At 35.2% G+C, this 47729-nt stretch carries 58 protein-coding genes; 34 read left to right on the top strand and 24 right to left on the bottom strand.

All coding sequences use genetic code 11. The features are described from left to right. Window positions 1-405: 405 nt before the first annotated feature. From BUB12_RS10665 to BUB12_RS10655, 3 genes are all read left to right on the top strand, one after another. Window positions 406-930, top strand: coding sequence for a sigma-70 family RNA polymerase sigma factor (locus tag BUB12_RS10665; RefSeq protein WP_072890780.1), 525 nt, complete (start codon window positions 406-408; stop codon window positions 928-930). Next, on the top strand, window positions 920-1636 hold the full coding sequence (locus BUB12_RS10660; protein WP_072890779.1) for a hypothetical protein: 717 nt from the start codon (window positions 920-922) through the stop codon (window positions 1634-1636). Before BUB12_RS10665 ends, BUB12_RS10660 begins: the two co-directional genes overlap by 11 nt. A 65-nt stretch (window positions 1637-1701) precedes the next feature. Further along, complete coding sequence (locus BUB12_RS10655; RefSeq protein WP_072890777.1) at window positions 1702-2544, top strand: aldo/keto reductase; 843 nt, start codon at window positions 1702-1704, stop codon at window positions 2542-2544. A gap of 563 nt (window positions 2545-3107) precedes the next feature. Here BUB12_RS10655 and BUB12_RS10645 read toward each other — a convergent pair. Then, window positions 3108-4247, bottom strand: coding sequence for a CAP domain-containing protein (locus BUB12_RS10645; RefSeq protein WP_072890774.1), 1140 nt, complete (start codon window positions 4245-4247; stop codon window positions 3108-3110). 163 nt (window positions 4248-4410) lie between these two features. On the opposite strand from BUB12_RS10645, the gene BUB12_RS10640 reads away from it, so the two are divergent. From BUB12_RS10640 to proC, 6 genes are all read left to right on the top strand, one after another. Beyond that, window positions 4411-6435: an LTA synthase family protein gene (locus BUB12_RS10640; RefSeq protein ID WP_072890772.1), complete on the top strand. Its 2025-nt coding sequence runs from the start codon at window positions 4411-4413 to the stop codon at window positions 6433-6435. 89 nt (window positions 6436-6524) lie between these two features. After that, complete coding sequence (locus tag BUB12_RS10635) at window positions 6525-7244, top strand: ZIP family metal transporter (RefSeq protein WP_072890771.1); 720 nt, start codon at window positions 6525-6527, stop codon at window positions 7242-7244. A gap of 112 nt (window positions 7245-7356) precedes the next feature. Continuing rightward, entirely contained in the window at window positions 7357-7515 is a 159-nt protein-coding gene (locus tag BUB12_RS10630) for an aspartyl-phosphate phosphatase Spo0E family protein (protein ID WP_084063302.1), read from the top strand. Window positions 7516-7588: 73 nt separating this feature from the next. Next, complete coding sequence (locus tag BUB12_RS10625) at window positions 7589-7729, top strand: YpzI family protein (protein WP_072890769.1); 141 nt, start codon at window positions 7589-7591, stop codon at window positions 7727-7729. A gap of 104 nt (window positions 7730-7833) precedes the next feature. Further along, window positions 7834-9120 carry a DUF2254 domain-containing protein gene (locus BUB12_RS10620; protein WP_084063301.1) on the top strand — a complete coding sequence of 429 codons (1287 nt, stop codon included), beginning with the start codon at window positions 7834-7836 and terminating at the stop codon, window positions 9118-9120. A 94-nt stretch (window positions 9121-9214) separates the two neighbouring features. Continuing rightward, entirely contained in the window at window positions 9215-10012 is a 798-nt protein-coding gene (gene proC / locus BUB12_RS10615) for a pyrroline-5-carboxylate reductase (protein WP_072890768.1), read from the top strand. 668 nt (window positions 10013-10680) lie between these two features. Here the strand turns inward: proC and BUB12_RS10610 are convergent. Beyond that, on the bottom strand, window positions 10681-11028 hold the full coding sequence (locus tag BUB12_RS10610) for a winged helix-turn-helix transcriptional regulator (RefSeq protein ID WP_072890766.1): 348 nt from the start codon (window positions 11026-11028) through the stop codon (window positions 10681-10683). 149 nt (window positions 11029-11177) lie between these two features. On the opposite strand from BUB12_RS10610, the gene BUB12_RS10605 reads away from it, so the two are divergent. After that, complete coding sequence (locus BUB12_RS10605) at window positions 11178-12236, top strand: LLM class flavin-dependent oxidoreductase (RefSeq protein WP_072890765.1); 1059 nt, start codon at window positions 11178-11180, stop codon at window positions 12234-12236. Window positions 12237-12248: 12 nt separating this feature from the next. Beyond that, complete coding sequence (locus BUB12_RS10600) at window positions 12249-12815, top strand: NADPH-dependent FMN reductase (protein WP_072890763.1); 567 nt, start codon at window positions 12249-12251, stop codon at window positions 12813-12815. On the opposite strand, the gene BUB12_RS10595 is transcribed toward BUB12_RS10600, so the two are convergent. Beyond that, window positions 12812-13300, bottom strand: a complete 489-nt coding sequence (locus tag BUB12_RS10595; RefSeq protein ID WP_072890762.1) for a hypothetical protein — start codon at window positions 13298-13300, stop codon at window positions 12812-12814. The genes BUB12_RS10600 and BUB12_RS10595 overlap by 4 nt on opposite strands. A 95-nt stretch (window positions 13301-13395) precedes the next feature. Between BUB12_RS10595 and BUB12_RS10590 the strand changes: the two genes are divergently transcribed. The 7 genes from BUB12_RS10590 to BUB12_RS10565 all read left to right on the top strand — a co-directional run bounded on the left by BUB12_RS10590 (window position 13396) and on the right by BUB12_RS10565 (window position 18233). Continuing rightward, complete coding sequence (locus tag BUB12_RS10590; RefSeq protein ID WP_072890760.1) at window positions 13396-13983, top strand: vWA domain-containing protein; 588 nt, start codon at window positions 13396-13398, stop codon at window positions 13981-13983. 227 nt (window positions 13984-14210) lie between these two features. Further along, window positions 14211-14990, top strand: coding sequence for a GTP-sensing pleiotropic transcriptional regulator CodY (gene codY, locus BUB12_RS10585; RefSeq protein ID WP_072890759.1), 780 nt, complete (start codon window positions 14211-14213; stop codon window positions 14988-14990). Between the two features lie 99 nt (window positions 14991-15089). Then, a complete protein-coding gene (locus tag BUB12_RS10580; RefSeq protein ID WP_072890757.1) occupies window positions 15090-16001 on the top strand; it encodes an immunoglobulin-like domain-containing protein in 912 nt (303 codons plus the stop codon). A 78-nt stretch (window positions 16002-16079) separates the two neighbouring features. Then, complete coding sequence (locus tag BUB12_RS17865) at window positions 16080-16244, top strand: hypothetical protein (protein WP_200801055.1); 165 nt, start codon at window positions 16080-16082, stop codon at window positions 16242-16244. A 158-nt stretch (window positions 16245-16402) separates the two neighbouring features. Further along, window positions 16403-17122, top strand: coding sequence for a YkgJ family cysteine cluster protein (locus tag BUB12_RS10575; protein WP_072890755.1), 720 nt, complete (start codon window positions 16403-16405; stop codon window positions 17120-17122). Window positions 17123-17212: 90 nt separating this feature from the next. Continuing rightward, window positions 17213-17503, top strand: a complete 291-nt coding sequence (locus BUB12_RS10570) for a HesB/YadR/YfhF family protein (RefSeq protein ID WP_072890754.1) — start codon at window positions 17213-17215, stop codon at window positions 17501-17503. A gap of 70 nt (window positions 17504-17573) precedes the next feature. Then, window positions 17574-18233 carry a reverse transcriptase-like protein gene (locus BUB12_RS10565; protein WP_072890752.1) on the top strand — a complete coding sequence of 220 codons (660 nt, stop codon included), beginning with the start codon at window positions 17574-17576 and terminating at the stop codon, window positions 18231-18233. Between the two features lie 36 nt (window positions 18234-18269). On the opposite strand, the gene BUB12_RS10560 is transcribed toward BUB12_RS10565, so the two are convergent. From BUB12_RS10560 to BUB12_RS10530, 7 genes are all read right to left on the bottom strand, one after another. After that, window positions 18270-18794 carry a CBO0543 family protein gene (locus BUB12_RS10560; protein ID WP_072890750.1) on the bottom strand — a complete coding sequence of 175 codons (525 nt, stop codon included), beginning with the start codon at window positions 18792-18794 and terminating at the stop codon, window positions 18270-18272. Window positions 18795-18817: 23 nt separating this feature from the next. Further along, complete coding sequence (locus BUB12_RS10555; RefSeq protein WP_072890748.1) at window positions 18818-19270, bottom strand: CBO0543 family protein; 453 nt, start codon at window positions 19268-19270, stop codon at window positions 18818-18820. Window positions 19271-19428: 158 nt separating this feature from the next. Then, entirely contained in the window at window positions 19429-19812 is a 384-nt protein-coding gene (locus BUB12_RS10550) for an SLAP domain-containing protein (protein ID WP_072890747.1), read from the bottom strand. Window positions 19813-19968: 156 nt separating this feature from the next. Continuing rightward, window positions 19969-21441, bottom strand: a complete 1473-nt coding sequence (locus BUB12_RS10545) for a carbon starvation CstA family protein (RefSeq protein ID WP_072890745.1) — start codon at window positions 21439-21441, stop codon at window positions 19969-19971. A gap of 137 nt (window positions 21442-21578) precedes the next feature. Continuing rightward, entirely contained in the window at window positions 21579-22307 is a 729-nt protein-coding gene (locus tag BUB12_RS10540; RefSeq protein ID WP_072890744.1) for a LytR/AlgR family response regulator transcription factor, read from the bottom strand. A gap of 14 nt (window positions 22308-22321) precedes the next feature. Beyond that, window positions 22322-24046: a LytS/YhcK type 5TM receptor domain-containing protein gene (locus tag BUB12_RS10535; RefSeq protein WP_072890742.1), complete on the bottom strand. Its 1725-nt coding sequence runs from the start codon at window positions 24044-24046 to the stop codon at window positions 22322-22324. Window positions 24047-24177: 131 nt separating this feature from the next. Next, on the bottom strand, window positions 24178-24477 hold the full coding sequence (locus tag BUB12_RS10530; RefSeq protein WP_072890741.1) for a hypothetical protein: 300 nt from the start codon (window positions 24475-24477) through the stop codon (window positions 24178-24180). 141 nt (window positions 24478-24618) lie between these two features. Between BUB12_RS10530 and BUB12_RS10525 the strand changes: the two genes are divergently transcribed. Further along, complete coding sequence (locus BUB12_RS10525) at window positions 24619-24870, top strand: transcriptional regulator SplA domain-containing protein (RefSeq protein ID WP_072890739.1); 252 nt, start codon at window positions 24619-24621, stop codon at window positions 24868-24870. Continuing rightward, on the top strand, window positions 24863-25891 hold the full coding sequence (gene splB, locus BUB12_RS10520) for a spore photoproduct lyase (RefSeq protein WP_072890738.1): 1029 nt from the start codon (window positions 24863-24865) through the stop codon (window positions 25889-25891). Before BUB12_RS10525 ends, splB begins: the two co-directional genes overlap by 8 nt. Window positions 25892-26337: 446 nt before the next feature. Here splB and BUB12_RS10515 read toward each other — a convergent pair whose 3' ends face one another. Beyond that, entirely contained in the window at window positions 26338-27132 is a 795-nt protein-coding gene (locus tag BUB12_RS10515; RefSeq protein WP_072890736.1) for a nucleotidyltransferase domain-containing protein, read from the bottom strand. Between the two features lie 126 nt (window positions 27133-27258). On the opposite strand from BUB12_RS10515, the gene BUB12_RS10510 reads away from it, so the two are divergent. Next, entirely contained in the window at window positions 27259-27735 is a 477-nt protein-coding gene (locus BUB12_RS10510) for a hypothetical protein (RefSeq protein ID WP_072890735.1), read from the top strand. 25 nt (window positions 27736-27760) lie between these two features. On the opposite strand, the gene BUB12_RS10505 is transcribed toward BUB12_RS10510, so the two are convergent. After that, the gene (locus tag BUB12_RS10505) at window positions 27761-28489 is read right to left on the bottom strand and encodes a Crp/Fnr family transcriptional regulator (protein ID WP_072890733.1); all 729 of its coding nucleotides are present in this window, start codon (window positions 28487-28489) and stop codon (window positions 27761-27763) included. A gap of 187 nt (window positions 28490-28676) precedes the next feature. Here BUB12_RS10505 and BUB12_RS10500 point away from each other — a divergent pair, with 187 nt between their 5' ends. Together BUB12_RS10500 and BUB12_RS10495 are read left to right on the top strand one after the other, a co-directional pair. After that, window positions 28677-29102 carry an OsmC family protein gene (locus BUB12_RS10500; protein ID WP_072890731.1) on the top strand — a complete coding sequence of 142 codons (426 nt, stop codon included), beginning with the start codon at window positions 28677-28679 and terminating at the stop codon, window positions 29100-29102. Between the two features lie 91 nt (window positions 29103-29193). After that, the gene (locus tag BUB12_RS10495; RefSeq protein ID WP_072890729.1) at window positions 29194-29427 is read left to right on the top strand and encodes a DUF378 domain-containing protein; all 234 of its coding nucleotides are present in this window, start codon (window positions 29194-29196) and stop codon (window positions 29425-29427) included. 232 nt (window positions 29428-29659) lie between these two features. Here the strand turns inward: BUB12_RS10495 and BUB12_RS10490 are convergent, their stop codons facing one another. From BUB12_RS10490 to BUB12_RS10470, 7 genes are all read right to left on the bottom strand, one after another. Further along, window positions 29660-30247 carry a cell wall hydrolase gene (locus BUB12_RS10490; protein WP_072890728.1) on the bottom strand — a complete coding sequence of 196 codons (588 nt, stop codon included), beginning with the start codon at window positions 30245-30247 and terminating at the stop codon, window positions 29660-29662. A gap of 306 nt (window positions 30248-30553) precedes the next feature. Then, window positions 30554-30832 (bottom strand): hypothetical protein, encoded by a 279-nt coding sequence (locus BUB12_RS18030; protein ID WP_234982661.1) that lies wholly within the window; start codon window positions 30830-30832, stop codon window positions 30554-30556. Window positions 30833-30946: 114 nt separating this feature from the next. After that, a complete protein-coding gene (locus BUB12_RS18025; RefSeq protein WP_234982659.1) occupies window positions 30947-31252 on the bottom strand; it encodes an NAD-binding protein in 306 nt (101 codons plus the stop codon). Next, on the bottom strand, window positions 31206-31535 hold the full coding sequence (locus BUB12_RS18020; RefSeq protein WP_234982657.1) for a potassium channel family protein: 330 nt from the start codon (window positions 31533-31535) through the stop codon (window positions 31206-31208). The genes BUB12_RS18025 and BUB12_RS18020 overlap by 47 nt, the downstream gene beginning before the upstream one ends. 94 nt (window positions 31536-31629) lie before the next feature. Beyond that, complete coding sequence (locus BUB12_RS10480; protein ID WP_072890726.1) at window positions 31630-31845, bottom strand: hypothetical protein; 216 nt, start codon at window positions 31843-31845, stop codon at window positions 31630-31632. A gap of 78 nt (window positions 31846-31923) precedes the next feature. Further along, a complete protein-coding gene (locus BUB12_RS10475) occupies window positions 31924-32196 on the bottom strand; it encodes a hypothetical protein (RefSeq protein ID WP_072890724.1) in 273 nt (90 codons plus the stop codon). A 201-nt stretch (window positions 32197-32397) separates the two neighbouring features. Continuing rightward, window positions 32398-32604: a hypothetical protein gene (locus BUB12_RS10470; RefSeq protein ID WP_072890723.1), complete on the bottom strand. Its 207-nt coding sequence runs from the start codon at window positions 32602-32604 to the stop codon at window positions 32398-32400. Window positions 32605-32812: 208 nt separating this feature from the next. Here BUB12_RS10470 and BUB12_RS17680 point away from each other — a divergent pair, with 208 nt between their 5' ends. Further along, window positions 32813-32983 (top strand): hypothetical protein, encoded by a 171-nt coding sequence (locus tag BUB12_RS17680; protein ID WP_159431567.1) that lies wholly within the window; start codon window positions 32813-32815, stop codon window positions 32981-32983. Window positions 32984-33318: 335 nt separating this feature from the next. On the opposite strand, the gene BUB12_RS10465 is transcribed toward BUB12_RS17680, so the two are convergent. Then, on the bottom strand, window positions 33319-33516 hold the full coding sequence (locus tag BUB12_RS10465; protein ID WP_072890721.1) for a hypothetical protein: 198 nt from the start codon (window positions 33514-33516) through the stop codon (window positions 33319-33321). Between the two features lie 147 nt (window positions 33517-33663). On the opposite strand from BUB12_RS10465, the gene BUB12_RS10460 reads away from it, so the two are divergent. Together BUB12_RS10460 and BUB12_RS10455 are read left to right on the top strand one after the other, a co-directional pair. Beyond that, window positions 33664-34068, top strand: a complete 405-nt coding sequence (locus BUB12_RS10460) for a MarR family winged helix-turn-helix transcriptional regulator (RefSeq protein ID WP_072890720.1) — start codon at window positions 33664-33666, stop codon at window positions 34066-34068. 23 nt (window positions 34069-34091) lie between these two features. Further along, window positions 34092-35309, top strand: coding sequence for an MFS transporter (locus BUB12_RS10455; protein ID WP_084063299.1), 1218 nt, complete (start codon window positions 34092-34094; stop codon window positions 35307-35309). Between the two features lie 271 nt (window positions 35310-35580). Here BUB12_RS10455 and guaC read toward each other — a convergent pair whose 3' ends face one another. Continuing rightward, window positions 35581-36564 carry a GMP reductase gene (gene guaC / locus BUB12_RS10450; RefSeq protein WP_072890716.1) on the bottom strand — a complete coding sequence of 328 codons (984 nt, stop codon included), beginning with the start codon at window positions 36562-36564 and terminating at the stop codon, window positions 35581-35583. 197 nt (window positions 36565-36761) lie between these two features. Here guaC and BUB12_RS10445 point away from each other — a divergent pair, with 197 nt between their 5' ends. The 5 genes from BUB12_RS10445 to BUB12_RS10425 all read left to right on the top strand — a co-directional run bounded on the left by BUB12_RS10445 (window position 36762) and on the right by BUB12_RS10425 (window position 41067). Beyond that, window positions 36762-37532, top strand: a complete 771-nt coding sequence (locus BUB12_RS10445; RefSeq protein WP_072890715.1) for a hypothetical protein — start codon at window positions 36762-36764, stop codon at window positions 37530-37532. Between the two features lie 146 nt (window positions 37533-37678). Next, window positions 37679-38140, top strand: a complete 462-nt coding sequence (locus BUB12_RS10440; protein ID WP_072890713.1) for an SET domain-containing protein-lysine N-methyltransferase — start codon at window positions 37679-37681, stop codon at window positions 38138-38140. A 14-nt stretch (window positions 38141-38154) separates the two neighbouring features. After that, complete coding sequence (locus tag BUB12_RS10435; protein ID WP_072890711.1) at window positions 38155-39831, top strand: hypothetical protein; 1677 nt, start codon at window positions 38155-38157, stop codon at window positions 39829-39831. Window positions 39832-39907: 76 nt separating this feature from the next. After that, the gene (gene trhA / locus BUB12_RS10430; RefSeq protein WP_072890709.1) at window positions 39908-40552 is read left to right on the top strand and encodes a PAQR family membrane homeostasis protein TrhA; all 645 of its coding nucleotides are present in this window, start codon (window positions 39908-39910) and stop codon (window positions 40550-40552) included. Between the two features lie 32 nt (window positions 40553-40584). Further along, a complete protein-coding gene (locus BUB12_RS10425) occupies window positions 40585-41067 on the top strand; it encodes a DinB family protein (RefSeq protein ID WP_072890707.1) in 483 nt (160 codons plus the stop codon). Between the two features lie 54 nt (window positions 41068-41121). Here the strand turns inward: BUB12_RS10425 and BUB12_RS10420 are convergent, their stop codons facing one another. The 3 genes from BUB12_RS10420 to BUB12_RS10410 all read right to left on the bottom strand — a co-directional run bounded on the left by BUB12_RS10420 (window position 41122) and on the right by BUB12_RS10410 (window position 43770). Continuing rightward, a complete protein-coding gene (locus tag BUB12_RS10420) occupies window positions 41122-41448 on the bottom strand; it encodes an RNA-binding protein (RefSeq protein WP_072890706.1) in 327 nt (108 codons plus the stop codon). Between the two features lie 114 nt (window positions 41449-41562). Then, entirely contained in the window at window positions 41563-42465 is a 903-nt protein-coding gene (locus BUB12_RS10415; RefSeq protein ID WP_072890704.1) for a GNAT family N-acetyltransferase, read from the bottom strand. A gap of 138 nt (window positions 42466-42603) precedes the next feature. After that, window positions 42604-43770, bottom strand: a complete 1167-nt coding sequence (locus BUB12_RS10410; RefSeq protein WP_072890702.1) for a nitrate/nitrite transporter — start codon at window positions 43768-43770, stop codon at window positions 42604-42606. Window positions 43771-43975: 205 nt separating this feature from the next. On the opposite strand from BUB12_RS10410, the gene BUB12_RS10405 reads away from it, so the two are divergent. The 3 genes from BUB12_RS10405 to BUB12_RS10395 all read left to right on the top strand — a co-directional run bounded on the left by BUB12_RS10405 (window position 43976) and on the right by BUB12_RS10395 (window position 47045). After that, entirely contained in the window at window positions 43976-44638 is a 663-nt protein-coding gene (locus tag BUB12_RS10405) for an HAD family hydrolase (RefSeq protein ID WP_072890700.1), read from the top strand. 212 nt (window positions 44639-44850) lie between these two features. Further along, the gene (locus tag BUB12_RS10400; protein WP_072890699.1) at window positions 44851-45702 is read left to right on the top strand and encodes a DegV family protein; all 852 of its coding nucleotides are present in this window, start codon (window positions 44851-44853) and stop codon (window positions 45700-45702) included. A gap of 194 nt (window positions 45703-45896) precedes the next feature. Next, on the top strand, window positions 45897-47045 hold the full coding sequence (locus BUB12_RS10395) for a PcsB-like coiled-coil domain-containing protein (protein ID WP_072890697.1): 1149 nt from the start codon (window positions 45897-45899) through the stop codon (window positions 47043-47045). Window positions 47046-47729: the final 684 nt, after the last annotated feature.

Genomic DNA, 47729 nt, shown 5'->3' with positions numbered 1-47729 from the left:
ACCCTTGTGGTTAAAGTCAACATCGCCTCCGATATAAAGGAAGGCCGACTAAAAGCGGACTTTGCGTCCAACGTCGGCATACCCCTATGAAGGGGCATGTTTCCTTTTCGCTTTCGAGCATAAGATTAACTAAAACATTCGCCATTAATGGCGAATGTTTTAGTTAATCTAATCTCCTTGAAAATGCATTTACATTTGCATTTTCTGCGTGCGATGCTTCGCTGTCGTAGCATTCCTTGTCCTACGAAGGTATGTTCAATTAAAACCGCCACTTTTTGTGCAATGTTGAACCACCTGGCATGGCCAGGCGCAATCCGTACGTCGCAAAGCGGGTACTCTGCGCTTTTCTTATAAACATTTTAATCGAATATCAAATCCATGTCGTCTAATAATTGAGGTGAGCTTATGGTAGGTTTTTTCAAAATTAATGGAATGAAATATGAAGAGATAATCGAAAAATATGGTACTGGCATAAAACAAGTGGCGTATTCCTATGTGAAGGACCGTCATATAGCTGAAGATATTACCCAAGAAACGTTTCTACGGTGTTTTACAAAGAGGAAGACCTTTAAAGGGAAATCAGCTTTACATACGTGGTTATACCGGATTGCAATCAATCTCAGTAAAGATCATTTAAAAACAGCCTACCGTACACATGTAACAGTGGATGATAATTTAGCACATACCGAAAACACACAAGCTCCTTCTGCTGAGCAGGTTGCTATGAATCGATTCAAAGAAGGTAACCTAACGAATTATATTTTGGATTTGCCAATTGATTATCGAGAAATTATTATTCTCTATTATTTTAAGGAATTTAATACTCGTGAAATATCGGAAATGCTAGAACTTCCAGAAGGTACGGTGAAATCAAGGCTACGTCGATCAAAAGAATTATTGAAGGATGAGGTGAATGAGGATGAGAGATAAGGAAATCAAAGACCAATTAAAGAATTCAGAGCACTTTCGGGACCTAGAATTTTCGAACATTAGTAAAAAGGCAGTCACAAAAAAAGCTTATGTACAAAATCTAATTCATGATATTTTTATTGCATTATACACCTTATTCTTTTCTTTTGTTTACTTTGTTACCATTCACAGTGGTATCGTAGCTCGCTACATACCAGAATTAATTCGAATTGTCTTATTCATTGTAGTTATCATTTTCTTTTTTATTTTATCTAAAAAGCTAGCTTTATGGGTCCGTCAATTGCCTAAATGTTCGATCATCCAATTTGTTTCGAGCTTTTTGATAGTCATGTATTTTATATACCAAGGATTTACACCGTATTTTTATTCCGATGATTTCTTAATCCAACATGGTGTTGAGAAGATTGAATTGAAATATACGTTTGATGATGTTGATTTGACGCAAGAAGAAAGGGAAGAGATAGCGAATGAACTTTTTGTTAGTGAAATGGCCTATGCCAACTTACTCATGTATGAAATACGTGATCCACAACCTGCCGACTTAACATTGATTGACTTTAAAGTAATAGATATTGAAAGAGTTTTTAACAGATATCATTTACATGTGGAGATTACGGACGAATTAAATGGTGCCATTCAAAAACAAACAATGACTTTTACCTTTAGCAAAGGTATGGGGGTATTTAAGTTAGAAGGGTATAGTTAGTAGGTTTTCTTACTGTAAGCAAAATCTATATTGTAGTAATCTATTTATAGAAGGAGTGAGTTTTAATGAGTAAAATTGTACCAGAAGTGACGTTAAATGATGGATTAACAGTGCCTGTTATTGGGTTAGGTACATATAAGCTTAGAGGGTTTACTGGTGTTCATTCCATCCAGAGTGCAATTGATGGTGGCTACCGTTTGTTAGATTCAGCTTATAATTATGAAAATGAGGGAACAGTTGGTGAGGCAGTTAGGAGAAGTAGTGTTCCAAGAAGTGAGTTGCGAATTACCTCGAAATTGCCTGGTCGTTATCATGATTACGATAATGCTGTGAATGCGATTGAAGAGTCATTGTATCGCGCTAACCTAGATTACTATGATATCTATTTAATTCATTGGCCAAATCCGAAACAAGAAAAATATGTAGAAGCGTGGCAAGCACTGATTGATGCAAAAAAATGGGGACTAATTCGTTCTATTGGAGTATCAAACTTTTTACCAGAGCATATTGAACGCCTAGAAAAGGAAACAGGTGTCTTACCAAGTATGAATCAGATTGAACTGCACCCATATTTCAATCAGGAAGAACAAGTGAAATGGCATCATGAAAAAAGAATTCAAACAGAATCGTGGAGCCCGCTTTATCGTAGTAATGAGATTATGTTAAATCCGATGATACAAGAAATTGCTAAAAATCATTCCAAAACACCAGCACAAGTTATTTTACGTTGGCATTATCAGTTAGGGTCAATACCTATTCCAAAATCTTCATCAACTGAACGTCAAACGGAAAACATCTCAATTTTTGACTTTGCCCTTGAGGATCACGAAATGAAGAGTATTTCAGACTTAACTCGTGCTGATGGAAGAATGCGAAATCAAGATCCAGCAGTATATGAAGAATTTTAACCGTAGTCTTTGGACTACGGTTTTTAATTGTAGGCAGTATTTTTGATGTGGTTGAGGGGGCTCGGGATGGGGATGCTCGCCAAGGGTGTTTTACGCTCGCCCCTGGGTTGAATATGCTCGCCAGGGTTGTGTATTCGCTCGCCCTCAGGTTAGAAATGCTCGCCAAAGTTGAGAACTCGCTCGCCCCCGGTTTGAAGATGCTCGCCAATGTAGAGAACTCGCTCGCCCCAGGGTTGAAGATGCTCGCCAGTGTAGAGAACTCGCTCGCCCCCGGGTTAGAAATGATCACCAATGCTGAGAACTCGCTCGCCCCTCGGGTTGGAGATGCTCGCCAATGTAGAGAACTCGCTCGCCCCCGGGCTGGAGATGCTCGCCAGTGTTGAGAATTCGCTCGTCCCCGGTTTGAAGATGCTCGCCAATGCTGAGAACTCGCTCGCGCCCTGGTTGAATTTGCTCCCCAATGTCGTGTCCGCGCTCGCCCCCAAGCTAAATACGCTCCCCAATAGTCCAATCTGCTCCCACACAGGCAAAACTCGCTCCCCAACACAACTCCTAACCCAATCCTACTTCGCTAAAAAGTTCTCTGTATAATAAGGTTGGTTGTCTTCGTTAAAGGCGACTCCTACTGCTAATGCTTCAAAGGCGGGGTTTAATATGTTGTCTCGGTGGCCTTTAGAGTTCATGAGACCTTCATGGGCAAAGATACTACTGGATTGCCCTGCTGCAAGGTTTTCGCCTGCTGTTCGGAAAACAATTTGGTCTTCTTCCATCCGGTCAAATGGTGATTGTCCTAGTGGATTTGTATGGCTAAAATAATTGTTTTCGGCCATGTCGATACTGTGGTTTCGTGCTGTATTTCTTACGGATTCATCCCAATTTAAAACGGGTAGCCCATGAATAACACGTGAGGCATTGGTTAGGTCAAATAATTGATATTCCAATCCTTCCCTAAGTTCTGGGCTAGGGATTCCAAAAAATGCTTCTTTCTTTTTTTCTAGTTCTTCACTAATTAATTCTACGGCAGTGATTGTATTGTTTTCATGTTTGTCATAAAAAATAGTTACATAGCTATCATCCAATGAAAACGTATCATATTCATTGTGAGATTGTATTTTGTAATTGATTAATCCTTTTCTTATCCCTGAGAGAGGTTCTCCTAGAGTGGAGAGGACGGTATCTCTTGTATCGTTAAAGGAAAGGTCAATAGTTGTTGATAGAAGATCTTGATTTGTATATAATCCTACGACTCTATTATGCTCGTCATAGGCAACCATAAAGAAGTTATGATAATTTTCATGGTAAGCATGCCACATTACTCCATATTCATTTAACGATTCTCTGTTTGCTGAACCAACTTGGGATTCCACTTCTTCTTTCGTATCACCGATTTCTATGTTGTGGATAGAAAAGGACTGAACAGAAGGAGCTTGTAAATTTGGCTTATCTGGCGCAGGAATGTTTGGTTGTATTTGCTCATCTTCATCCTGGATATTTTCGGATATTTTTCCAATTAATAATTGAACCCCAGTAGAAATTGTATCCACTGTTTCGATAACGATAGGGTTTTCTCTGATCTCGTCTACATCAGTAAGGAAGTCTTCCTTAACCCCTTGTAACCCGGATTGATTAAAGGTTTCACCATATAAATGCCAAAGTGCCATAATGATGATTACTAGAATAATAAAATTCCGAACTTTGGACATTTTTCTACACTCCTTACCTAGTAAATTCCCTTATCTTATTTTAGCATAATTCCTCGAATTTATAGTATTAACAGTTCAATAGAAGAAGTATACACAAAGAATATATAAAATAATGGAAATAAATTACTTTTATATATGATAAAATGAAAGAGGGGTGATAATAATGAAAATTACGGATAAATACGTCCAAGTGGCATTTATTCTTTTATCGCTATTATATATGGAACTCATTTTAAGAATTGCTGTTGAAAATCATATGATTCATGTATTTTCAAAAGGAGTTCTTGTTACACTTTTATTTTCAATTTCGTTATCTTTTTTAATTGTCGCGATAACTAGTATATTTCATCCTAAACTTAATTTTGTTTTACATCTTTTTTTTCTATTAATCGTAACTGTTATTTTTTCTAGTCAAGTAATCTATCATGATATCTTCAGGACGTTCTACAACTTCTTCTCTGTTGGTCATGCTGGTCAAGCAATGGAATTTTCACATACAGCAATGGATGCAATAGGACAGAACATAATTTGGATTATCCTTTTGTTCTTGCCATTTCTATTTCAAGTGATTTTGGGTGAAAAAATATTTTCTTTTGAAAGAGTTAAGCTCCAAGTTGTGGGGATGTTCGTTGCATTTTTTGTTCTAATTCATATTTCTGGAGTTGGTTTAATTATAAGTGGGAAAAACATTGAGGAACAGGCATATGAGATGTATTTTAATGAAACATCGCCAAATCTTTCAGTTGAAAAATTAGGATTATTTACCACGATGCGAATCGATCTCCAACGTTACATAACGAAGTGGTCACCAACCGTAGAGGCTCCGGTTTTTGCTGATGGGATACCAGAAGAAAAGGAAGAACCAGAAAAGAATGTGGTAGATGATGAACCAGTAGATGAGGAAGAAGAAAGTTCCCATATACCTGAACCTAATACAGAGGAATATGGTTTTAATGTACTGGATATCGATTTTGATCAATTAATCAGTGAAGAAAAAAATGAAGATATTAAAAATATGCATCACTATTTTCAAAGTGTTGAGCCAACAAAGAAAAACGAATTCACTGGTAAGTTTGAAGGATATAATCTAATTATGCTAACAGCTGAAGGCTATGCTCCCTATGCTGTTCAGAAGGAAGTTACACCAACACTTTACAAAATGGTAAATGAAGGATATCAATTTAATAATTTCTATGTTCCGCTATGGGATGTGAGTACGTCTGATGGGGAATATGTTGCCTTAAATGGGATTATACCAAAACCGGGAGTATGGAGTTTTTCACGCTCAAGTGATAATGAGGTGCCGTTTGTCTTTGGAAATCAGTTAAAGAATATTGGTTATGCAACCTATGCCTACCACAACCATACGTATGATTATTACGACAGAGACCTGTCACACCCGAATATGGGATATGACTATAAGGGAGTAGGGAATGGACTACATGTAACTCAAACGTGGCCAGAATCGGATTTAGAGATGATGGAAGAAACAATAGATGAATATATAAATAAAGAACCGTTCCATGCATATTATATGACGGTGAGTGGCCATTTAGAATATAACTTTGGTGGCAATAATATGGCCCATAAAAATAAAAAATATGTGGAAACCCTTGATTATTCGGAGCAAGCAAAAGCTTATTTAGCAACACAAATTGAATTAGATCGGGCATTACAATACTTAATTGAAAAGCTTACTGAAGCAGGAGTAATGGAACGTACTTTAATTGTTTTAAGCGCCGATCACTATCCTTATGGACTTGAGTTTGAAACAATAGATGAATTGTCAGGTAAAAAGGTCGATCAAGATTTTGGGATTTATAAAAGCAACCTAATTGTCTATACAGAAGATATGGAAAAGACAGAAGTGGATAAACCAATGTCTAGTTTAGATATTTTACCAACTATCTCGAATCTACTCGGGTTGGAATATGACTCGAGATTATTGATGGGCACGGATGTTTTTTCAGATGCACCTTCCTTAGTTATGTTTCGAAACAAAAGCTTTATAAGTGATATTGGAAAATATAATGCAATCACTGGTACGTTTACTCCTTTTAATGAGAAGGAAGTAGAAGATGATTATGTGAAGAAGGTCTCTTCTATAATTGATCAGAAATTTTATTATTCAACTAAGATCCTAGATGAAAATTATTATGAAAAGGTAATGGATGTCATTAAGGATTGATAACTGTAGTCAAGACGAGCCTGCAATAATGTATGATTTCCTGTCATGTAGTTATGCTAAACATGAACTTTAAATGATAGGAGAATTTCATGTTGCAGGCATTAATGTGGGGTGGGATTGCTGGTTCTGCTCTTTTTATTGGTGGGTTAATTGGGATTAAATTTAAAATTAACAAAAAGCTTCTTGCTTTCATCATGGCGTTCGGCTCTGGAGTATTGATAGGTGCAGCAGCATTCGAAATGCTGATAGTAGAAGCAGAAGAAGCAGGACTTATTCCGACAATAATAGGGTTTATGGGTGGAGCAATTGTATTTACAATTTTTAACTTTATACTTGCAAAAAAAGGTGCCAATCAACGGAAGCGCTCGCGAAAAAATCCCGAGGGACATTCTGGTTTGGCTATTTTTATTGGTACCATTATTGATTCTTTACCAGAGGCAATTGTTATCGGTATAAGTATGATTGATACGAATGTAAGTTTAGCCTTAGTAGTAGCGATATTTATGAGTAACTTACCAGAAGGGTTATCAAGTACGATAGGATTAATGGAAGATAATTACTCCAAAACAAAGATTTTGTTTATGTGGGGTGTCGTATTTGTATTGACATCGCTTTGTTCATGGGGTGGATATACATTGCTAGATAATGCATCGGAAAATGTTGTTGCCATTATTAATACTTTTGCAGCAGGTGGTATCGTAGCAATGGTGAGTTCGACCATGATGCCTGAAGCTTATGAAGATGGTGGGCCTAGTGTAGGTCTTATTACTTCGATAGGTTTGATGGTATCCCTAGTTTTATCTGTCTAAAATCTGGGAATATAAGAATATGAGGGCATAAGTAAATTGAGAGAGATTCCTCATTTCCATTGCTCTTATTTTCCTTTAACATGGATACCATGAATATTGGAGGAGGCCCTTTTTGGAGAAGAAGAACTTAATAAGGATTATAAACAAGAAACGAAATGTTATGTTGGAAACTGCTGAGACGAAGGGTATGAATGACAAAGAAACCGTAAAACGAAGTCAGGAATTAGATGAATTAATTATGGAATATCAACGTTGTTCAATTAAAGAATGATGCTGGAACTACCTGAAATGTATATGAATAAACTTCCCTATTGGTATCATCTTAACAATAGGAGGTGCTAAGAATGGGAAGAGACCGTCAAGAGAAAAAGCTAAAGCAAAGTGGACGAGTAGAATCCGATCGCGATGTTGGTCTTCGTTACAAAGGTAGAGCTAAAATGTCAAGCCCGGAAGAAGCAAGACGATTAAATGATGGACATAAATAATTATTGGGAGAGAGCCTTTTTTAAAAGGGCTCTTTTTACATGAATAGCATTTCTTAATGTTACCAATACTTGTACAACGAATGTCATTACATGGAGGAACTGTGTTGAATAAATTTAAATTTTGGATAAAAATTCGTGACAGTTTTTGGTTTACCCCAACAGTATATGGTGCTTTTTCTATTATATCTGTTGTTGTATTTCATTTAATTGACGAAATGATTCTAACTGATTTAGAACATCGTTTACCTGAGATTTTATTTATTGAAGAAGAAATAGCAAAAGGACTATATACATCGTTAGTTACTGCAATTCTTACGATGACTACCATTAGTTTTTCGGTAATCATGGTTGTTCTAACAACATATTCATCGCAATTTTCCCCTCGAACATTACAAGATTTTATGCAGAGTAAGGTAACCCATCATGTATTAGGCGTGTTTAGTTTTGGCTTTATTTTTGCTTTAGGCAATTTAGTGTTGTTGGGGATGCATGATACGATGGTTGGGCCGATTCTTATGTCCATCATTGCTATTGTCTGTTTAGCATTTTTTATTTACTTTATACACCATGCTTCCAAGTGGCTCCAGGTTAGTAGTTTAATTCAGTTTATTCATGTTGATAGTGTGAAGGTAATCCAAAATTATTCGAATAAGAAGGATTTTGGTGAGTATGAAACGTGGGACGAAGAGGAAGTTAAAAACATTACCGAGCGATCGACGCATGAGTTGCTATCTAAACATTCGGGCTATATCCAAAAAATTGAGTGGTCTATGCTTGTGAAATGGGCAAAGGAAAAAGAAACTGTCATCGTGTTAAAGCAAGAGATTGGAAATTATGTAACGAAAGGTTTACCAATTTTAAGTGTGAATGAAAAAATACCAGTCGAACAGTTAGAAACTATAGAAGAGTGGATAATTATTGGGAATGAACGAACAGACTTAGAAGATATTGAATTTAATATCCAAAAGCTCGTCGAAATAGCTGTCAAAGCTGTATCCCCTTCCATTAATGATCCAGATACAGCCATTGATTGTATCAATCGAATTGGCTCGATATTAAGTGATTTAGGCAAACACTATAAAAATGTTGGATTTTTAACGGATCAAGAAGGTCAGCTCCGATTAATTAAGAGAGTGAAAACCTTTGAGGATTATTTATATAAGAGTTTTTATCAAATTGTATATTATGGAAAAGAAGATGTGTCAGTTTGCTATGGAATTTTAGAGATTTTATATAAAATTGCTCTTTCTAATAATGAGGAACTGAAAAGGAAAGTGTGGGCCTTTCACTATTATATTGTAAATAGCATTGCATGGGATTCCTTAGAGGAGTATGACCGTAGACACCTTGAATCAATGTACGATAAGTTAAAACAGGCTTGTGGGAAATGACTTCCCCATGTTGTTAAAGTGTTGTAATGATAATTGTTCTATATTACAATGAATAATTGTGTGCAAATTGATTTACTTCTAAGGGGATTTTTAAATGAATAGAAAAATAGGATTTATTGGCAGTGGAAACATGGCCGTAGCAATTATTGGTGGAATCATCAACTCTGGATTTGCAAGTCCTGATGAGGTTTATTCCTCTAACCGAACGATGCCAAAATTAATGGATGTAAAAGTGAATTACGGAATTCAAATAGCAGATAACAATAAAGAAATCGCTGAGACTTGTGATGTTGTATTTTTGTCTGTAAAACCGGATACGTATGAATCAGTTATCGAGGAAATTCATGACTCCTTAAATCCAAATGCCATTGTTGTTTTAATAGCAGCTGGCCAAACCATTGCTGAAAATGAAGCTCGCTTACCTAATGAGATGAAGGTTATTAAAGCAATGCCGAACACTCCAGCTTTAGTTGGAGAAGGTTTAACTAGTATTAGTATAAATGACTATATTACCGATCAAGATAAAATGTATATAAAGGAACTGTTTGAAAGTATAGGAGAAGTCGAATTTATTGATGAAGAATTAATGGATGTAGCTAGTGCAATCGGAGGTTCTTCTCCTGCATTTGTATATATGTATATTGAAGCCCTTGCTGATGCAGCAGTTTTAAAAGGGATGCCACGTGATCAAGCGTATAAAATTGCAGCACAGGCGACACTTGGAGCTGCAAAAATGGTTGCAGTTACGGATGAACATCCTGGAAAATTAAAAGATGATGTGTGTTCGCCAGGAGGTAGCACCATTCAATCTGTAGCAAGCTTAGAGGAGCACGGATTTCGTAATGCAATCATTCAAGCTGTTAAATCTAATGTAAAAAAACTTGAAAAGTAAAGTAATAGTCTTGATTGCTTTTTATAGTTATTAATAACTCGAAGTTAGTGCTTAGTTGATTTTCGCTGCTGGCAGTCGCTTTCCGCGGGCACGGCTTCAGCCTCCTCGGAAGAAAAACACTTCCTGTGGGGTCTTCAGACACGTGCTGTTCCCGCAGGAGTCGACTGCCATCCGCTCCAATCAACAATCTTTATTGCAATATTATTAAATTGAATTGATGCAAAAAAGGCGAAGGAAATACACGCCCTTTAACATCAAGAACATTTTCCTACGTGCGATGATTATGGTTTCGATGTCCTTCTTGGGACTGTGCCTGCGATTATTCGGCACAAAAGCATAGATGTAACACTGCGTAGTTTCATTGCGATTACTCGCCCACCTAAAACATCTGTCCTACGGGAGCAGAGGCATAGGTGAGACCCCATGATGCGCTTGCGTCTACAAGTAATGCTACGCAGTAGGCTTTCTCAGCGCAAGGGTGCTAGGAAGCCTTACCAAGTAGTTCCCTGGCTCACCAGCCGCCCGAGGCAAAGAAGACACTGTGAAAGTGACCGAAGGAAACTTGAACAGATGTCGCACTTGTGCTGGAAGTGAAAGCGAAGTGTATTTCCGTAGCGATCGAATACATTCAAAATTTGGTTTGTCTCAGACTTATTCACTTTTAAAATTTACATATTCTGTTCTTGCATTTTCTGCCTCTTATGCAGTGTATGCTTCGTTCCCCATTCATGCATTGCTTCCAATATCGGTTGTAAACTTTTTCCATACTCAGTGATGGAATATTCAACCTTAGGAGGGACCTGTGGATAAACAGTCCTTTCGACAATATCTTCTTCTTCTAACTCTCTCAATTGTTTGGTTAGCATTTTCTGAGTGATGCCAGGCATACTTCGTTTAAGCTCACTAAATCTCTGTGTTCCACTTTTCAATAAGTTTAAAAGAATAATCGGCTTCCATTTTCCAACTAAAATACCAAGAGCATCCTCTACACGACATAATTCAGGTTCAATATTCATTGTTATCCTCCAATAGTATCTTTTTGTATACTATATAACTTTTAAGTGCGTACTTACATTAAATATTATTATCTACTATAATTACATATGCAAGAGTAAAATCGAAAAATGAAATAAAACATAGAATATACAGAGGATGATTGAAAGAAATGGAAAAATATCGAATTGATCCAAGTAAAGGATTAGAGTTTGGGCTATATACTTTAGGAGATCATATTTTAAATCCTGAAACAGGTAATAGAATTTCAGCACAGCAACGATTAAAGGAGATTATTGAATTAGCAAAGCTCGCAGACCAAGCAGGTATCGACTTTTTTAGTGTTGGTGAAAGTCACCAAGATTTCTTCACCACTCAAGCACATACGGTAGTTTTATCAGCGATTGCTCAAGCAACAAAGAATATAAAAATTGCAAGTTCATCCACGATTATAAGCACATTAGACCCTGTACGAGTGTTTGAGGATTTCGCAACGATTGACTTAATTTCTAATGGTCGAGCAGAAATCATTGCAGGTCGAGCTTCAAGAGTGGGACTATTTGATTTATTAGGGTATAATATTCATGATTACGAAGATCTTTTTGAAGAGAAATTTGAATTGCTTCAAAAGATAAATGAAGAGGAAGTTGTTAACTGGAATGGACAATTTCGTGCACCATTAAAAAATGCGAAAATACTTCCTCGTCCATTAAACGGTTCTTTACCGATATGGCGAGCAGTCGGGGGGACACCTACTAGTGCGATTAAGGCTGGTTTTGCAGGAGTTCCAATGTTCCTTGCTCATTTAGGTGGGCCAGTTTCCGTCTTTAAACGTTCCATCGATGCGTATCGAAGTGCAGCTGAAAATAATGGACATGATCCTTCTCAATTGCCGGTTGCTACTGCAGGATTTTTCTATGCTGCGGATACGACGTTACAGGCACAGCAAGAGACATATAATTTTATTAATGAAGGTATGAAATTAACGAATGGTAGAGGATTTCCTAAACAACATTTTGCACAAGGAAGTGACCCACGGAATGTTATGAATATAGGGGAACCGGAACTTATCATTGAAAAAATTCTGTACCAACATGAACAATACGGTCACCAACGATATATTGGACAAATGGATTTCGGTGGCGTTCCATTTGATAAATTGAAGCGCAATATTGATTTAATTGGTACGAAAATATTGCCGGCAATCAAAAAGCATACAGCAAAAAAATAGGGGGAACTTTTCATGAAGATTGTTGGTTTGTCTGGCTCGAAAGTCGGATCAAAGACAAGAACAGCAATGGATTATACAATAAATTATATCAATGAGAATTATCCTGAGGCAGATGTAACACTAATTGATTTAAAAGATTATGATGTTCAGTTTAGTGATGGCAGGAATTTTCTAGAATATGAAGGCGATACAGGTTATGTTGCTAGAACGATTATGGAAGCTGATGCGGTTGTAATCGGTACACCAATCTTCCAAGCCTCAATCCCAGCAACATTGAAAAATATCTTTGACTTACTTCCAGAGCAAGCTTTTTTAGATAAAGTCGTAAGTATCTTGGTAACAGCTGGTTCTTCTAAACACTTTTTAATACCCGAACAGCAGCTAAAACCAATATTGTCTTATATGAAAGCACAAATTGTTCAAACGTATGTATTTATTGAAGAAAAGGATTTCTATCGCAAAGAAATTACGAACGAAGATATTTTATTCCGACTTCAAAGACTTGTTGAAGACACGGTTAGCTTAACGGAAACATATCAAAAAATACGTGAAGCAAAAGAAGCGCAGTACGGATTTTAAAGTGTCTTTAAGTTAAGGTAGTCTAAGGCCTGATTGATTTCATCAATGTCATATATTTTTTTATTAATACAAAATTGAATTACTAAATCAAACGGATGATTATCTGTTAAGGAGAAGCCGGCTGCGTGAAGCAGTTTTTCGGTTTCTTTTTCATTTAATTCTAGTGCGATTGCTAATGAAATGGCAGTTGGTTTACTCACTTGGTAATCAGGGTTCGATCGTATTTTAGAAAAATGGCGACGGTCCAGTCCAACTTTTTTATAGACATCTGCATCTTTTAAGCCTTCTTTATCTATATAATGAAATAGAACTTCAGCAAAGGACGCATCTTGTTTGTCTTTAATAAAACTCTCTAATTCATCAATAATGACATCACTTTCTAAGATAGGTTCACGCTTTAATTCACTAAATTTCATCATCGTCCGTTCTACGAGGTGTTCATTGATATACTGCTCGAGTTCATTGAGAATCTTTTTACTTAACATGGTAATCCTCCCTTTTGTCGCTTCTCAGGCGACCATAACGAATGTGAAATTAGCTATTATTATACCATGTTAACGAAAAGAAGGGATGATAGTAGATGAGGAAGTCATTAACGGAAATTATCTTTTTATTGGATCGTAGTGGATCAATGGGTGGCCTGGAAAGTGACACGATCGGTGGATTTAATGCGTTTGTTGAAAAACAAAGCAAATTAGAAGGGGAGACTATTGTTAGTACAATTTTATTCGATGATCAATACGAAATATTGTGGAATGGTAAAAATGCTAAGGAACTACAGTTAACCGATAAGGAATATTTTGTTAGAGGAATGACAGCATTGCTAGATGCAGTGGGGAAAACAATTGTAGAGGTTAGTCATCGAATTTCAAATACAGTAGAAAGTGAGAGACCAGACCAAGTGTTGTTTGTCATTACAACTGATGGATTAGAAAATGCGAGTCAAGAATTTACTTATCAAAACATCCATCAATTAATAACAAACCAAAAAGAAAAACATAATTGGGAGTTTATCTTCTTGGGAGCAAATATTGATGTTCAAAAAGAAGCAAAACGCTTTGGAATTGATGAAAGAGATGCATTTCAGTATGATGCATCTCCGAGAGGTCTAGAGAAAATGTATGAGGTCGCTAATCAAGAAATAAGTTATCGAAGAGGAAATTTGTAAATTCCAATACTATTTCGAAGGTTCGCTCTATTATACTTTTCTTTATTTGTCCAATCAAATGTTCACAATATCTCATATAAATTACGATTTGTTAAAAAAATGTGTAAATTGTGTGGTCTTTGTTGATTCCTCGCGAATTTTGTCTTATAGTATATCTGGTAGGTTTATGTCACTTACAAAACAGAATGTACTTAAAGATATTTTAGAGGATTTTAGGAGGATGTATTGTGAATTTATTAACAAGAGCAAGAAGAATTAATGCCACCTTGCAAAACTCAAGAGGTGATTCGGTTGATTATAAAGAACTTGCAGAAATACTGCGCGAGGTAATCAACGCAAACATTTTTATCGTTAACAAAGATGGTGACCTTCATGGTTTTGCCATTGTTCAAGAAATCGAAAATGACCGCATGAAGAATATGTTGGAAGAAAGACATTTCCCAGAAGAATATACAGATGGTTTAACTAGAATATATGAAACAACTGCAAATCTTGATATTGACAGTCAGTTTACTGCGTTTCCAGTAGAAAATAAAGAATTGTTTAAAACGGGCCTTACAACATTAGTTCCAATTGTTGGTGGTGGGGAACGCTTAGGAACATTAATCTTGTCTCGCCTAGATCAAGATTTCCAAAGTGATGACTTATTGTTAGCAGAATATGGTGCAACAGTTGTTGGTATGGAAATGTTACGTGAAAAATCAGAAGCAAAAGAAGAGGAAGTACGTAGCAATACCGTTGTTCAAATGGCAATTGGCTCACTATCATATAGTGAATTAGAAGCAGTAGACCATATCTTCGAAGAGTTAGATGGCGTAGAAGGTTTACTAGTCGCTTCAAAAGTAGCAGACCGTGTTGGAATTACTCGTTCAGTAATCGTAAATGCACTAAGAAAATTAGAAAGTGCTGGTGTAATTGATTCGCGTTCATTAGGAATGAAAGGTACGTACATTAAAGTACTTAACAATAAATTCCTAGCTGAGCTAGACAAGCTAAGAAGTAAATAATAGTAAAAGGACCTATTCGTGATGGCGAGTAGGTTTTTTTGATAGGAATAAGAAACAATACTGATGGTTATTACGTCTAATATCTGAGGGGGTATTCAAATGCCTGTTAAAATCTTACTTAGATATACATTTATACTATTAACCGCTGTTATTTTAGTTAGTTGTGGTCAAGGAACAAGTGAAAAAAAGGTGAATTCAAAGGACGAGGATAATTGGGAAACAGGACATGGAGAGTTACTGAGTCAAATTGGTGATGTTCAAGAAAATGAAAATACTGTACAATTTCCAGATACAGAAGATCTATGGAAAGTAACTGAATACAATGCGCCAACTGGAAAATGGTTCTTAGAAAATGGAGAAGGGCAGTTAGGCTATGGTTTAGCAATGGGAATTAAGCGACCAAATGATGACTTTGAGGTGAGGTTATTCGCCCACGAAGAAGATGGCGTAACAATGGATCGTGACATTCGAATTCAATTGACCAAGCGAGAATCTTTAAAGGAGATTGAAGAAACTATAGTTGATGATTTCGTTTATGTGGAAACGGTTTTTGAGGACGAACAAATATATGTAAATGCTTTACCTAATGAGGAAAATGTGGCTTATATTCTAACTGTTGAAGTATTAAATCAAAAAGGTGAAGTGGAAGATACTAGAATTTCCTATATTTATGTCCCTTCTGAAGAGCTAAATGCAGCAATTAAAACTGATAAAAACAATTATGCAAACAGCGATTCAGAATTAACCTTAATATTAGAGAACTACGGACCAACCTATCTCTTCTTTGGAAAATCGTACACTGTTGAGAAAAAAGTAAAAGGTATTTGGAAAACAGTACCGTTAGAATTAGCATTTGAAGATATTGGATTAAATCTCTCAGTAAATAAGACATTTGAACAACAAGTGTCAATTGAAGAATTAGATAGTGGAACTTATCGTGTGGTGAAAGACATTCAAGCATCCAATATGGAGCTTTCAGCTACTTTAGCTGCCGAATTTACGATAGAGTAAGTCATTGTAGCAAGACCAAATAAGAATTTTTCTTAAGGGCATAATACGATTGTAGAATGAACCTTAGGAGGAATCGATATGTCAGAGGAAAATAAAAATAAAAACAAAGACAAGGGAAAGCAGCGCAACGTCATTAAATACGATACACAACCTAAACGAGAAAAAATGAAAGACACCGAAATTGCTGAAGACACAGAGTTCTTAAATTTAAATGGCAAACGAAATAAACGTAGAAGAGGATAAATGCGGTAAAGCAGTATAATTCCCTAAAACATCCGGACAGTTGAATTTATTAAGTTCATCTGTCCGGATTTTCTAATGGGAAAAAATCGTGTATTCCACAATTAGAAATGGTAAAATAGAGTATTGCTAATTGACATGATATTAAGTGGGGACTATAAATGGAAAAATTTTTAACATTGGAAGCTATTGAGAAGAAAATAAATCATTTACAGAACGTGTATGAAATAGATGAAGACAAATTTTATGAGATTGTTGATGTGTGGTTGGACCATGAGGGAATAATTGACGAAAAATTAATTGGAAGTTATAAAGAGTTACTTCAAATAGTAAGCGATGAAATTTCTAACATGGAAAATACGATCGATATGACTGCAACCTGTCGAATGGGATGTGCTTTTTGTTGCTACTTTCCTATTATCGTCAATGGGATGGAAGCGAAGTTGATGAAAAAGGCTATTGCCAGTTTCCCTTCAGAACGAAAAAATCAAATTGAACACCACTTAAAGAATTACTATGAAAAATATGCTGATAAGATAGATGATATCAAAGATTTAGACCGAGAAACGGATGAAGACTTCAAGTTGAAATACAGGAAAATCCTCATCCCATGCCCATTACTAAATACAGATACAAACCAATGCATGGCTTACGAAGTTCGACCAATACCTTGTAGGACATATATGAATTATACGGACCCTGAAGTATGTAAGGACAATTTCATGCCTAAGGAAACGATAAGCTTCGAGTTTTTATACGGCGAATATATGGGGGCTTTAAATGAATTTATGCAAATCTTGTATGAAGAAGGAGATACGGGGTTTGTAGAATATCCAAATGATGTGTATGAACATGATTATTTAATCAATTGGTTTAAATAAGTTCTGCACACCTCAAAGTCGAAATACTTTACTAATAAGCAAGTTTTTGCGCAAAATAGTAGTAAGTATAACAACAAAAGAAGGTGTCGTATGAAACTGAAGGTTAGTAGTGATGCAGCAAAATGGTTCATAGAGGAATTGGATTTAGAACAGGGAGACTTTGTTCAATTTTTCTTAAAAATTTATGGTGGAATCCCAACCGTACACCCTAACTATTTCTTAGGAATGAAAGTTGGTCAACAAGGAAATATTTTTGTAAAAGAGGAAGTAGAAGGAATTAATTTTTTCTTTACCGAAGAAGACTCTTGGTTTCTTGAGGAATATAATATGGAAGTTGTTAAGAAAGATGATGAAGTAGAATATCTTTTCCACGAAGTATGACCAAGAAATCCGCAATGTGAATTGCGGGTTTTTCATAAGCCAATAACAGCAACTAAAAGGACGGTTTTATATGGATGTAAAACTTGAACTAGTTTATAGTACCCCAAAAGGAACAACGGTTGACTTTACTTCTGATATGATGCGTGCAGAGAAAGCATTATTGATCATTGAAGATCTTGAGAAAACGAAACGCTTGAAACATATTACAATAATCGACCGTTATGATAGTACTTGGACAATTAAAGACCTAATGAAACATATAGAAGGAATTCAAACAGAACCTCACAATATCACGGTTTACTTCGATGGGGGATATGATATTCAAACAAAGAAATCTGGAATAGGTTGTGCCATTTATTATGAACAAAATGGTAAAACCTATCGTTTAAGAAAGAATACATTAATTGAGGAACTCGAATCTAATAATGAAGCAGAATACGCAGCTTTTCATTTGGCACTTCAAGAACTAGAGTTGATGGGAGTACATCATTTGACAGTTACTTTTGTCGGGGATTCTCAAGTAGTGATTAATCAGATGAATGAAGAGTGGCCAGTCTATGAAGAAGAACTTTCTAAATGGGCGGACAGATTGGAGCAGAAAATGGAACAATTAGGAATTCAGCCTGAGTATAAACTTGTTCCAAGAAAGAGAAACCGTGAAGCAGACCAGTTAGCTAGCCAGGCACTTAATCATATCGATATTACAAGTGTGATGGAGTTGCCAAACTAAATCCTCAGTGTTAAAGAGTTGTTTCACTGAGGAATTTTACTTCATTTTTGTAAAAGGAATGTTAAAGTACAAGATTATGATTACACTCCAAATTGCTGCAATTAACCATGCTAATAATGGTTTTCGATAATGAATTCGTAGAGAAGTAAACATCACTATGTTAAACAATACCGACCAAGCCATATTCCATCCGTTATGATGGGTGATTAACGTAAAAAAATGCAAATTAATATATTCAACTATGGAGTACAAGGAGACCCAGAATAAAATCCAACCTATCTTTTTCCATTTTTTTGAAGGAAAGTATCCAATAAAAAGAAATATTGTCGCTGGATAGGCAACAAACATAATTAATAAATTTATGATGGTATGATTCATTAGGATTTCTTGCCCAAAGACAGTTTCTTGATACTTCCATAAACTATTATTATACGTAATAATATTGGCAAAAAAATCACAAGCAATGAAAAAGAGTATTGTAGAATAATACTCTTTCCAATTTTCCAATTTCCCCCAAAATAACACTGCTATTAAGAATACTCCGTTATAAAAAAAATGCATTACTTTCTCTCCAATTCTCTAGCTTAAATCTCTTTTTGAAGTTTTCTAGTTATTGTAAGGCTGCCGATAACTAATAAATAAAGGATCGGATATATTGGAATGGAGTACCAAGGCTTCCATCTATAGTAATGAAAAATATCAACCATTACGGATATATATTCATAAGTTAAGGCAAAAGCCGAAAAACCAATAATGTATAGGGCTTTTTTAAAGAAACTCTTCTGATGAGGAAAGAAGTTGATAAACATTAAATTGACAGTGGGATAAATAAAAAAAGTAATTAGAAAGGTTTTATAGTCAACCCCAACTTCAAAATACCCATATAATCCATATTTAAATTCAAGTACAATATCTGTCATTAGGTGTAACACAGTAACAAACAATGTAGTTACATACATATCCAATTTTGATACATTTTTTGGCATAAAATAAACGATTGCAACAAATAAGATTATCGTTGTTATTAAAAAAATCATCATCGTTCCTCCAGTAGCTATATAAATAGTTTGAAATAAATATGTAAAAATATTCCTTTATAATAAAAAAATAGTGTAGATGCTTATTATAGGTAAGCACCTGCACTATTATTCTGAGGATGATTCTGTCTTGGTCGTATGTATGACGAAGCGAAATATCAATCTTCTAATTTCAAGACACCTAATTTATTAACTTCTAAAGAATAAGTTCCTTTCGGATAGATAAATGTCCATGGCATACTCGTTTTTGGAGGAAGATGATCAACTGATATGGAGAATGAGTACTCCCCAATCAATTCATGATTCACGGTGTAACTAACCATCTGATCTTTAAATATAAATGGCTCATTTGTTGTGTTATGGACAATTGCTATGACTAGCAAATCATCTTTATGATTTTTCGCATAACGAAGGGAAGTAAAGGATATTCCTTGAGATTGGTGATAAAGGTCCATATTTTTGTTAAACACTTGAATAATGTGTTCTCGATCGTCATTAGCAATGGTTTTATCCCAGGCAGATTCAAATTGTAATTGTTGCATAAGAAACCTCTTTCAATTTTTATTTACTAAATGAACGTAAGAGTATGTATACTCTATCATAAATTGAGGTATTTGGCATTATTCCAAAGGAGATAAATCTAAAGAAGACCATCAATCACATAGAATTGATGGTCTAATAGTCTATAAAATGTTTACCTAACAATGTGGAACAGCAACAGCTGGGTTTTCAGTCCATTCTTTCAAATCTTCGTCCATTGGGAATTCCTTTGCACGGTTGATTCGAGCATATTTGAAGAATAGTAATATTACGCTAATTGTAATGATGGCACTTAAGATATAAGTGATATCCATAGGTAATCTAAATCCAATTGGTGCATTTAGAATATAGGCCGTTACAACATATGTCATGAAAATACCAGGAATGAATGCAATCCAATAGTTGCGTTTACCGATAAACAAGTACATGGCACCTACCCACAGTGCAATTACTGCTAGAGATTGGTTTGCCCATGAGAAATATCTCCAAAGTAGAGTAAAGTCCATCGTTGATAAAACAATAGATATTGCAAATAGTGGCAAAGCAATCATTAATCGCTTGATAATTTTCTTTTGTGGAATATTGAAATAGTCTGCTATTACCATGCGAGCACTTCTAAAAGCAGTATCTCCAGAAGATAGAGGTAAAGCAATGATTGAAATTACAACGATCGTCCCAATAATAGAACCAAACATCATAGTTGCCGCTTCACTTACGATACCACTTGTGCCGACGGTGTTAATTAGCTCATTTAACGAAACAGGTCCATCAAATAAACTCATTGCGGCTGCAGCCCAAACCATGGCAATGATTCCCTCACCAATCATCATTCCATAGAAAATTCCTCGCCCTTCTTTTTCTCTACCAGTTGTACGAGCAATAATTGGTGATTGAGTGGCATGGAATCCTGATATAGCCCCACAAGAAATGACTAAGAATAACAATGGAAAAATAGGTGCTTCTTCAGGGTGTATGTTTGTAAATGATAATTCTGGAATTGGTGCTTGAGTTACCACTAAACCAATCCCGAGTGAAATGGTGCTAAGTAATAAGAGAATACCGAAAATCGGGAATAACTTTCCTATGATTTTATCAATTGGTAGCATTGTAGATAGGATATAGTATACGAACACAATCCCAATTAAGATGGTTAATGCTACTTTTCCATTAATAACATCGAAAATAAGTGTAGCGGAAGAACTTACGAATACTGTTCCAACTAGTAGTAATAACAAAATTGAAAATATGTTTACGATATGTTTCATGAATCTGCCTAAAAATTTTCCTGCTAGCTGTGGAAGATGAGCCCCACCATTTCTGATTGATATCATCCCAGTTAAGTAATCATGTACTGCTCCAGCAAAGATGCATCCAATAACGATCCATACAAATGCAACTGGACCATAAAGCGCTCCCATAATTGGCCCAAAAATAGGACCAACTCCGGCGATACTAATTAACTCAATTAACGAGTTTTTTGTTTTCTTTAGTGGCATATAATCTACGTTATCTTTTTTTGTTAAGGCTGGTGTTGGACGGTCATCCTTTACACCAAATACTTTCTCAACAAATTTTCCATATGTGAAATAACCAATGATTAATAGAATAATTCCTCCAATAAATGTAAACATCTTATGTTCCTCCCTCGGGTGACTTGTTATCGTTTACATGTCCATTATAGCTAGGAAGGACAGAGTGAAGGACTTATTCTGATAAGATGTCAATATCAATAGATAAGATGTTATTTCACGTGGATAAAAAGAAAACATTAAAGCTCAAGAATTTCTCTTAATGTTTTTACATAGTTTCTGCTAACTGGTAATTGTTCATCTTTTCCTTTCATGGATAAGTTATAAGCACCATTAAACCATGGCGTTAATCGACTAACATGATCCAGGTTTACAACATAACTTTTATGCGTTCGTAAAAATGGGTAGGATGAAAGTCTTGCTTCTAACTCCTTTAAAGTTTTTTTAGTTACAAAATCACTTGTTTTAGTAAAAACCTTAACCTGCTTCTCTTCACTATGTAAATACAAAATGTCATTGGGATCTATATAAATCACCTCACCTTCAACTTCAATCCCTAGTTTATTTACATTAGTGTGTTCTAATTCAGTAGTTGTGTTCAGCTTCTTCTCAATTCGTTGTACAGTCTGCTCTAGTAAATCTTCATCATAAGGCTTAAGAATGTAGTCGATAGCTTCATATCGAAAAGCTTGTACAGCAAAATCAGGATAAGCCGTTGCAAATACTAATAAAGGAGGTTTTTTTAAGTCTAATAGAAGTTCTGCCGTTTGCAATCCACTCATCACTGGCATTTCAATATCTAGAAAAACAACTTCAGGATGTTTTCTCATCGCTTGTACTAAACAACTTTCCCCAGAATCAGCTTCACCAATGATTTCTATGCTTTGGTACTGACTTAGTAAATAAATTAATTCTTCACGGTTAAATTGCTCATCATCTACCACTAGAACACGGATTTTTTGATTCATTCTAACATCTCCCATTACTCTGGAATTAGAAAGCTAACTCTCGTTCTAACATTAGGTTTGCTTTCAATCGTCAATTTGGCTTTTTCTCCAAACATCGATACTAATCTTCGGTTTATATTATAGATTGCCATACCAGTACCTGTCTTTGATGGTACTACTTGCTTTCCGATATGAGTCATTTTTTCCTCCGAGATTCCTTCACCATTATCTGTAACTGATACAAGAATGGAATGATCTTGTTTTTGTATAGTAATTGTTATTTTCCCATTTGCTGCGATGTTTCTTAACCCATGTTTTATAGCATTCTCTACAATTGGTTGTAATGATAATGGTGGTATTTTCTTGTTTAACAGGGTTTTATCAATATCATAAAATACTTTTAAACGATTGCTGAAGCGTGTTTCTTCTATTTCAAGATAAGCTTTTACATGTTGTAGTTCTGATTGGATGGGAGCTTCAGTAATCGTAGTGGAAGATACATTTTGTCTTAAAAAGTGTGAAAGTGCTAGTAATAGTTTTCGTGCCTTTGTTGGATCAGTTCGTATTAAGGATGTAATCGCGCTCAATGTATTAAAGAGAAAGTGTGGCCTCATTTGCGCTTGCAACGCCATGATTTCGGCTTCTTTGGCAAGTTGCAATTTCTTTTCTGCTTCTGCAATCTCTAATTGATTACTCAATAAATCACTTAGCCCTAATATTAACTCTTTAACGGTAGAATTAATTTCATTCTTTGATTCAAAGTAAAACTTTAATGTTCCGATCGTTTTATTTCTCTGTTTTAGGGGAGCGACTAGTACGGCATTTAGTGGACAATCTTTATTATCACAATGGATTGCTTTATCATTAGCGATAATTAATTTACCTGATTGAATAGTATCTCTTGTTGCTTTTGTTTGGATTTGACTTCCTTGAACATGGTGGTCACTGCCTAACCCTACATGAGCTAAAATCATTTCTTGGTTTGTTATGGAGACGGCAGTTGCTTTTGTTTCGCGATATAATATCTCACATACTTCTTTAGCAGATGGTTCATTTAACCCTTTCCGTAAATGGACAAGGGTTTGATCAGCAATTCGAAATGATAATTGTGCTTGATTTGCACTGATTTTTTCCTCTTGATTTAAGACGTTCTGAATAATTAACATAAATAGTGCACCACCAAAACCATTGGCAAGCACCATCGGAAGGCCGATGGTTTGAACAAGTGGTATGACTTTTTCTATTGGCCTTGATAACAAGAGAATGAGTGCCATTTGGATGACTTCTGCAGTTGCAGCAATGAAAAATACTTTTGGTAGGGGAATATTTCTCTCTTTTTTATGAAAATAGGCTGAAAATATACCTGCAATAATAGCTGCAACACCACAACTTAATGCAGTATATCCACCCAGCATATAACGATGAAGTCCTGCTAGAATACCTGCACCAATACCAATTTTATATCCACCAAGCAATCCACCTAAAACAACACCAATAACTCTGAAGTTTGCGATGGCCTCATCTTCTTGAACATTGATTGTCCATCGATCAATATCTAATGTGTCGGAACTAAAAGTAAGTCCTGCATATGTACCTACGATCCCAAATACTCCAAAGAAAAGTACAGCCTTATACTGCTGCATTTGATTCAAAGGGGTAGAAGATACCATATTTTGAAATAAAGGAAGCCTAGTTAAAGAGAAGGCTATCAGAACGATAATCCCTAGTCGTTCTAACATTAAAATTAATAACGTGTACATATTGTCAGTACCTTTCTATCAAACCATTGTATTTATCTTAGGATGAGATAAAAAGGCCCTGTTTAATCATTCTAGAAAAGCGAGTGTATGAAGGTATATTTAAAAAGGTCAATGAGCTGTACTCATTGACCCTATCTAATAAATAGTTCAATAATAGCGATAGCACCGGATATAAAACTAATCCCTGTTCCAATGATCCATTTTAGCAGTTTCATTTGACTTGCATGTAGATTGGCTTCCATTCGTTCCTCTAACTTTTCTAAGTCCGCTTTCGTAACTACTTGCTCTTCTTTTAATCTTTCATCAATTAGTACATGAACATCATTTTTATCTGTCTTCGTTTCGATTTGTTTTTCTTGATCATTGTGTTTTTCTTCGAGTTCTTCAACTTTTATTGCTATCCCTTCCTGCTTAGCATTTAAATCACTCATAAAAACCATCCTTCGTCAATGCGTCCTTTTTACATCATATGCATTTTATCGAAATGGTGAAAAAGGCATCGTAAATTAAAGGATAAATTAGTCAACGTAACAAATAATGATAGTAATCTAACAGAAAGATAGGTGGTTACTATGGATAGTCAATTTAGACCAGGAGAAGTAGTTTACATTATTATTAGAAACCCTCATGCACAAGATGTTGCACAAGTACAGCAGGCAGCGGTTGTAGAAAATCCTGATAATCCATCTGAACTCGCACTTTTTGCCCATGAAACATATTATCCTTTATCTGATGAATTTGCATTATTTAAATCAGAGGAAGAAGCCGAACAAGCCTACCAAGAAGCATTCGGTTCGGTAGACATTGAGGGATTTTATGGTTAAACCATTTGTTCCACAGTTAGTATATGTTGAACCACGTGCATTGGAATATCCGCTTGGGAAAAAGCTGTTGAAGAAATTTGAAGACATGGATATCGAGATAAGGGAAACAACCTCACACAACCAAATCCGTAATTTGCCAGGTGAAAACCATTTTCAAAAATATCGTATGGCAAAATCAACGCTAGTTGTTGGAGTTAGAAAAACATTAAAGTTTGATACATCAAAACCTTCTGCTGAATATGCCATTCCATTTGCCACTGGTTGTATGGGACATTGTCATTATTGCTACTTGCAAACTACGATGGGCAGTAAGCCGTACATTCGAACGTATGTCAATGTAGAGGAAATATTTGACGCTGCAGAAGAGTACATGCGTGAACGGGCACCTGATCCAACACGATTTGAAGCTTCTTGTACCTCAGACATAGTAGGAGTCGATCATTTAACACATACATTAAAAAGAGCGATTGAATATTTTGGTGAATCGGAACACGGACGGTTGCGTTTTGTAACAAAGTTTGCCCATGTCGATCATTTACTAGATGCGAAACATAATGGCAAGACAAGGTTTCGTTTTAGCATTAATGATGATTATATAATTAAATATTTTGAACCTGGAACATCTAGATTAAACGAACGAATTGATGCTGCAGCTAAAATTGCAGAAGCTGGTTATCCTTTAGGGTTTATCGTGGCACCAATCTATCTTCATGAGGGATGGAAAGAAGGATATAAGGAGATGTTTGAAAAACTCGAGGCAGAGTTGCCATCCTATGCCCGTAAAGATTTAACCTTTGAAATGATTCAACATCGTTTTACGAAACCTGCCAAAAGAGTTATTGAACAAAATTATCCCATGACTAAATTAGAATTAGATGAGTCGAAACGAAAGTGGAAGTGGGGAAAATATGGTATAGGAAAGTACGTTTATACCACTGAGGAGCAAGAGGATATTAAGGACACGCTGGGTGGATATATTAATCACTACTTTCCAGAAGCTAAGATCGAATACTTTACTTAAAAAGAAAGAGAGTTAAGACAAAAGTATTTTTGATATATCAGATCTTAACAATAGGAATTAATTCGGATTTGTTTAGATTGTGAGAAAATTATAGACTAGGCATAATTTCCACCGCTTCGGAAAATACACTTCGCTTTCCGCGGGCGGCTGGTGAGCCTCCTCGAGCTTCGCTCTCCGGGGTCTCACCTATGCCTCTGCTCCCGCAGGACAAGTAATGCTACGGCAGCATTATCATCGCACGAAGGAAATTGCTCTTTATTTCCGAGGAGTCTACGTGTATTTCCTCCACTAGTTTGGGAATCATTGGAAATTAATAAAACTCTTACTTTGATTCTATTAACTAAAATTGACGGCCAAACATCTAAAAACGAAAGAATCAGAACCTCTTTTTAGAACATTTGTCTTTAGAGTGGTTATTATTATTTTTTCCTAGCCTCTTTCATGGTTTAATTTTTATTCGAAACTTCCCTTAAGGCATTCTGAAATACTAAATCTAACTTTTTTGTCACTCCTTGGTTACGAAGAGGGGGTTGTTTATGTAAGTGATGCTTAATATCTTGTAATGATTTGGTGATGTAGGTATTAAGAGCATTAATATTATTAGGCACAACGTTCGTTTGTCCCAGTCGTTTATCTTGTAAAATTTCCTTTATGATCTTTTCAATCTCTTCATCACTTACAACTTGTTCCACTACTAAGTCCATATCCAAAGGTGGAAACGCATTGTGTTTTTTTATCCATTTACATATTAATATTGGTCTTAGGACGTTAATTAACAGTTTTACAGAATGATTACAATCGCCATCGAACTTTTTAAAATTACTCGATGCCATATTCACATAATGATGAAGGCAAGTAGTTGCAGAAAATACGGTTGGTTCCAGTTTTTTTATAGTCTCTATCGTAGTCGAATGTTGATAGTAGAGCATTTCCGAATGAAGCCATTCTAACAATGTCGGATTAGACTTTCTGAACAAACGGAGAGTCTTCGTTAATTCCCAACCACTAATATCCAGTGTATCAGAGATTTTTTGTTCAATGACATCCTTTCTTTTTCCAACTCCAATAGGGTCAATTCGTAAGTATTCTTTTGTTGGATACATATAAATAAACCGGACGTCGTAATCACTCATTGGCGATTCTAATCCCCAACTCCGGCTACCAGCTTCACATACATATAAGACAATAATTCCTTCATCATTCTCTAATTGCTTTATATAATCTTGAATGACATTTTTCACTGTGCTAATCCCCTCAGCATGCTAAATTTATTTATAATGAAAAAAAGATTCACGTTTGCTATGATATACATGTTATCTAGCAATGTAGGAGGTGTCAATCTGATTGCGTATTGGTAATCAGTCACCATGAGCTACTGGTTTGTATTAAACATTTTCTTATTGATTTTCGCAATTTGGCAAGTTGTGACACACGCATTATTTCCGGCTTTGCCTTCACACGTTATTGTCGGCTTTATAGGATTTTTATTCTTTTTATTTAATTGGACAAGGAATGCGGTTTTTGCAACGATTCGAACAGTACCAGAACGGAAAAAGAAGATTAAATTAGCGAATTTATCGAAAAAAGTTTTGCCATTTCATAGGTGGACAGGTACAACAGCATTACTTCTAATTATAGTCCATGCCATCATGGTGATCTCAAATTTAGGGTTTACCATGAAAAATGAAAAAATGCTTGTTGGGCTATTAGCGTTAATCATAATGGTTCTTTTAGTATTTACAGGGTGGTATCGATTAATTAAGCCATCAGGAACGGTTCGAAAAATTCATCTCTGGTTAGGAATGTCCTTATTCATGATGATCGCTATTCATTTATTGCTATAAAAAAACAGTGTGATAATCCACACTGTTAGTTAATGTTGCATATTTCGATTGGACAACCTTCACATCCGATTTCGTCTTTTAAGTAGTCTAGATCTTTGACTAAGATTTCACCATTTTTCATAACTGCTATTTTATCTTTTTTACGTAATTCTGCTAGCATACGATTGACGCTTTCACGTGTTGCTGCGCAGAAATTGGCTAATTCTTGATTTGTAAAACTAATATTAATTAACCAACCATCTTTATGTTCAATGCCATAACTATTTACAAGACGGATAAGCGTAGAATATAAGGCACCTTTTTTACCATTTAATAATAGGTCTCTTATTTTTGATTGGAATTTTCGCATATGGTTACTAGTCCATTTCATAAACTCAAATGTCAACATACTATTTTCTAATAATGCTCGTTCCAATTTATCTTTGTTTATAACGATAACCTCACCAGGTTCTAATATTTTTGCACTGAGTAAGAAGGCAGGGTTATCACTAAACAATGTTAACTCACCAATCAGATCATTTTTTTTACATATTCTTAATATCAGTTCTTTCCCATTAGCTGCAAGCTTGGACATTTGAACAATGCCTGATTGGATAATGTATATATCGTGTGCTTCTTCACCTTCATGAAAAATATACCCATCTTTCTCTATTTTACGAATAGTACCGATGGACTCTAGGAGTTCTCTTAACTGAGGAGAAATGGGCTCATCTCTATGTTTCCCTTTTAATAAAATCTCTGCCTGTGATTGCATTTTGCATCACACCCTTTCCCTTACTCTATGGTTACATTCTAACACGCTAAAATATGTACCCGTTGCGACGAAATTTACAAATTTATAACAATTATTTGTCGTATTACTAGATATATCTTGTAATGTGTGGCATGTTTACGTTAGAAGTACAAATACTAAAATGAACGTTAAATAGGAGGGGAAAGTGATGGAACTTACTGTTAAATGGAATGAAAAAATGGCCTTTTCTGGAATGACGCCATCAGGGCATGAACTTAAGATGGATGCTGCAGAATCGGTTGGTGGAGAAAATACAGGAGCAAGACCAACAGAATTATTAATGAATGCTGTTGCTGGTTGTACAGGCATCGACATTATTTCTATCTTAAACAAAATGAGATTAGAGCCAACATCTTTTCAAATGGATGTAAAAGGGGAACGTGCAGAAGATCATCCGAAAAAATTTACGGGTGTTCATATTCACTATGCTCTAGAGGGTGAGTTACAAGAAGACAAAGTTGTTCGAGCGATTCAGTTATCGAAAGACAAATATTGTTCTGTCTCTCATTCGCTAAGTGCTACCATTACTGCGAGTTACTCCATTAATGGAAAAAAAGGAGAACAAGAGGTTTAACTTTTGTTTGGTAATTTTTTACTATTGTTGTATGTTTTTTTATAAAAAGGGCAAACTATCTCTGACTCTTCAATAAAGGAGGTAGTATACGATGAATGGAATCCAGCGTTTGGCGTTGGCATTAATTATTATCGGTGCAATCAATTGGGGACTAATAGGTTTGTTTCAATTTGATTTAGTAGCTGCCATTTTTGGTGGACAAGAAAGTTTACTTTCAAGAGTTGTTTACACATTAGTAGGTATTAGTGGTCTTTATGCTTTATCCTTATTATTTAAATCAGATGAAGCATATGCCAGTCAAAGACGACTAAGAACCGATACGTAGAATTAATTGTAAACTGGAGCTGTCTCAGATCGTTGAGGCAGCTTTTTGTTTTGTCATTAAATGCGTTTTTAGTTTTAAAAAAATGGTTTGGGAAAAGTCTATACAAGTCAAAAGAAGAATGAAACTCCTATTTATTCTATACTAGTTGATGTTAAAAGGAAGCAATCCAGATCACACCGGTTGCTTCCTTTTAGTAAATTCAGAGATATCTAGTGGAAACTTCACTTATGAATTATTTTGCAAATTTATGATTTCCAATGGTAACTGTTACTTCACGTGATAAAATCCATTCACTTGATGATGTTTCTGGATTATAGAAGTAGATAGAACCATTTCCTTGTCCACGGAAAGCAATTGCTTCATTAACAGCTTTCATATCTTCAGAAGTATATCCTTCATTAATCGTGCCATTTTGTACTGGTGAAAATGCATAATATCCACCTGAACGCTCATATATAACTTCTTTAATCGTATCTGGAAATTCACTATGGTCGACACGATTAAGGATTACTGTCGCAACAGCAACTTTCCCCGCATATGGTTCTCCTTTAGCTTCAGCATGAACTAGTTTAGCCATAAGTTTTTTATCTTCTGTTGAGATAGCATCAGGTACTTTGATTGTTTCTCCAGCATATAAGAAGATTCCGGAGCGATTATTAGCAATCTGTAAGTTAGCAACACTCGTCCCATGCTTTTGAGCGATTGACCAGAATGTTTCTCCACTTTTTACAGTATATGAAGCAGCATCAGCACCAGTTGGCATAACGAGTAATCCAAATGATACAGAAGCAGCTATTAATAGATTTTTAACTTTTTTCATTTGTAAATCCTCCTAGTTGTAGTTTTGAAAGGTGATATCTTTGCTACAACTAAGAGATTACTAGATGTAATATAGTTTATCAGTAGCTAAATTTTTCCATATATTTTTTGGAGGGAGAAGTATAGATGCTTCAAGGAATAAGTTACATATTGGAAATATTAGGTAATTGTGAAAAAATCCCATTTAATGGTTTTGTTGGTAGCGGAAGGTTAAAGTATGACAGATATTACTGAAATGTTACTAGCACATTGGATATTAACGTGAGGTGGACTAGGACCATCCTGTCTCCACCTCAGTCGTTATCGTCTATGAGGAAAGTAGTTCAATTTTATGGTAGGTTTCCTTATCACATATAATATATAATTCTGCATCATTAGGAATCTTTTCATCTAGTCTTCTATTAATATCAAGTTGATCCCTATCGGCTATTAAAGTAGCACCTTGGGCGAGGAGATCCTGAAATGCTTCCTTATACGTATTCCAATTCTTATTCGATATTTTGTATAAATCGTCTCCATATTGTCTGCTGAGAAGTTGTGAATATACTTTACTAACTCCCTGGTACAAGGCAGCACGTACAGCCAACGAAGATATAGTTTCTTGTGATTGGATAAATTCATCTACTTTAACATGTTCAAAGTTTGAGAGATGTTCTTTATTTAAGACTTCTACAGTTGTATGGACAGCTGGTGCTAATCTTTATACTACAATCGCAACGTTCAACGTCTTTGCATCACGCAATGAAGAGTCTGGGATTGTATCATCTGAAAAGACGATAACAGATTTTGCTTTATTAATATTTGCTTTATATAATGTTTCTTTCTCAGTAGGGGAGCCCTGTATGTAATGTACTCGTTCGTTTGACACATCTACTGGGGATCTTTCAAGTGTATCAATCAGTACTACTTCTACTTTTTGATTGGATTTTAGTAATTCATTAATTGCAGATTCGCTTTTCTTATTCCAACCGATAATAATGATGTGATCTTGATTGGTATAGTTCATCTATGATTTTTCCTAGGACAATACCTACTAAGCCAATTCCAAATAGATACATAAAAATGGAAAATAACTTCCCAGCAGTTGTTACTGGTGAGAAATCGCCATAGCCAACAGTAGTAAATGTTGTTAGGACAAAGTAAAAAGCATTAAGAAGGGAATTAAAAGTTGTAGGTTCTATCAAATAGATGGTTACTGTACAAAAGAAGGTAAAAACGATAGTGGATACAAACAATGTAAGATTGCTCATTTTAATTAGGTTTAATCCTAGTCTAAGAAAAAAATGCATACACAATCCCCCGAAACTCATAAAAATTTAGAATATAAAAAAAGTATAAAGGAAATGGCTGTATTTTGTAAGATAAAAGGCGAATAAAAAGTGGCTATGCACCGATTTTTTTGCCTGTAGGAGCAACGGAGAGGATATTGTTTATCTTAAATGTACGTACTTGTTTACGGTAATAGCAGAATGCCACAATAGCATTCTCCTTAATGTCGACAACCCGTATAATACGTTGGGTTATGTTATTTGATTGATCCATATAAAAAATCATTAAATTTTGTTTACGTTGTTTCGATTGTAGATATAAATTATTCATCATTTTAATCACCTCAACTAGAACAAGTGTTCTGAATGTATGTTCTTATATTATCATGGCCTCATAACAAATGCAAGGTTATTTTTCTTCTTCTTCTGTTTCCTCCTCTGCCTCTTTTTCATCTTCATTATCCTCATCTAGATCAAGCCACGATAACATTTCACGAACAACGGTATTGATTTTTTCATCTACTGTTTCGTCACCATATTTCTTCTTAGCTAATTCAATGTTTTCAAAAACATCATCAGTAAATTTAATTATTGGTTCATCTTCTTCTAAGTTATTAAAAAGTTCGAGAATATCATCTAATGCTTTATCAAACTTTTTCTTTTCTTCTTCGTTAGCCTTCATTTATATCACCCCGTATTAGGATAACCAACCAACACAAAAAGTAAGCATAAAAATAAAAAGAATTGAGTCGGCATATAAATTAATAAGAATTGATAATTGGAGGGGGATTTCTTATGGGAGAGAAGAGAAGGAGTTTTATTTTAAACCCGATATTTTGGGTAATTGTTTTAATAATAGGTGCGGGTGTTTGGGGTTTTCTTTCTAATTTATAGGCAAATAAAAAGAATCGTTATCTTGTTTATGAAGATGACGATTCTTGTGTTTTGTACGGTATATATTATCTTTTTTAGTCTTCGTTTTTCTTGTACGTAAATCTAAACCTACATATGGACTACGGTTTATTTCTGGATTCAGCCTTCCTTCGCGAATCAATTTGCTTCTTTTCTTCTGTGCATTCGACTTTCCCATGTGTCACACTCCTTAAACTTTTGCCTATATTATATATGGAAAATGTAATTTTGAAAAGATTTAGTCTGCTTCCGTCTCTAGACGGAGATTTTTCTACATACAAAGGAGGGAAATTTTCTTTTGTAAAATCAGCCGTGGTGCCGAGGTTAAAAAGCCTCATGGGGAGTATGATAGTACTATAAGATAACCAATGAGGAGGAAGTAAATTATGTATAATGAAATATATTCAAGTATCGCGAAGGATAGAATGGAAGAGATGAGAAAGGCTGCAAAACAACAAAGAACTGCAGTAATGGCACGTAATAATAAAAGAAAATTAAATCTTTCCGTTAAGAAACCTCAAATTGCACTATTTTTACGCACAAGAAAAGCTAGCTAAAACCAAATGAAACTCCTCCTGTTGGTTGAAGGAGGAGTTTTTGATTTGGTGGGTATGCGCTTCGCCGGTGATCAGCAGAGTATATAATTCGCTCGCCTCAGGGAGAGAAGCGATCCCCAGGGTAAGGAAATCGCTCGCCCTTGGGTAAGAAGTGATCCCCACAAAAGTGAACTCGCTCGCCCCAGGGAAAGAAGTGATCCCCAGGGTAAGGAAGTCGCTCGCCCTTGGGTGAAAAGTGATCCCCACAATAGGAAATACGCTCGCTCTCTATTCAGAATTGATCTCCATAGTTGATAACTCGCTCACCATTGGTACAAAAACAATCCCCAACCCCTTTATTCATTCCCAAATGTTTGGTCAAAAGTATTCATTTCAGGATCTTCTTTTAATTCTTTAACTGGATATGGACTCTGTTTTAGTTTTTTATCCATTTGCATTCCAAATTGTTGGCCTTCATTATCATTGATAATACTTTCTCGTGGACCATCAAAATGGGGATTTTTCATCCCATAGTCCCTGTCTTTATCATTCATAACAACACCTCCTATTAATAGGATGCTTAATTCACGCTTATTTTAGTAAAAAGTATGAAGAATGCTTTACAATTATTTTCATCAGGACTATAGTAGTATTTATGCAAAATAGTTACCTAGGTAACTATTTTTAATTGGAGGATATTTATGGTTAAAAATCAAGATATAATTCACCAACTGAATCAAAAGGTTCGTTACATTAATAAACATTTAAACGATTGTTTAAAAAATCATGGTTTATATAATGCACAGTGGTCGATTATTTACTATTTATATAAGAACGGTGCGAAAACTCAAACTGAAATCACTCAATACTTTCATGTGGAGGCACCTACCGTTACAAGAACATTAAAACGGATGGAAGCCAATGGTTGGATTAGCAGAACTCAAGGTCAAGATAAACGTGCGCGATTAATTCAGTTGACTGATAGTGCTAAAGAGAAATACTTTGATATTGAAAAATCTGTAGCTTCTCATGAAGAAAAAATGCTGGAGCAGTTATCAGAAGAAGAAAAAAATGTTTTTTATCAATTAATACAAAAGTTAGTTTAGCATAGTAGAGGAGAGGTAACATCATGAGTAATCATAAAGTTCCTATTTGGACAAAGAGTTTTATCAGTATATCATTAACACAATTTATTGTATTTGTTGCTTTTTATGCATTGCTTACGACGTTACCAAATTATGTGATTCGGAATCTTGGTGGAACAGAAGCACAAGGTGGATTAGTCGTTACAAGTATGCTTGTGGCAGCAATTATAATGCGGCTGTTTTCTGGAACATTACTAGAAAAAATGGGGAAGCAAAAGTCGCTAATTTGGAGTACTATTTTATTCTCTTTAACGATGTTTTTATACATCTGGGTCGATGGGTTCATCCCATTATTAATTGTAAGGTTTATTCATGGGATTTCATTTGGATTTTTAACGACTGCAACCAGTGCGATTGCAGCAGATTTAGTCCCAGATGAACGAAGGGGAGAAGGGCTTGGTTATTTTGCTATGTCAATGAATATAGCAATCGTTATTGGACCTTTCTTAGGGTTGTCATTAATTCAGGTTGCAAGTCCTCAGTTATTGTTCATTGTATTAAGCTTTATCATGGTTGGTGGGGTTTTCTTAGCATTCTTGGTAAATGTTCCAAACGTGGCAGTACAAGTAAATGCGATTAAGAGAAAGTTCTCTATTCATGATTTATTGGAGTTTAAAGCATTTCCAATTGCTATTATTGGTAGTTTAGTTGGGATTGCCTATTCTAGTATTTTATCGTTTATTTCTGTTTATGCGACTGAAATCGATTTAGCTCATGTTGCTAATTATTTCTTTATTGTATTTGCAGCAGTTATGATTATTTCTCGTCCTTCATTAGGACAACTATTTGATGTAAAAGGTCCAAAATATGTAATTTTTCCATGTGTATTTATTTTTGCTGCTGGATTAGTAATGTTAAGTTTTACTAACACAGCCTGGATGTTTTTAGTGTCAGCAGTATTAATTGGATTGGGCAGTGGTTCTTTATTACCTAGTTTCCAAACGATGTGTATACAAGCAGCAGATAAGCATAGAAGTGGACATGCTACATCTACCTTTTTTATTTTCTGGGATTCAGGTATCGCCCTTGGTTCTTATTTACTTGGCATGATCGTAGCCCATTATAGCTTCCAGGCTTTATATATGACAGCTGCAGCAACTTTAATAGTTGTAATTGGGTTGTTTATGATTCAACAATCTTGGCAAGGAAAGAAAATAAAATTTGAGAGGGTACCAACTGAATCAGGGAATCAGGTTGGTTGATGTGTTCGGACATTTAATACGTTAAATCTTATAATCTGGCAATTTTAACTTCCCTGAGGACATTTAGTACGCTATTTACTAGTTTTATCAAATAAATTTACCTGTATATCCCAAATAACGGAACAGATGTCCTTGAGATATCGAAAAAGCTGCATATTGGGTAAATAACGGAATGGATGTCCGCAACCCCCCCGCACAACCCACGCAACCGCACAAACGCCACAACCACAAAAGGAGCAAGGACACCAATCCTTGCTCCTTTTCATATGAATTAATACACTTTATCCCCATTAAAGATGGAATTTTTCACGACAACATAGTCAACATGTCTAATGGCATCAAGTGTGTTGCCACCAGCATAGGAGATACTAGATTGTAAGTCTTGTTCCATCTCAATTAATGTATCTTTCAATGGACCTTTGTAGTCCACGTACATCTTCTTACCTTCCACGTTTTTCTTTTCACCTTTTTGGAATTCTGAAGCAGAACCAAAATATTCTTTATAAAGCTTTCCTTCCTTTTCAACCGTTTCACCTGGTGATTCTTCGTGGCCGGCGAATAGAGACCCGATCATTACCATAGTTGCTCCAAAACGAATTGACTTGGCAATGTCACCATGAGTACGAATACCGCCGTCAGCAATTAAAGGTTTAGTAGCAGCTTTTGAACACCATTTTAAAGCTGCTAATTGCCAGCCACCAGTACCGAAACCAGTTTTGATTTTCGTTATACATACTTTACCAGGACCAATTCCAACCTTCGTTGCATCTGCTCCAGCATTTTCCAATTCTCTTACTGCTTCTGGAGTACCAACGTTCCCTGCAATAACAAAGCTTTCAGGAAGATGAGTTTTAATATGTCGAATCATTTGGATAACGGCATCGGAATGGCCGTGTGCAATATCGATCGTAATAAAATCTGGTGTTAACCCTTGATTTGCTAATTCTTCAATAAATAGGTACTCTTCATCTTTTACCCCAACACTAATCGATGTAATTAAGTTACGAGCATTCATGTTTTTAATAAAATCGATTCTTCTTTCTGGTTCAAAACGGTGCATGATATAAAAATACCCATTTTCAGCTAATTTTAAAGCAATTGTTTCATCAATAATGGTCTGCATGTTAGCAGGAACGACCGGTAATTTAAATGTATGTCCACCTAATGTAACGGTTGTATCACATTCTGAACGACTTCTCACAATGCATTTTGCAGGAATTAATTGTATATCTTCATAATCAAATACGTTTTCCATATCCACACACTCCTAAACACGAATAATAATTATAATTTATATTTTAATTGTTCGTCTTTAATTAATTTACAACAAGATCATTATATTGTCAAAGTAATTATCATTATTTAATTGTGGAAGGGAAAAGTAAAAATATGTAAAGCGGTTCAATATCAAGACTTCACAGCTTTAATTAATAAATAGGAGAGATACTTACTATGAAGAAATTAATGATATTACTTATAGTGCTTATATCGTTCCACGTTGTTATTGCCAAGGAAATACAAGCCTCAGAAGGTACATCACATATGATCTTAATTCCACCGGAAAATCCCTATTATCCAATGCCTATATTGGAATATGATTTTAATCATGATTCACAGGTGGAATATCTGATCCCATTTACGAATGAAAAATATAATGAATACGGGGTATCCCTATGGCTAAAATCCGAACATACTGGCATTAAAAAATGGGAAACCAAACAACGAGGAATTGGACTGTCCTATTCAGCATTGGTTGATCTTACTGGTGACGATGTAAAAGAGTATCTATTTGGAGTAAAAATAGGTGCTTCTGCTGGCAATATATTAAGCGTTTTTGAACGGAAGGGAAATCATTTAGAAAAACGTGCTGAATGGAACTACCATATGATAGAACCTTTCGAAGGTGGTATAGCATTATGGGACCGGATATTAGCCGATGCCTATATTGTGGATGTACTGAAATGGAATGGAGAAAAATTTGTATTTGATGAACAATTATTTAGTGAATACTATCCGACAATAGAAATATTTTATAAAGAAAAGATACAAAAGCTGGATGCTTGGTTTTATTGGTATGCATTAGCTGATGCACAGATAAAAGCAAACGAGATACAAAAAGCGAGAAATTCTATTAACTACGGAATATCTTTAGCTGAACAATTAGGAATGCCAGATGTTGTAGATAAATTTAAAGACTTTAAAGAGCAAGTACAAAACCACTAACGATCACTTCCAAATCGCAGCTTAACTTACCACTTTGAAGAATTTTTTGGTAATATAGATAAGATGATACATAAATAAAAGTGGGTGTCTTACATCCAGTTATAGATTAAGAAATCAATTTAAAAAAGTTACTGGAGGACATAGAGATGATTCATGTAAAAACAGAAGTAAAACAGTCAAAAGTTCATGGGGAAGGGTTGTTTTTATTAGAGCCAGTAAAAAAAGGGGATATTATTGCCTCTTTAATTGTCGATGCAAAGATAATGACAGAAGAAGAATATCAAGAAGAACAACGAAAAAATAATGAAATTGTAGTTAAAACTGGAGTACGTTTCGCAGGAGAATATTTCTTATATAAGGATACAATCGATAATGAAGAATATATTAATCATTCGAATGATCCTTCTATGCTGTATCATTGTGGAATCTGCTTTGCTAAAAGGGATCTAGACGCTGGAGATGAGCTAACGGTAGACTATAAATATTTCTTAGCTAGAGACGATATCTTCCAATTTTCAGATGAAGATACGAGTCAAAAAGTGGATGGAATGGACCCTAAAAAAGCCATGATTGATTCTGCAAAAGAATTAATCGAACTTTGGAAGTAAACGGGGTAATAGCCATGGAGAAACATTGGATTGAACGTTTTATAAATGATAATTTCTCAGAATCAGAGCTGAATAGGATGATGACAGAGTATCCATTATTTGTAGCTCAACGTGTAAGAAATATGCTAGAACAACATAATCCTATTGATGCAACTAAGGCAGCTTTAAAGCTATTTGAAATTGTAATTCATTTTAAATCATATTACGTGTTTTCTTATTACTTACATCTAATTAATAATGACCCGGAATTTTCAGAAGACCGACGAATCAACGCTTTTGTAAGAGGGAAGATTGATCGTCTTTCATATGGAGATATGTATGGGCTATTAAAACGAATTTTAAAGCATATGAAGCAACAAAATAAACTGGGGGATTTTGAGGATTTCTATAAAGCTACTAAACATACAAGCTATAACCGCGCGATGGATCGACTTATTAATCTTAGAAATGATATAGCCCATGATCGGGTTGTAATTACCAATTTTAATAGTAATGAAATTGGGGAAACGTTTTTTAAATTATTAGGAACGGTGTTAAAACGAAGTAAGCATTTATTACAATATCGAATCATAGTACCGATTAGAAGACAAGGTTCAAATGCGTATGAAGTATCTATTTTTAAAGGGTCACACTCGGTCCCATTATTTGGTGTTTGTCCAACGAATGAAAACTTAATTGATGATACGGTATATTTAACCAATGAGGACAATCAATTTTTCATCAATTTATCTCCATTTTGGGCATTCTTACCAACACCTGAATCGGCAACAAAAAAACTGTTTCTATGTACTGTCGAAGGAGAAGACAAATCCGTTTGTTGTGTAGAGTATTTTAATAACAAGAAATTTTATAGTGAAGAAATGAAACAGCGATTTGATCAAACATTATTATCGCTAATGCCTGATTACAAGTATCAAAAAGACTCGTATCAAAAAGGATTTAATTTACTATGTAAACGTCAGACGGTCCATTTAACAGTAATGAATCAATATGGTGACTTGAAGACGGAGCATTTTATTCAAATTAAAAAAATAAAAGATAACCCAAATCAAAAAGAACAAGATAAAGTGAAATTAGATTACCATGATGCTCCATACTATCCGATTTCTGATGATGAATTTCAGTTAAAGGCCTCAGATGATAATGGAAATGAACTACCAATACTATATGACATTCACAATGATGGTTTTAGAGATTTTCGAATTGGAACAGGAAAACCATTAGCACTTGATGAAGAAAAGAAAATACACATGAGTTGCTTTGAACCATCGTTAATGAAACCATTATTTGAGGAATGTGAGGACTATTATGAATTTGATTTTTCGGAACCAACAGAGGACTTTGAATTCTATATTCACTTTCCAAAAGGCATCCAAGTAAAAACGTGCTCGATGTTTTATCTTGGAAAGGATAAGCAAGACCCGATCAATCGTAATATGACCTATGATATCTTAAATGAAGAGGACGGTCGTCAAATGATTTATGCGCATATTCATCGACCTGTCATTGAAGAAGCTGTTAAAATAGAATTTACAGTTAACATCGATCATTTATCAGGGTCAGATAACGAAGCTGACAGTAATAAGTTTTATGTTGGAATGAAAACGTATGAATTACTAAAAGACTCCGAGCAACGAAAATGGCAAGTAAAACAAGAAGAAGACGGAACGATTATTTTAAAGCCAGAATAAGTACTATAGGTTTAATTACTCGTTTGTTCTGGAGAAAATAATTAATAATTTGAAATAAAAATAAAGGATGATGAATTTGGCAGATACACATACCTTTTCTAAGGGTGAAGAAATAGCAAATGCAATAACACATGGAATTGGTGCTGTGTTAAGTCTGGCAGGACTTGTTGTACTAATTGTTTTTTCCTCTGTCCACGGTAGTGCATGGCATGTTGTAAGTTTTACAATATTTGGAGCAACAATGTTTATTTTGTACATGTCTTCAACTCTAGTACATGCAATGCCACCAGGAAAAGCAAAAGATTTATTTGAAATCTTTGATCACTCATCAATCTACTTTTTTATTGCAGGTACCTATACACCTTTCACCTTTATAGTTATTCAAGGTGCATTAGGGTGGACGATGTTTGGAATTGTTTGGGGCCTAGCAATAGGAGGAACAATATTCAAGTCATTCTTTGTAAAGAAATATTTGTTTACATCAACTATTCTCTATCTCGCGATGGGATGGATGGTCATTATTGGTTGGAATAGAATTGTGGATAACTTAAATTTTAATGGTGTTGTTTTACTTGTTGTAGGTGGTCTTTGTTATACAATCGGTGCTGTCTTTTATATGTGGCGTGGTTTTAAATACCATCACATGGTTTGGCATTTATTTGTAATAGCTGGATCGACAGCACATTTTTTCTGTATATTGTTTTATCTATTACCTAACTAAAATATTAATTAAGATAAAGGAGTAAGATAGAAATGTATCGTAAAAAAGAAGATTTTTTAAATGACTGGAATATGGCTTCAGAAGGGACGCTTCGAGTAATTGAAGCAATTTCGAATGACAAATTAGATCAAGCAGTTGTAGAAGGGCATAATACATTAGGTTGGCTAGGTTGGCATCTAGCTACAAGCCCGGCATTTTTTGCAAGTCAAATTGGGTTGAATGTAACAGTAAGTGGGGAACCAGCTGTTGTGCCAAATAACGTTAGTGAAATTGCTGAAGGATATAAAGCAATCGCTAATAAGGTTAAGGAAGAAGTAGAATCTAACTTAACAGACGAGCAATTAATAGAAACAGTTGAGAGCTTTGGCAATCAGGTGCCACGTGGGGCATTATTACGTTCCTTAATCGATCACCAAACCCATCACCGTGGTCAAATGACCGTATTATTACGCCAAGCAGGATTGAAAGTACCTGGTGTAATGGGACCAACAAAAGAAGACCAGGCAGCACAATAGAATAAGGGCAATTTAAGAACCGAACTGATGAATTTTCAGTTCGGTTTTTCTAACTTATTCATCATTTAATTGATACCTTAAGTAATTGTAATTTGAAGTAGGCTCTCTCTTGATAATAACATCGTTCTCATCTCGGTAAATTTCATATTCCCTATACACTTCAACGTAATTACCATCTACTTCTTTCGTTTCTTCTAAGACAGATTCTAATGATGAAAAAGTAGGGATGTCAGTACTAGCAGTAGGTTGATTGACGCTTGTAGGAACTTCATCCTCATATACAATATAGTTCGCCTCATCTTTTTCCACTGCATCGGTTTCAATAAAACTAACAGCAACAATTACTGCTAATACTCCTAATACATATAGACCGACCCTCATATCATTAACTCCTTTCATCTGCTGTTTAGTAAACTATATGCATGTACAAATAGTAATACAACCAGCATAGAAAGAGTCATTAAAAATATCGACTAAAATAAAAATAGCCTACGATTACAACGAGATCATGTTGTTAGTTGGATTCTTTGATTTTTTCCACTGTGTTTTCTCTATTCCAAACAAAATCCAAGGAGAAGGCAATTCAAACGAGTGATTTTCTGGTAACTGATTTGCTTCTTCTTTCGTCAAATCCATCCATATATACGTTTCCTCTTCCGTTTGTTTAAGAAGTTCTTGATATTCTTTGGAGATTGTTTCCCATAACCCTTTTTGATTGTTGATATCATTCCATGGATAAATGGCATGTAAGTATTTGTGTTTTTTCTGGTCGACTTTTGTAATCAGAATTCGCGTTTGATCCATATTTTCATAAAATGTCCAAGTATCCAAATCCTTTTTTTGAAATAAATCCGTTGAAGCAGGAAAAGGGTAGTAACATTCATATGGAAAAATAGCCTTCGTTTTTAAATACATTTCATCCAACCAAACGATTTTTTGTTGCATATCATGAATTTTATTCCAAGTTTGACCACCAGACTCTAATGCAGAGGTATCTTTTGTTATCGCTCCGTGTAGCATCGTGTATGATTGAAATCCCATTTTTTCTAACACACGTCTAGCAGGAAAGTTCTCTTCCTGAGTATTCGCGCCAACCCAATGGATTTCATCTACTTTAAAAGCTTCATCTTTTACAAATTCCATTAATTTAGTTGCAAAATTCTTCCCTCGAAAACGCATATCACTACGTAGTCGGCCAAGCATTGCATAGCGTTTTGCATAAATAGAATAGCCACCAACACTAGCTAGTTTTCCATCGCTAAAAAGACCGTATAAACGATTAGGTCCAGTTATTAACCGGTCAAAAATACGTTTAACATAATCCTCAGACTTACCTGTATCCATTGCTTCTAAAAGTGGGTAATCTTCCTCATTCAATAATCGAATTGTTTCCTTCATTCATCGCCACTCCCCAAGTTTTCTTTATCTACTTGAATTATAATTTCTTTTTGTAATGAATGAAATGAAAAAGTTCTTATAACGAAAAATTCCTAAGCCAACGAACAACTTAGGAATTTTAATGTTTCTACTTTTGAACTATTTTAAACGACCTTCATCTTTTAATCGTTCCTGATAATACATAAAGATTACGATTATCAAGCTTGCAAGTGAAAATTCGGATAGGAGCATAAATGCAATCGCATGGTGTCCTGTAATTAGATTAACCCCGGTTAATAATAACGGCGGGAAAAATCCACCGAGTCCTCCCATTGCTGATACAACCCCGTTGACGATACCAGCTTGTTTGGAAAAATACAGAGGTACTAATTTAAACACAGTACCATTACCAATACCAACAGCTATCCCAACTGCTAACGCTCCAACCGTATACCATTCAATATTTGGAGAGAATGATAATAAGATCCCTGATAAGGTTACCCCTAGGAAGACCCACATTAAGATGATGAATGGATTAAATTTATCTCCTAAAAAACCACCAATAGGTCGTAAAAGAGTAGCAATAACAATAAATCCTGCTGTTCTCATCCCAGCATCAACAGGTTCCAAGTGGTAATGGTCAACTAAGAAGCTTGGTAAAAATATCGTAAACGCAACAAATGAACCAAAAGTAATGAAATAGAAAAGGCTAAGGAACCACAATGTTGAATTAGTGTAGACACCTTTAATTTGTTCCATCATTGATTTCTTCGATTTAAGTTCGTTTCGATCACCAAAGATAAAATTAAGAACAGCAAATAACGCTAGTAATAATAGAAACGTACGCACTGTATTTTGCCAACCAATTGATTGTGCTAATACAGGTGCTCCAAACGTAGTTAATGCTGTTCCAATATTACCAACACCATATATTCCATTAACGAAGCCGTGTTTTTCTTTTGGATAGTATTTAGGTAGTGATGTTACCCCAATAGAAAATGTTGCTCCACCAATTCCGAGTAGAAGTCCACCGATTACTAAATCGACGAATGATTCTGCAATACTTATATAAAATACCGGAAATAAAAGTGCTATTAAACTGATGACAAATAATGTTCTTGCACCAAATCGGTCTGTATAAAATCCAATGGGAATCCTTAATAAGGAACCGAGGATTACTGGGATTGCAGTAACGATTGAAGCTTGACCTGATGTTAATGTAATATCTTCCTGAATACTCGGCATTAAGGAAGATATAAGAACCCAAACCATAAAGCCAATTACAAGACTTGATGTTTGTAAGGGTAATTGAATTTTATTCTTCATATACACTCTAATCCTTTCTCTTCAAAAAATCATATTCTGGTAGCTGCAAAATCATGAAAATCTTTTTATAAAGTATTTACAGTTATAGGTAAAGTTATGTAATAAGAGAGGTGTCTAAAGAAAATTGGATATTCAGTTAATTTAAAGTATAATGATAGGAAATAACTGGTTAAATGAGTAGATATTCGCAAAAGGAGCTGAAGTTGTGGGATTAGTAACGGTAGACTTTGATGGGACCCTTTTTAAGGGGAATTCGTTCAAAATAATGTTTCAAGTGGCTAAGAAAGATTTTAAGCTAAGAGAATGGTTAGTGGTTGCTATAGGTCTTGTAAAAGCAATCGTAATTGGAGTGTTTCAAGGAAAGGAAAAATTTCGCCACGCTTTTTTTAAGGCATTTGCGAAATCCTTCAAAGGTAAATCTAAAGAGGAACTAGAACATTTCTTTATTCAGCTAGTTGATATTGGAAAAAAAGAAGTTAATTATGAATTGATCCATAAGCTAAGGCAGCATGAAAAAGACGGGGATACTGTCATTGTAGTATCTGGTGCATTAATGCCTTTTTTAACTGCATTTACAAAAGAAGTTAATTTATCTGTTCAAGTAATAGGTACCGAGCTAAAGTATGACAAAAATGGAATTTGTAATGGTCAAATTGGAACAATAGTTAATGGTGAAGTGAAAGTTAACAGGCTAAAAGAGTGGATTCAGTTACACGAAAAAGAAGGGGAAATTAAGGAAATCTGGGCATACGCAGATAGTGAGAGTGATTTACCTTTGTTTAACTTTGTTCAACATCCAATTGTCGTTAATCCCAAAGATAATATGAAAGAAATAGCACAAAAAAATCAATGGCCAATTTTCGCTTAATAAATTTGCCGTGCCCCAATCTATAAAGTTACATAAAATGATTTGTAAAGAGGTGAGGAATTCTCACCTCTTTATTTTTAAGTTATTATTGATACCAGATACTAATACTTGGTATAATTAAATAAAAAAGGTATACTAATTATTAATAAGAATTACATGAAGTTTTCTGTATAAAGAATTGTTACGTATTATGAACAGAAATGGGGATTATAATGACAAAAAAGAGAATTGCTTTTGTAACGGATAGCACTGCTTTTTTAACGGAAGAATTAAGAAATCATCCAGACATTTATGTAGTACCAATTGTCGTCATATCAGATGGTAAAGAGTATGAAGATGGGATTGATTTATCCTCTGACCAATTATATGAGATTATTAGAAATGAAAAACAAGTACCTAAAACTTCTCAGCCTTCTGCTGGTAGATTTAAAGATTTGTATGATCAGTTGAAAGAAAAGTATGATTCAGCAATCGCCATACACGTCTCTAATAAGTTAAGTGGCACAATCTCCAGTTCGAAAACAGGTAAAGATCATTCAGGTTTTGATGTTGAAATGGTAGATTCGTATTCCTTGTCATATGCGATCACAGCTTTACTTCAAAAAGGTATCGAACTAGCAGAAGAGGGGCTAGATAACAAACAAATTGCAGAAGAACTAAGAGGTTTAGCGAAAAAGTCTAGAAATCTAATATTACTTGGTAGCCTTGAGCAATTGTATAAAGGTGGTAGAATGTCAGGGGCTCAATTTTTATTAGGAAACTTTTTAAAAATAAAACCTATTCTATCCATTGATACTAATGGAGAACTTGGATTAATTGAGCGTATTCGATCGGAAAAGAAGGCAACAAGTAAGGTTGTAAATTTATTTAAAGAAGCATATGAATCGAAAAAAATTAAGCAATTAGGAATCATGCACGGGAATGCAATCAATAAAGCAATGGAAATGAAAGAATTGATTGAGGCAGAAATCTCCGGGTTACCAATTGAAATAGGGGAAATTAGTTCATCCCTTGCAGTTCATGCTGGGGAAGGAACATTAGGTCTGTTTTGGAATGAGGAATAATGAAACATGGGACAGTCAATGTCCTGTGTTTTTTTTGTGAAATCAAATCCCAACTGTATCAAGTTCTATAAGTTAACTCTTGTTTCGTGTAATATAATTGTAATTTGAAGTTAATAGACTTGTTACTAGAACATGCTATAATTGCTTCTGGACTACTAGATTTGTAACCGGGAAGTAGGAAGCGAGGGAAAAAGTTGGGTAAAAAGATAACTGTAATTACCTTAGCAACGCTATTAGTAATAGGATGTCCAATCTTTTATAGTTATGCTGATACAAAAGATTTAGATGAAATAAAAGACCAACGTAAAGAGATTAAAACAGAACAAACGCAGGTTAAAGCACAAATCAATGAAGTGCTAACTGAAATAGATGAGTTATGTCTTAAATTAGAAAGTGTTAATGAATCGATAGAAGAAAATGAACGTTTAATAGAAAAGACGGAAGAAAATATTACTGAAACAGTTGAAGATATTCGAGTACTACAAGAGGAAATTGAAGAACTTGAAGAAAATATTGAATCACGATATGAAATTCTTGAAGACAGAGTTGTTTCTTATCAGCGTAATGGGGGATCTATAGGATTTTTAGAGGTTGTATTAGGTTCAGAAAGCTTTGGAGATTTGATCACTAGAATCGTATCTTTAAACAAAATTGCTGAATCAGATGTCTCTTTAATGGATCAACTTCAGGCTGATAAAGATCAAGTTGCAGAAAATCAACAATCAGCCTTTGACAAGCTGGATAATCTTAATCAAATGAGAACAGAACAAGAAGAAACGCTAGAGTTAGTGACAAAGCAAAAACAACAGTTAGTTCAAAATACAAAAGCATTAGAAAGAAAACAGAATGAATTAAATGATATTATGGATCGCTTACAAGCAGAAGATAGTAAATTAGCATCTGTTGAGGCTCAAGTGAAGCGTGAAATTGAAATTGCTAGACAAAAGGCGATAGAAGCGAAGAAAAGAGAAGAAGAAAGAAAAGCTAGAGAAAAAGAAAAAGCTAAATTAGTTAATAGTGACAAAGAAAATGAATCTTCACTTGAAACCAAAAATGCAGAGACGTTAATGATGACTTCTACTGCTTATACTGCAAATTGTACAGGCTGTCGCGGAATAACATATACAGGAATTAACCTAAAAGAAAACCCAGATGCAAAGGTAATCGCAGTCGACCCATCTGTTATACCTTTAGGTTCAGTTGTTCATGTTGAAGGTTATGGTTATGCCATTGCAGGTGATATAGGAAGTGCTATAAAAGGAAATAAAATTGACGTTTTTGTACCAACTAAAAAAGAAGCCTATCAATGGGGAGTTCGAAGAGTTAAAGTAACCATTCAATGATATAAAGAGAACCGTAACAGTTCATTCTAGAAAGAGACTGGCACATAACTAAATAATCGCACTATAAAAACGAACAATACTAGTCGTACATGTTGTTATAGTTAGTTGTTTATAGGGGGTATTGCTTTTTATAGTTAATAAAAACTCAAAGATAGTGCTTAGTTGATTTCCGCTGCTGGCAGTCGCTTTCCTCGGGCACGGCTTCAGCCAGGCTACTACTTGAATAATCTTCTTTGCTGCCTTGTACCGAGGAATTAACTTCTATGATTTGCTAGTAGACGCAGGTACATCTTTGTGGGGTCTTCAGACACGTGCTATTCCCGTAGGAGTCGACTGCCATCCGCTCCAATCAACAATCTAAATTGCAATACTTTTAAATGGATTTCAAAACTAACGAAGGAAATACACGAAGACTCCTCGGAAATAAAAAACAATTTCCTTCGTGCGATGATAATGCTGCCGTAGCATTACTTGTCCTGCGGGAGGAGAGGCATAGGTGAGACCCCATGATGCGCTTGCGTCTGCTAGTAAAGATCTGAAGCAGGCTTCCTCAGCGCAAGGGAGCAAGGAAGATTAACCACGTAGTACCCTGGCTCACCAGCCGCCCACGGCAAAGAAGACACTGTGAAAGTGACCGAAGGAAACTTGAACAGATGTCGCACTTGTGCTGGAAGTGAAAGCGAA

It is taken from the genome of Ornithinibacillus halophilus, from assembly GCF_900129485.1.
In the GTDB taxonomy this organism is placed as follows: Bacteria; Bacillota; Bacilli; order Bacillales; family Amphibacillaceae; genus Ornithinibacillus; species Ornithinibacillus halophilus.
Note: the sequence above shows the minus strand (reverse complement) of the source record. Positions and strands in the feature narration are given on the sequence as shown.

Bases quoted from the DNA above. Each gene is read 5' to 3' on its own strand.
- BUB12_RS17680 (WP_159431567.1), top strand. From the start codon at position 32,813: ATGTATAATGAAATATATTCAAGTATCGCGAAGGATAGAATGGAAGAG.
- BUB12_RS10580 (WP_072890757.1), top strand. From the start codon at position 15,090: ATGCCTGTTAAAATCTTACTTAGATATACATTTATACTATTAACCGCT.
- BUB12_RS10435 (WP_072890711.1), top strand. From the start codon at position 38,155: ATGGAGAAACATTGGATTGAACGTTTTATAAATGATAATTTCTCAGAA.
- BUB12_RS10575 (WP_072890755.1), top strand. From the start codon at position 16,403: ATGGAAAAATTTTTAACATTGGAAGCTATTGAGAAGAAAATAAATCAT.
- BUB12_RS17865 (WP_200801055.1), top strand. From the start codon at position 16,080: ATGTCAGAGGAAAATAAAAATAAAAACAAAGACAAGGGAAAGCAGCGC.
- BUB12_RS10420 (WP_072890706.1), bottom strand. From the start codon at position 41,448: ATGAGGGTCGGTCTATATGTATTAGGAGTATTAGCAGTAATTGTTGCT.
- guaC (WP_072890716.1), bottom strand. From the start codon at position 36,564: ATGGAAAACGTATTTGATTATGAAGATATACAATTAATTCCTGCAAAA.
- BUB12_RS10530 (WP_072890741.1), bottom strand. From the start codon at position 24,477: ATGAGTGATTTAAATGCTAAGCAGGAAGGGATAGCAATAAAAGTTGAA.
- BUB12_RS10555 (WP_072890748.1), bottom strand. From the start codon at position 19,270: ATGATTTTTTTAATAACAACGATAATCTTATTTGTTGCAATCGTTTAT.
- BUB12_RS10660 (WP_072890779.1), top strand. From the start codon at position 920: ATGAGAGATAAGGAAATCAAAGACCAATTAAAGAATTCAGAGCACTTT.
- BUB12_RS10560 (WP_072890750.1), bottom strand. From the start codon at position 18,794: ATGCATTTTTTTTATAACGGAGTATTCTTAATAGCAGTGTTATTTTGG.
- BUB12_RS10625 (WP_072890769.1), top strand. From the start codon at position 7,589: ATGGGAAGAGACCGTCAAGAGAAAAAGCTAAAGCAAAGTGGACGAGTA.
- BUB12_RS10475 (WP_072890724.1), bottom strand. From the start codon at position 32,196: ATGAAGGCTAACGAAGAAGAAAAGAAAAAGTTTGATAAAGCATTAGAT.
- BUB12_RS10535 (WP_072890742.1), bottom strand. From the start codon at position 24,046: ATGTACACGTTATTAATTTTAATGTTAGAACGACTAGGGATTATCGTT.
- BUB12_RS10400 (WP_072890699.1), top strand. From the start codon at position 44,851: ATGACAAAAAAGAGAATTGCTTTTGTAACGGATAGCACTGCTTTTTTA.
- BUB12_RS10500 (WP_072890731.1), top strand. From the start codon at position 28,677: ATGGAACTTACTGTTAAATGGAATGAAAAAATGGCCTTTTCTGGAATG.
- BUB12_RS10495 (WP_072890729.1), top strand. From the start codon at position 29,194: ATGAATGGAATCCAGCGTTTGGCGTTGGCATTAATTATTATCGGTGCA.
- BUB12_RS10655 (WP_072890777.1), top strand. From the start codon at position 1,702: ATGAGTAAAATTGTACCAGAAGTGACGTTAAATGATGGATTAACAGTG.
- BUB12_RS10600 (WP_072890763.1), top strand. From the start codon at position 12,249: ATGAAGATTGTTGGTTTGTCTGGCTCGAAAGTCGGATCAAAGACAAGA.
- BUB12_RS10540 (WP_072890744.1), bottom strand. From the start codon at position 22,307: ATGAATCAAAAAATCCGTGTTCTAGTGGTAGATGATGAGCAATTTAAC.
- BUB12_RS10545 (WP_072890745.1), bottom strand. From the start codon at position 21,441: ATGTTTACATTTATTGGAGGAATTATTCTATTAATCATTGGTTATTTC.
- BUB12_RS10505 (WP_072890733.1), bottom strand. From the start codon at position 28,489: ATGCAATCACAGGCAGAGATTTTATTAAAAGGGAAACATAGAGATGAG.
- BUB12_RS10445 (WP_072890715.1), top strand. From the start codon at position 36,762: ATGAAGAAATTAATGATATTACTTATAGTGCTTATATCGTTCCACGTT.
- BUB12_RS10565 (WP_072890752.1), top strand. From the start codon at position 17,574: ATGGATGTAAAACTTGAACTAGTTTATAGTACCCCAAAAGGAACAACG.
- BUB12_RS10480 (WP_072890726.1), bottom strand. From the start codon at position 31,845: ATGAATAATTTATATCTACAATCGAAACAACGTAAACAAAATTTAATG.
- BUB12_RS10465 (WP_072890721.1), bottom strand. From the start codon at position 33,516: ATGAATGATAAAGACAGGGACTATGGGATGAAAAATCCCCATTTTGAT.
- BUB12_RS10635 (WP_072890771.1), top strand. From the start codon at position 6,525: ATGTTGCAGGCATTAATGTGGGGTGGGATTGCTGGTTCTGCTCTTTTT.
- BUB12_RS10470 (WP_072890723.1), bottom strand. From the start codon at position 32,604: ATGGGAAAGTCGAATGCACAGAAGAAAAGAAGCAAATTGATTCGCGAA.
- BUB12_RS10605 (WP_072890765.1), top strand. From the start codon at position 11,178: ATGGAAAAATATCGAATTGATCCAAGTAAAGGATTAGAGTTTGGGCTA.
- BUB12_RS10595 (WP_072890762.1), bottom strand. From the start codon at position 13,300: ATGTTAAGTAAAAAGATTCTCAATGAACTCGAGCAGTATATCAATGAA.
- BUB12_RS10525 (WP_072890739.1), top strand. From the start codon at position 24,619: ATGGATAGTCAATTTAGACCAGGAGAAGTAGTTTACATTATTATTAGA.
- BUB12_RS18020 (WP_234982657.1), bottom strand. From the start codon at position 31,535: ATGCATTTTTTTCTTAGACTAGGATTAAACCTAATTAAAATGAGCAAT.
- BUB12_RS10550 (WP_072890747.1), bottom strand. From the start codon at position 19,812: ATGCAACAATTACAATTTGAATCTGCCTGGGATAAAACCATTGCTAAT.
- BUB12_RS10460 (WP_072890720.1), top strand. From the start codon at position 33,664: ATGGTTAAAAATCAAGATATAATTCACCAACTGAATCAAAAGGTTCGT.
- BUB12_RS10415 (WP_072890704.1), bottom strand. From the start codon at position 42,465: ATGAAGGAAACAATTCGATTATTGAATGAGGAAGATTACCCACTTTTA.
- BUB12_RS10640 (WP_072890772.1), top strand. From the start codon at position 4,411: ATGAAAATTACGGATAAATACGTCCAAGTGGCATTTATTCTTTTATCG.
- BUB12_RS10665 (WP_072890780.1), top strand. From the start codon at position 406: ATGGTAGGTTTTTTCAAAATTAATGGAATGAAATATGAAGAGATAATC.
- BUB12_RS10410 (WP_072890702.1), bottom strand. From the start codon at position 43,770: ATGAAGAATAAAATTCAATTACCCTTACAAACATCAAGTCTTGTAATT.
- splB (WP_072890738.1), top strand. From the start codon at position 24,863: ATGGTTAAACCATTTGTTCCACAGTTAGTATATGTTGAACCACGTGCA.
- BUB12_RS10490 (WP_072890728.1), bottom strand. From the start codon at position 30,247: ATGAAAAAAGTTAAAAATCTATTAATAGCTGCTTCTGTATCATTTGGA.
- BUB12_RS18025 (WP_234982659.1), bottom strand. From the start codon at position 31,252: ATGAACTATACCAATCAAGATCACATCATTATTATCGGTTGGAATAAG.
- BUB12_RS10590 (WP_072890760.1), top strand. From the start codon at position 13,396: ATGAGGAAGTCATTAACGGAAATTATCTTTTTATTGGATCGTAGTGGA.
- BUB12_RS10645 (WP_072890774.1), bottom strand. From the start codon at position 4,247: ATGTCCAAAGTTCGGAATTTTATTATTCTAGTAATCATCATTATGGCA.
- BUB12_RS10440 (WP_072890713.1), top strand. From the start codon at position 37,679: ATGATTCATGTAAAAACAGAAGTAAAACAGTCAAAAGTTCATGGGGAA.
- BUB12_RS10610 (WP_072890766.1), bottom strand. From the start codon at position 11,028: ATGAATATTGAACCTGAATTATGTCGTGTAGAGGATGCTCTTGGTATT.
- BUB12_RS10510 (WP_072890735.1), top strand. From the start codon at position 27,259: ATGAGCTACTGGTTTGTATTAAACATTTTCTTATTGATTTTCGCAATT.
- BUB12_RS10425 (WP_072890707.1), top strand. From the start codon at position 40,585: ATGTATCGTAAAAAAGAAGATTTTTTAAATGACTGGAATATGGCTTCA.
- BUB12_RS10570 (WP_072890754.1), top strand. From the start codon at position 17,213: ATGAAACTGAAGGTTAGTAGTGATGCAGCAAAATGGTTCATAGAGGAA.
- BUB12_RS10455 (WP_084063299.1), top strand. From the start codon at position 34,092: ATGAGTAATCATAAAGTTCCTATTTGGACAAAGAGTTTTATCAGTATA.
- proC (WP_072890768.1), top strand. From the start codon at position 9,215: ATGAATAGAAAAATAGGATTTATTGGCAGTGGAAACATGGCCGTAGCA.